Consider the following 54,638-nt stretch of genomic DNA (forward strand, 5'->3'; position numbering starts at 1 on the left):
GATGTCGAACAGCGTGGTCAGGAAGCGGCCGGCCAGGATGCGCTGACGCAGTTCCTTATCGTCGACCGAAATGGTCACGGGGGGCTGGTTGTTGCCGTAGATCACTCCGGGCACTCTCCCGGCGCGACGCTCTGCCCGGGCGGCCCCCTTGCCGCTCTGCGGACGCGCGGTCGCCTTCAATTCCTTGACGGTCGCCATCGTGTTAAGTCCTTGTTTTCTAAAAAGTTAAAGGCCGCATCGCGGCCCGTCGGCGTCCCACAGCAAGCCTCCAGGGGTGCGGGGGCTGCGGACGTAGCCGGCTTTTAGCCCCAAAGGGGCGAAATGACAAGGAAATGAAGGGATTTTTCTGCGGGGCACCCTTCCCTGGAGGGTCCCTGGAGGTGAGGGTTGGGCAATCCCTACCCGTCCGCCATGCTCCCGGCATCCGGCGTGGCCGGCGCAATGCCGAGCTTGGCTTCCAGAGCAGCAATCCGGCTCTTCAGTGCCTCATTCTCCTCGCGCGCCAGGCGGGCCATGTCCTTGACCACATCGAACTCCTCGCGCTTGACGACATCGAGATCGCGCAGGATACGCTCGGCCTGGCTGCGCATAACCGTATCGACCTCACGCTTGACACCCTGGGCGGCGCCGGCGGCGTCGTTCATCAAACGGCCAATCTCGTCGAAAAACCGATTGCTGGTCTGGGTCATCTGAAACGCTCCGGTCGCTGCAAATTGATCGTCACCACAAGACAATGGCAATCCCAAGGGAAACGTTCAAGAGCGCGGTTCAACGCCAACGTGACGGCCGTTCGCCTTGTCATGCTGCGGTTTCCTTGCAATCGTATCGAACAGCCAGCTTGACACCAGAATCACAACACAAGAAGCAGCGCCCATGATCGACCAGCAGAACCTCGTGTCGTAGACTCCCCCTCCGATGCCCCTTCTCACCATAACCTTTCCGGAAATCGATCCGGTCGCCATCTCGATCGGACCATTCGCGATCCGATGGTATGCGCTGGCCTATATCTGCGGCATCGTGCTCGGATGGATCTATGCGCGCGCGCTGATCAGGAAAGAGAAATTATGGGGCGGGCCGGCGCCGATCGCACCCGTGCAGCTCGACGACTTCATTCTCTGGGTGACGATTGGCATCATCGTCGGCGGCCGCACCGGCTATGTGCTGTTCTACAACGCGGCCTTCTTCATCCAGAATCCGGTGGCGATTCTCAAACTCTGGGAAGGCGGCATGTCCTTCCACGGCGGCTTTCTCGGATGCGTTGCCGCGGTGATGCTGTTTGCGCTCAAGAACAATATCTCCATCCTGTCGCTTGGCGACATCACGACTGCGGTCGCTCCGATCGGAATATTCCTCGGGCGGCTCGCCAATTTCATCAAGGGAGAGTTGTGGGGGCGTGAGGCGGATGCCAGCGTTCCCTGGAGAATGGTCTTTCCCGATGACCCGCTTCAACTTTTCCGCCATCCAAGCCAGCTCTACGAAGCGGCGCTCGAGGGTTTCCTGCTGTTTGCGGTACTGGCGGTGATGATCCGGATGGGCGCGCTGAAGCGGCCCGGCCTGATCCTCGGCAGCTTCATCGCGATCTACGGCCTTGCGCGCATTGCCAGCGAATTCTTCCGCGAACCCGATCCCCAGCTCGGATTTTTGTGGGGCGGGCTGACCATGGGTATGCTGCTGTCGGTACCGATGATCATTGCCGGAGCCATCCTGATCATGGTGGCATGGCGCCGCGAGACGCGGCAGCATATAGAGAAGTCGATTTAAGGCAGGCCGTGACCGAATTTTCGCCGTTACAGTCGGAGATCCACAAGCTGATCAGATCGTCAGGCCCGATGCCGGTCTGGCGGTACATGGAGCTGTGCCTGATGCATCCCGAGCACGGCTACTACGTGTCGCGCGATCCATTGGGCCGCGAGGGCGATTTCACCACCGCGCCCGAGGTCAGCCAGATGTTCGGCGAACTGCTCGGTCTATGGACGGCCTCGGTCTGGAAGGCGATCGGTTCGCCGCCGATGCTGCGGCTGGTCGAGCTCGGCCCCGGCCGCGGCACCATGATGGCGGACGCGCTCCGCGCGGTTCGCGTGCTGCCGTCGCTCTATCAATCGATCCAGATCCATCTCGTCGAGATCAATCCGGTGCTGCGCGAGAAGCAGCAGGCAACGCTATCCGGCGCGCGCAACATCACCTGGCATGACAATATCGACGACGTGCCCGAGGGCCCCGCGGTCATCCTCGCCAACGAATATTTCGACGTGCTGCCGATCCATCAGGTGGTCAAGCGCGAAACCGGCTGGCACGAGCGCGTCGTCGAGCTCGACGCCAATGGCAAGCTGGTATTCGCCGCCGCGGATGACCCGATCCCGCGCTTCGAGGTGTTGCTGCCGCCGCTGGTGCGCGCGGCCCCGATCGGCGCCGTGTTCGAATGGCGGCCGGATACCGAGATGATGAAGATCGCGGCGCGGGTGCGCGACCAGGACGGCGCGGCGCTGATCATCGATTACGGACATCTGCGCAGCGACGCCGGCGATACCTTCCAGGCTATCGCCCGGCACAGTTTTGCCGATCCCCTGAAAAATCCCGGCCAGGCCGACGTCACCGCCCATGTCGATTTCCAGGCACTGGCGCGCGCGGCGGAAGACGTCGGCGCGCGCGTTCACGGCCCGGTGACGCAGGGCGAATTCCTCAAGCGGCTCGGCATCGAGACCCGGGCCGTCACCCTGATGGCAAAAACCACGGCGGAAGTTTCCGCCGATATTTCCGCCGCGCTCAAGCGTCTGACCGACAGCGGCCGCGGCGGCATGGGATCGATGTTCAAGGTGCTTGCGGTTACCGAACCAAATCTCACCTCGGTCGCAGGCCTCAGCGACGAACCGCCGGGAGACGAAAGAGCATGACGTTCGGATCGTCCCTACTCGCAGCCATTCCCGGGCTGCGCCACGCGTTCTTCACCCGCGAGGGCGGGGTATCCGGTGGAATTTACGAAGGACTCAATGGCGGGTTAGGCTCCAACGACGATCCGGCCAATGTCGCGGAGAATCGCCGCCGGATGGCCGAGCGGATGGGCGTTGCGCCCGAGCACTTGCTCAGCGTGCACCAGATCCACTCGCCCGACGCCGTGGTCGCGACCGGACCATGGCAGGGCGACAAGCCGCGCGCCGACGCGCTCGTCACCCGCACGGAAGGCATCGCTATCGGCGTCACCGCCGCGGATTGCGGGCCGATCCTGTTCGCCGATCCAGCCGCGCGCGTGATCGGCGCTGCGCACGCCGGCTGGAAGGGCGCGCTGACCGGCGTCCTGGAATCCACGATCGACGCAATGGAAAAACTCGGCGCCGACCGCTCCGGCATCGTCGCCGCCATCGGCCCGCTGATCCGCCAGCATTCCTACGAGGTCAGCAGCGAATTCGTCGAACGTTTCCTGGATGTCGACGCGGAGAATGCAATGTTCTTCATTCCCTCGGTTCGATCAGGACATTCGATGTTCGACCTCGCCGGCTTCATCCGCATGCGGCTGGAGAACGCCGGCATCCTGATGATCGACGACCTCGGTGTCGACACCTATTCCGACGAGCGTTTTTACAGCTACCGCCGCTCGGTGCACCGGAAGGAGCCGGACTACGGCCGCCACGTGCACGCGATCGCGCTGGCGAGCGAGTAATTCCTACTTCACCCGCAGCACCACCTTCCCCGCGCCCGGCCGGCTTCCAGGTGGGGTGAGCGCCGCCGGCAATTGCGCGAAGGCAAATTCGCGATCGAGAACAAAGGCTCGCATGGATGATCCTGCGAAGTTGAAGAATTCTGGCAACAAGAAGGAGAGACGGGACGAGCCGGGCGCAATCTTTTTGGCGAGCTTATCCATGCACTGCCCTAGACCTTAACACATTTTAACGATATCGCAGGGAGCAATGAGGAACACCTTGATTGCTTCGTGCCTGCAAGCCCCGCGCGCCATGATTGCCGCGGCGCTGCTTGTCGTTTCTTGCGCGCTCGGTGGCTGTGCCGGCGGCGGCGCGGCCAGCGGTTCGTATGCGATGGCACCGAGCGCGGGCGGCGGTCCCACGGTGGCGTTCGAATCGATCGACGGTCCGCCGCCGCAGGTGTTCGAACGGATGGTCAGCGTGCTCGATAGCGAATCGAAGCTCCGAAACCTGTCGATCGTCTCGCGCGAGGGCGGAGCATCCTACCGCGTGCGCAGCTATCTGTCGGCGCAGGTGGTTCGCGGCAAGACCGTGATCGCCTGGGTCTGGGACGTCTACGACAACAACCAGCAGCGTGCGCTGCGCCTTTCCGGCGAAGAACCCGCCGGCAAGGCTGGCCGCGACGCCTGGGCGGCGGCCGATGACCTCGTGTTGCGGAAAATCGCGCAGGCCGGCCTCAGCGGTCTGTCCGGCATGGTCAACGGAAGTCCGGATGCAGCGCCTGCGCCGGCCCCGGAGCGCCGCGGTCCCGCGGTCGCGAGTGCGGAAGAAACAGTACCCGCCCAGGATGCGGCCGGCGTCACGGCGCTCGGTTTCAGCGCTCAATAAACAGCCCTGTAAAAGTCCCGTACCGGCCGATTTTTGACCGGGAAAACGACATCAACGGGTTGCCAGCCGAGCCACCCGCCTGATATCTCCTCGCTCACAAAACGCGCCGGTTCCCGAGGACTTCTCGATATGCTGAACGTCGTATCCAGCAAGGCGCGAGGAGAAGCGTTGATGGCGGCCAAGAACGGCTCGATCAAGCTGGTCGCTGGCAATTCCAACCCCGCGCTGGCCCAGGAAATCGCGAACTGGCTGCATCTGCCGCTGACCAAGGCGGTGGTTCGGCGCTTCGCCGACATGGAAATCTTCGTCGAAATCCAGGAAAACGTCCGCGGTTCGGACGTCTACATCATCCAGTCGACGTCGTTTCCGGCCAACGACCATCTGATGGAACTTCTGATCATCACCGACGCGCTGCGCCGGGCTTCGGCGCGCCGCATCACCGCGGTCATCCCCTATTTCGGCTACGCCCGCCAGGACCGCAAGGTCGGCTCGCGCGCACCGATTTCCGCCAAGCTGGTCGCCAACCTGATTACGCACGCCGGCGTCGACCGCGTCATGACGCTCGATCTTCACGCCGCCCAAATCCAGGGCTTCTTCGATATTCCGGTCGACAATCTCTTCGCCTCGCCGGTCATGGTGCGTGACATCAAGGAGCGTTTCGACCTCGCCAATGTCATGGTGGTATCGCCTGACGTCGGCGGCGTGGTGCGCGCCCGTGGACTGGCCAAGCGCATCAACACCCCGCTCGCCATCATCGACAAGCGGCGCGAGCGCGCCGGTGAATCCGAAGTCATGAACGTGATCGGCGACTGCGCCGGCTACACCTGCATCCTGATCGACGACATCATCGATTCCGGCGGCACGCTGGTGAACGCGGCCGACGCGCTGATCGCCAACGGCGCCAAGGAGGTCTACGCCTATATCAGCCACGGCGTGCTCTCCGGCGGCGCTGCCGCGCGCATCGCCTCGTCGAAAATGAAAGAGCTCGTGATCACCGACTCGATCCTGCCGACGGAGGCGGTCAACAAGGCCGCCAATATCCGCACGCTGTCGATCGCGCCCCTGATCGCCGAAGCGATCAGCCGTACCGCGTCGGAAGAATCGGTGTCGAGCCTGTTCGACTGAGGCAGGTTTGAAGGGTGGGCAAAGCGAAGCGTGCCCACCGTTTGATGATCTCGAAATAGATGGTGGGCACGGTGCAAGCGCGCCTTTGCCCACCCTACGGCACCTCATTCAAATCCCGGTCGCGGCACTAGATTCATCAGCATGTTGGCATAGCCGCCATCGACCATGATCTCCTCGCCATTGACGTAGGACGCGCGATCGCTGGCAAGAAACAGGATCGCATCGGCCATGTCCTGCGGCATGCCGACCCGCCGCAACGGCACGACTGCGGCGCGACGCTCGGTGACGCCGGGCGTATCGTAGAACGCCTGGCTCATCGGCGTGATCACCATGCCGGGACTGACGACATTGCTGCGGATGCCGTGCGGCCCCCATTCATTGGCGAGCTGCCGCGACAGCATGATCACGCCGGCCTTGCTGACACTGTAGGCGCCGCTCTGTCCCTGCGCGTTGCTGCCGGCGATCGAAGCCACGTGAACCAGACTGCCGCGGCCAAGCACGTGCATCTGCCGGCCGAACACCTGCGCGCAAAGAAAATAGCCGGTCAGGTTGACGGAGAGAACGGCGTTCCATTCGGCAAGCGACAAGGTATCGAGCGCACCCGGACGCAGTACCGCGGCGGTGTTGACCAGCACGTTGCATGGCCCCAGCGATTTCTCGATCGTCGCGGCCGCAGCGGTGACGCTCTCGACATCCGTCGTATCGCAGCGCGCGATGACATGATCGGCGCCGAGCTTGCCGAGCTCGGCGCGCGTGATCTCAAGGCCACGTTCATCGAGATCGATCGCGGCCACGCGGGTACCGGCCTGGGCAAAACTGAGAGCAACGGTGCGGCCGATCCCGCCGCCCCCGCCCGTCACCACGCACACGCGGCCTGACAGGCCGAGCCAATCGGAAGATTGTTGTTCGGTTTCAGCCATCGATGCCTCCAATGCCCGCATCCGTCATTGCGAGGAGCGAAGCGTCGAAGCAATCCATTTTTCCCGTCGTGGCGAGATGGATTGCTTCGCTCGCAATGACGGAGACTACCTCCTACCTCCTACCCCCCAATCCCCGCCGCGACCTGGCCACGCAGCCGCTCCAGGCTGTGCAGCGTGTTGGCGCAGGCTTCCGCGACCTCGATGCCCTTGATGACAAAATGTTTGCGGAAGAATTCGTGGTGCACGGCGCTTTCATGGAATTGCTGCGGCGTCAGCACCGCCGAGAATACCGGCACTTCGGTCCTGAGTTGCACGTCCATCAGCGCCTTGATCACGGTGTCGGCGACGAATTCGTGGCGATAGATGCCGCCATCGACCACGAGGCCTGCGGCCACGATCGCGGTGTAGCGCCGCGTCTTGGCGAGCAGTTGCGCATGCAGCGGTATTTCGAACGAGCCCGGCACCTCGAACAGATCGACCTGCGCGCGCGTGATATGGCGCGCTTCGATCTCTTCGAGGAAGGCAATGCGGCATTCCTCGACCACGCCACGGTGCCACGACGACTGCACGAAGGCGATGCGCTGCGGCTTGACGAAACGCGGATGCACCGGCGCCGGCGGGCGCTCGGGCACGTCAGGAACGTGATGGGCTTCGGCTGCTTGGGATTGGACTTCAGGCTCTTGCAACATCTGATTCATGGCTTTCCTCTTTCAGGACCAGAATCAGGGCATACGGAACGACACCGGCCCACGCGCAAAGGTGCGAGGCCGCCGCAAACCGTTCTCTTTCATCCGGACTGTAACCGTCGGCTTCGGAATCACACCGAATCTGCTGACCCTTCTGCTCAGGCGAGAAGAAGGCGCTCGCGGGCTTGGGCTACGTCACCCTTACCGCCGGTGGGGATTTTCACCCCGCCCTGAGAACATCGGCCGCCCGGAATGGACGACCTGCCGAAGAATATGACCAAGGCCGGGGCGGCAGCAAGCGTCTTTGGCATGGGGAAACGGCATGTCCCCATGCCGCCGGAACAGGGCATGTGGCCTGCCGGATCGCTGTCTTTACTTAAACAGCGGCAATTGAGATAGGCTTGCCAAGAACAGGGGGACGCTCAACATGAAAATTCTTCGTCGGAATTTCCTCAAGCTGGCCGGCGCGCTCATCGCTGCGCCCGCCTTGCCGCGACGGGCGTCCGCGCTCGATTATCCGACGCGACCGACGAAGATCGTGGCCGGCTTCGCTGCAGGGGGCGGCGTCGATATCACGGCGCGGCTGATCGGCCAATGGCTGGCGGACCATCTCAAGCAACCCTTCGTCGTCGAGAACCGCACCGGCGCCGGCGGCAATATCGGCACCGAGGCGGTCGTGAATGCGGCGCCCGACGGCTACACGCTGTTGCTGGCGACGGTGCCGAACGCGGTGAACGCCTCGCTCTACGAAAAACTCAGTTTCAATTTCGTCCGCGACATCGCGCCGGTGGCCGGCGTCATTCGCGTGCCGATGGTGGTGCTGGTGCACCCCGCGGTGCCGGCGCAGACCTTGGCCGAATTCATCGCCTACGCCAAAGCCAATCCCGGAAAGGTCAACATGGCCTCCGCCGGCAGCGGCAGCGCGCCGCACATGGCGGGCGAGCTGTTCAAGATGATGACCGGGGTCGACATGGTCCATGTCGCCTATCGCGGCCAGGGGCCGGCAATGACGGATCTGATCAGCGGCCAGGTGCAGATCCTGTTTGCGGCCGCGCCCGGCACCGCCGATCACATCAAGACCGGCAAGCTGCGCGCGCTCGCGGTGACGACGGCCACGCGCATGGCGGAGCTGCCGGAGGTTCCGATCGTGGGCGATGTCGTGGCAGGCTATGAAGCCAGCCAGTGGTACGGCTTCGCGGCGCCGAAGAACACGCCGGCCGAGATCATCGACAAGCTCAACAAGGAGATCAACGCGGCGATCGCCGATCCCGGCATGAAGGCCCGGCTTGCCGCCATCGGCGGCGCGCCGATGCCGGGCTCGCCTGCCGATTTCGGCAGACTGATCGCAGACGAGACCGAGAAATGGGGCAAGGTGGTCCGCGCAGGCAGCCTCAAGCCGGAGTGAGGCGGCGATTTGCGAACGGTCCGGGAGATACCGATGCACGGTGAGCGCCGCAAATGGAACAAGCTGACACACGCCGCTGACGTTGACGGCACGGATGCAGCAAAGGCCTGCGGGGGCAAGCCGATCCGCGAGACATTGCTGGAGCGGTATGGTCCCTGGGTAGATGCCGCAAAGTCCTGCGTTTAAATCGAGGGCGCGCAACTCGGGACCGCGATTGAGGCGTGTCCTTTGGTCGCGCGAGAGATAGGCGCGCGGGTGTGCCTGCGCCGCGGACGTGAACGCGGCGCTTCCGCGCAAAATTAACTATCCATTAACCATTGTGGCAGAGCTGCCCGATTTCACTCCGCGACGGACTCCGCGGCGCTCGAATCCGATTCCGGTTTGTTCTCAAATTAATAATTATGACCGCGTTCAACTGTGGACGACGCCGCTTTGGCCTGTGGACGGACTCAGGGGTCAGTTGCGCGGATTCCGCAAATCACATCACTTGAGCTCGGCAGGCCCCGGGATGATCCGCGAACGGGGGATTGCAGTCGGCGGCGCCGCATCAGTTCAACGCACGCCGTGCTCCGCGTGCGTATCAGAAGAATTCAAGAAACAGGGTCGAGACGGCATGTCCCTCCTCGAAGGCATTATTGATTCCCGGAACAACCCGCTCGCGGCCGTCGAGGACATCGCCGCCGAAAACAACTGGGCGTTCGAGCGCTCCGGCGAAGACGAAGTCACGATCGTCTCCAAGGGGAACTGGACCGACTACCAGCTCTCCTTCACCTGGATGGCGGAGATCGAGGCGCTGCACCTGGCCTCCGCGTTCGACATGAAGATTCCTCCCGCACGCCGCGCGGAAGTGCAGCGGCTGATCGCGGCGATCAACGAACAATTATGGGTCGGCCATTTCGACATCTGGACCCACACCGGCATGATCATGTACCGGCAGGCCCTGCTGCTGCCGGGCGGGCTGACCGCCTCGACCGCGCAATGCGAGGTCATGCTGGCCGGCGCCATCCACGCCTGCGAGCGTTACTACCCCGCGTTCCAGTTCGTGGTCTGGGCGGGAAAAACCGCCGCGGAAGCCATGAGCGCGGCGATGTTCGATACCGAGGGTGAGGCGTAGGCCCCGCCGCTTCCACGCGCACAGTGTCGTCCTGCCGAAATCAGAGATCCATACTCCGTGACCGCCAGGCTCAAGCAAACTGCTTGTGGCCCCTTCTGAGCTTTACTAAAACCGCCGGTGGTTATGGGTCCCGGCTCCTGTGCGCAACTGCGCACTAGGCAGGGACGACGGCAGAATTCATGGTGACACCGTGAATACCAACACACTCCAAAATCTCCGCGGCACTATTGCGCTGGCTGGCGCGGGCAAGATGGGCGGCGCGATGCTCACCGGCTGGCTGGCCGGCGGGCTCGACGCAAGCCGCGTGATCGTTATCGAGCCGCAGCCATCCGCTGAGATCGGCGCGCTGGCGGCGCAAGGCCTCCGCCTCAATCCGAAGGACGCGGGTACAGTCGATACGCTGGTGATGGCGGTGAAGCCGCAGACGTTCCGCGAGGCGGGGCCGGCGCTGAAGTCCCTTGTCGGAGCGAACACGCTCGTCGTCTCGATCATGGCGGGCACGACGATTGCGGCACTTGAAGAAGTCTGCGGCGGCATGGTGGTTCGCGCGATGCCGAACACGCCGGCCGCGATCGGCCGCGGCATCACGGTTGCGATCGCGGCGAAAAATGTCAGCGCCGCGCAACGCACCACGGCCGACGCGCTGCTGCGCGCCACCGGCTCGGTCGAATGGGTCGAGGACGAAAGCCTGATGGATGCGGTGACCGCCGTGTCCGGCTCCGGCCCGGCCTACGTGTTCCTGCTCGCCGAAGAACTCGCGCGCGCCGGCGTCGAGGCCGGCCTGCCGGCCGAGCTTGCAACGAAGCTCGCGCGCGAAACCGTCGCCGGCTCAGGCGAATTGCTGCACCGCTCGGAACTTGCCTCGGCCACGCTGCGCCAGAACGTCACCTCGCCCGGCGGCACCACCGCGGCCGCGCTGGAGGTGCTGATGGCCAAGGACGGCCTGCAGCCGCTGATGATCCGCGCAATCGCCGCGGCAACGAAGCGCTCGAAGGATTTGGCGAAGTAGTGGAATCGTAGGGTGGGCAAAGGCGCGCTTGCGCAGTGCCCACCATCCGGCACCGTACTCGTGATGGTGGGCACGCTTCGCTTTGCCCACCCGACGATTCAGCGGATGCCGCTACTTCCCTGCAAGCCTCTTCGTGAACGTCTCCACATTGACGAGGCCGCGGGCGTGGCGTCCGTCGCCTATTCTGCGCTCGCCTTGGAAGGCTTCGACTTCGAATCGGATCACGCGGCGCTCGACGGCTACGACCTTTCCCGTGACGCGCACCGTCGCGCCGACCAGCGACGCGCCGAGATGGCGGATATCGACCTCGGTGCCAACCGTGATCCAGCCCGGCTGAAGATGGCCTCTGATGGCATCGCTCGAGGCCATCTCCATTTCCAGGATCATCATCGGCGTCGCATAGACCATCGGCATATCAGGCACGAAATGCCCGACCGTGCGCTCGCGCGGCACGACCAGCGTCCGCTCGGCGCTCATGCCGATCTTGATGAAGTCGCGTGCGTCCATGCGATGGCCTTGGATAGTCGTCATTCCGAGGCGGCGCGAAGCGACGTACCCGGAATCCAAAAGTTGTTGGCGCGAGATCCGGGGTTCGCGCTTCGCGAGATCCGGGATGACCTTTCAGGTCACTTCTGCATCGCCTTGCGCTCGACGAAGGTCTTGCCGCCCTTCATCTTGTGGGTGAGCGGCGCCTCGTTGATCTGGATCACGACGGCTTCCGCGTCGACGCCGAGATTCTTCACCAGCGCCTGGGTGATGTCGCGCATCATGCCGACTTTCTGTTCTTCGGTACGGCCGGCGGCCATGCTGATGGTGATCTCAGGCATCGGTAGTGCTCCCTCTTGCTCTTACGTGTTCGGTAAACTGTCATTGCCGGACATAGTAGTCTGCCCACGCAGACTACGTAAACTTGTCTGCGCCCGGCAATCCATCATTTTGAAGATGGACACGCGGGTCAAGCCCGCGCATGACTAAATCAGTTGCCCCACTTCACGTCATGGCGCGCGAGCACCTCGCGCACTTTGGCGACGATTTCGCCCTCAGCGCAGGAAAACTGCGCTGGACGCGTCTCGCGCCATTCCTGGTTGGAGGCGATGGCAGCCGCGGCTTTCGCGCCCTCGATCAGGTCCTTGATCTGAATTTCGCCGCGCGCCTTCTCGTCCGAGCCCTGGATGATGACGCAAGGCGAATTGCGGCGGTCGGCATATTTGAGCTGGTTGCCCATGTTCTTGGGGTTACCGAGATAGAGCTCGGCGCGGATGTTCGCGTTGCGAAGCTCGGCGACCATTTTCTGGTAGTCGGCGACACGATCGCGATCGAACACCGTGACCACGACCGGGCCGAAGTCAGGCCGCGTGTCGAGCTTGCCGAGCATCGTCAGCGCGGCCTGCAAGCGTGACACGCCGATGGAGAAACCCGTTGCCGGCACCGGTTCGCCGCGGAAGCGCGAGACGAGGCCGTCGTAACGGCCACCGCCGCCGACCGAGCCGAAGCGAACGGGACGGCCTTTCTCGTCTTTCGTTTCGAGGGTGAGTTCGACCTCGTAGACCGGACCGGTGTAATATTCGAGACCGCGAACGACGGAAGGATCGATCACGATACGATCCGCCCCATAGCCCGACGCCGTTACCAGCTTGCTGATCGCATCGAGTTCGTCGCGACCTTCCTGTCCGACTTTGCTGTCGCGCAGCCGCGTATCGATCTGCGCGCCCTGCTCGATCGCACCAACGACCAATGCAATGTCATCAGGCTTCAGGCCAGCGCCTTTGGTAAAGTCACCCGACTCATCCTTGCGGCCCTCGCCCAGCAACTGCTGCACGCCGGAAATGCCGAGACGATCGAACTTGTCGATCGCGCGCATCACCGTCAGCCATTGTCCGTCATCGGCAATGCCTAGCGCATCGCGCACGCCATCGAGCACCTTGCGGTTATTCACCTTCACCACATAGCTGCCGTGCGGAATGCCCAGCGCTTCCATCGTATCCGCCGCCATCATGCACATCTCGGCGTCCGCTGCCGGCGAGGCCGAGCCCACCGTGTCGGCATCGAACTGCATGAACTGGCGGAAACGGCCGGGGCCTGGCTTCTCATTGCGATAGACGTAACCCGCGCGGTAGCTGCGATACGGCTTCGGCAGCGCGTCGAAATTCTCCGCCACATAGCGCGCCAGCGGCGCAGTCAGATCGTAGCGCAGCGAGATCCACTGCTCGTCGTCGTCCTGGAACGAGAACACGCCCTCGTTCGGCCGGTCCTGGTCAGGCAGGAATTTGCCCAGCGCGTCGGTAAACTCCATTGCCGGCGTTTCCACCGGCTCGAAACCGTAGCGCTCGTAGACCTCGCGGATTTTCTCGACCATCTGGCGCGTGGCCGCGATCGCGGCCGGACCGCGGTCCTCGAGCCCACGCGGCAGCCGCGCCTTCAGTTTCTGCGGTTTTTTCGCTTTGTCCTTCATGGGCAGGTTGGTACCAGCCGGAGCGCGGCCCGGCAACCGTCGCATACCTCCCCTTGTGGGAGAAGGTGGCCAATCACGCCGCCGCGGCCTTGCCCTTGGACTGCACTTCGGCGCTGTAGTCCGCCATCAACTGCTCGGAGATCTTGCCGGGCGCAAACTTCCAGTTCGCGATCTCGGACACCGGCGTCACTTCGGCGGCAGTGCCGGTGATGAAGCACTCGGTGAAGCCGTCGAGTTCCTCCGGCACGATGCGGCGCTCGATCACCTCGATGCCGCGGCGCCTGGCGAGGTCGATCGCGGTGGCGCGGGTGATGCCGGCGAGGAAGCAGTCGGCGATCGGCGTGTGGATCTTGCCGTCCTTGACGAAGAAGATGTTGGCGCCGGTGCATTCGGCCACCCGGCCGTGCCAGTCCAGCATCATGGCATCGGCATAGCCGGCGCGCTCCGCTTTGTGCTTAGAGATGGTGCAGATCATGTAGAGGCCGGATGCTTTGGCCATCGCCGGGATCGTCGCCGGATCGGGCCGCCGGTATTCGGCCACGCACATACGGATGCCCTTCAACTTCTCCGCCGGATCGAAATAGCTCTGCCAGTCCCAGGCTGCGATGGCGAGATGGATGGTGTTGGCCGGCGCCGAGACGCCCATCATCTCCGAACCGCGCCACGCGATCGGGCGCAGATAAGCGTCGGGCAGATTGTTCTTGTCGATCACGAGCTGCTTGGCGGCGTCGATCTCGGCCACCGAATAGGGAATCTCGAAATCCAGAATATTGGCCGAGGCCTTCAGCCGCTCGGAATGCTCGGTGCTCTTGAAGACCTTGCCGCCATAGGCGCGCTCGCCCTCGAACACGCAGCTCGCATAGTGCAGGCCATGAGTCAGGATGTGAACATTCGCATCAGCCCACGGCACCAGCCTGCCATCGTACCAGATGACGCCATCGATCTTGTCGAACGAAACTCCCATGACCTCCTCCCGGATTGGTGCTTTTCAATGAGCCGCGCATCAGCATCGCGCGACTCGACGCGACGCGCGCTACCAAGCACTTGAAGTGATCTATCGCTTAAGCGACGGCGTAATTCCGCCGCCGGTCACAAGATCTTTCTGATCCAGTCGTGCGGGTCCGCTGCGCGACCGTACTGAATATCGACGAGCTTCTTGCGCAGCCCCATGGCGACAGGGCCGGCTATGCCGCCATTGATCAGAAAATCGCCGTTCGCCGAACACACTTTTCCGATCGGCGAGATGACGGCCGCGGTGCCGCAGGCGAACGCCTCTTTCAGCTTTCCGCTGGCGGCATCCGCGCGCCACTGCTCGATGGTGTAGGCTTCCTCGCGCACGACCGTGCCGGAATCCTTCGCCAGCGCGATGATCGAATCGCGGGTGATGCCCGGCAGGATCGTGCCGAGCGGCGGCGTCGAGAGCGAGCCGTCGTCGAATACGAAGAAGACGTTCATGCCGCCGAGCTCCTCGATGTAGCGGCGTTCGATCGCGTCGAGGAAAACGACCTGGTCGCAGCCGTGCTCGATGGCCTCGGCCTGCGCGCGCAGGCTCGCGGCGTAATTGCCGCCGCATTTGACGGCCCCGGTGCCGCCGATCGCGGCGCGCGTGTAATTCTCCGACACCCAGATCGACACCGGCGCAGGTCCGCCCTTGAAATAGGAGCCGACCGGCGAGGCGATGACGGCGAAGATGTATTCCGCCGATGGCTTCACGCCGAGGAATATCTCGCTCGCGATCATGAAGGGCCGCAAGTAGAGACTGCCCTCGCCGCCAGGGATCCAGGCGCTGTCGATGCGCACGATCTGCTCGACCGCTTCGATGAAGATAGCTTCGGGCAGCGGCGCCATGGCCATGCGCTCGGCCGAACTGTTAAAGCGCCTCGCGTTGGCGTCGGGGCGGAACAGGTTCACGCCGTTGTCGCGCTTGTAGGCCTTGAGGCCTTCGAAAATCTCCTGCGCGTAGTGCAGGACTGCTGTCGCCGGATCGAGCGGAAAATTCGCCCGGGCCTCGACCCGCGCGTCATGCCAGCCGTTCGCCTGATTGTAGCGGACGATGGCCATGTGATCGGTGAAAATCCGGCCGAAGCCCGGGTCCACGAGCTTGGCTGCGCGCTCCCCCTCAGAAGTTGGATTCGCCGCAGGCCGGATTTCGAATTTCAAACTCATTCCCCTTTGCCCTTGCTTCCCGCTATTGGAATTCGGAGCCCATCTTGGCGCCGGCATGCGTCTTCCGGGCCTTCACAGGTCTGGACTTCACCATCACCGGCCTTGCGGCCGGCTTCCATCGCCGTCATGTCGGTCGAGGACATGCTTTTGCGGGATGCCGAAGTCCAGTATGTTTGCCGAAATGCCGCTCGACAATCGCACGGTAATCCATTTGCGGCCGTTGCCGCCATCACTGGCTTTTTCCGGCTGCCTGACACGTCACCAGGTTCGAAACGACCTAAAGTTTCGTCGTGGCTGGCAGTTTTGTAACATTGAACCCAAGATATGTCAACATGACTGACATAAATTTCTCAAAGGGCCATGTCGCCTCCGATTCGCAGGAGGCCGCCAGCCCTGCCCCGCGGGCTGGCGAATTTCGCTGGGACATTATCGAGCTGCTGTTCTTCGCCTATCGCGACTTCGTCGGCGATGCCGACCATGAGCTTGAGGCTTTCGGGTTCGGCCGCGCCCATCACCGCGTGATGCATTTCGTCTACCGCTACCCCGGCCTCAAGGTCGCCGACCTCCTGGACGTGTTGCGGATCACCAAGCAGTCGCTTGGCCGGGTGCTCAAGCAGTTGCTCGATGAGGGCTACATTGTCCAGAAGACCGGCAATAACGACCGCCGGCAGCGCCTTCTTTACGCCACCCCGAAGGGCGAAGCGTTGGTGGCAAAGCTCGCAGGGCTTCAGACCGATCGCATCACCCGCGCGCTCCGGGACATCAATCCCGAAGGCGCCGCCGCGATCAGCGAGTTCCTGCGCGCGATGATCGATCGCGACGACCCCGACAAGGTGTTGGAGGCGATCTTCGGGATCGGCAGCAAGAAGCCAAGGGAGTGATCGTGCCGCAAGGAGCAACCATCGCTGCAGCCACCACGCGCGCGCCGCGGCAACTGGCCGATGACGCCCCGCATCTGCTCTTGGTCGACGACGACCGCCGTATCCGCGATCTGTTGTCGCGGTTTCTGACCGGCGAGGGCTATCGCGTCACCACCGCCTCGAGCGCGAGCGATGCGCGCGCAAAACTGCTCGGCCTGCATTTCGACCTCCTGATCCTCGACGTCATGATGCCCGGCGAAACCGGCTTCGACCTGGCGCGATTCATTCGCACCTCCTCCTCGGTGCCGATCATCATGCTGACGGCCCGCCACGAGGCGGAGGCGCGGATCGAGGGCCTGCAGATCGGCGCCGACGATTATGTGGCGAAGCCGTTCGAGCCGCGCGAGCTGATCTTGAGGATCGGCAATATCCTCAAGCGCTCTGCGCCGCCGCCGGTGGAGGCGCTGGAGCAGATCGCGTTCGGCCCGTACATTTTCCATCTCGATCGCGGCGAGCTGCGCCAGGGCGACGAGATCATTCACCTGACCGACCGCGAGCGCGAAATGCTGCGCATTTTGGCTGCCAGTCCCGGCGAAACGGTGCCGCGCGCGGCGTTGACCGGCGGCGGCACGGTGAACGAGCGCGCCGTCGACGTGCAGATCAACCGCCTGCGGCGCAAGATCGAGCGCGATCCCGCCAATCCGCTGTTCCTGCAGGCGGCGCGCGGCATCGGCTATCGCCTGGTGGCGTCGCCCTGAGCCAGCTCATGAGCACGATCGACACCGGCCTGACGTTCATCCGCAACGCGTCGCAACGCGTCTCCAGGGCCAATGGCTGGATGGGCAACGCGTTCAAGAGCTGGATGCCGACCGGCCTCTACGCCCGCGCGCTCCTGATCATGATCGTTCCGATGGTGATCCTGCAAACGGTCGTGGCGTTCGTGTTCATGGAGCGGCACTGGAACACGGTGACGCGACGCCTGTCGGCAGCCGTCGTGCAGGACATCGCCAGCCTGATCGATGTCTACAAATTCTATCCGCAGGACAAGGACCGCGCGCAATTGCGCCGCGTCGGGCAACGGTTGCAGCTCGTGGTCGATTTTCTTCCCGCCGGCGATCTGCCGCAGCCCGGGCCAAAACCGTTCTTCTCGCTGCTCGACCAGACCTTGTCGGTGCAGCTCGGTCGCCAGATCGGCCGTCCATTCTGGATCGATACCGTCGGCAAGTCCAATCTGGTTGAAATCCGCATCCAGCTCGACGATGCCGTGATGCGCGTGTTCGCGCAGCGCAGCGCCGCCTATGCCTCCAATTCGGAGATTTTCATCTTCTGGATGCTCGGCACATCCTCGATCCTGCTGATCGTCGCAGTGCTGTTCCTGCGCAACCAGATCAGGCCGATCCTGCGGCTGGCGGACGCCGCCGAAAGTTTCGGCAAGGGGCGCGAGGTGCCGAATTTCCGTCCGCGCGGCGCACGGGAGGTGCGGCAAGCGGCACAGGCATTCCTGGAGATGAAGGCCCGCGTCGAACGCTCGATCGATCAGCGCACCGCGATGCTGGCCGGCGTCAGCCACGATTTGCGCACCATCCTGACCCGCTTCAAGCTCGAACTGGCGCTGATCGGCGACAGTCCCGAAGTCGACGGCATGCGCAAGGACGTCGACGAAATGTCCGGCATGCTCGAGGCGTATCTCGCCTTCGCGCGCGGCGACAGCGGCGAGATCGCGCAGCCGACCGATATGGCGATGGCGCTGGAGGAGTTGCGCAGCGACGCCGAACGCAACGGCCATACCGCAACCGTGACGTTCCACGGCCTGCCGGTGGTGACGGTGAAGCCGGCCTCGTTCAAGCGCTGCATCGCCAACCTGGTTTCCAATGCGGCGCGCCACGCCAACACGGTCGCCATTACCGGCCACCGCGATCACCGCTATCTGACGGTGACGGTCGACGACGACGGGCCGGGCATTCCGGTCAACATGCGCGAGGAGGTGTTCAAGCCGTTCCTGCGGCTCGACGATGCCCGCAACCAGGATGAGGGCGGCACGGGCCTCGGCCTCGCCATTGCCCGCGACATCGCCCGCTCGCACGGCGGCGACATCACGCTCGGCGACAGCCCGATGGGCGGCCTGCGCGCGGCGGTAAGGGTGCCGGTGTAGGCAAGGTAGACAGGACGTTGTCGTCGCTGCGTTCGCATGCGTTCGCAGGGACGATAAATTCTGCTTCGTTACTTCGCCGGCTGCTTCGGGATCAGCGCCTTTAGCTTTTGCATGTCCTTGATGTTCATCTTCATGCCGCCAGGCATCATGATGTCGCCGGGCTTCTGGTCGGCCTTGCAGGCGCCGACCCATTTGGCCTCGATCGTGGAAGTGGAATCGTGCGCGCCGGCCCGGCCACCCTCGCTATGCGAGGTCGATTTCACGGTGTAGGCGGAGTTGAAGTCACCGGTGATCTCGGCCTTTGATTTGACCGTCACGCCGGCGATGCCGCAGACCGAGTCGGTGACATAGCCGGTCGCCGTCTTCTGGATCTCCTGCTTCGCGCAGATCTCCTTGGCCACCGGCGACATTGCGGTGCTCATGTCCTTGTCGGTGGTCTCGTCGGTGCATTGGTGCATCGTCATCTCGGATGATGGCCCGCCTGTACTCACCACCTTCATCTCCCACAGGCCGGCCTTGCGCACCGGCAACTCCACGGCGATAGCGCCGCCTGCCGGCAACAGAGCAAGCACACCAACGGCCGAACAAGATACAAGAAGCAGTCGTCTCATGCGTGGCTCCCGCTGAATTCTTCCAGAGATCGTCATCGCGAAGTGAACACACGCTCCGCGTGGCGAAAACATGTCCAGCCGGAAAACAGGTAGGGGCAGCGCTCAGTAAAGCGTGCGCAGCGGCCGCTCAGCGGCGCCATAGGGCACCCAGCGGCAGGCAAAGGAAACGTAGCCGCCGTAATTGGGCTGCACGCCGAGGAATTTCACCACCTTGCCGTAGCGGGCGCAGTGATCGACGGCGAGCTGGCGGGCGTCGGCCTGCATCGCGAGCGGATAGGCGATGATGCCGCCGGTGTCGTTGCCCTTGAACGGTGGCACCGTGTCGATATCCCACCACTGCGCCTGCGCCGGCGCCGCCGCCAGCATCCCGCCCATGGCAATCAGGCTCGCGGCCACAATTCTTCGCATCGCAGACTCCATTTCGCTCGAACCGCACCATAGTGTGCGCCGATGGCCGTGAAAAGAATGCTTGCGGCACGAGGCGGACTTGGCTGTCAGGTGTTGCCGCGCTGCACTTGACCTTGTCAGGGCTTCGCGGCACCGTCCCGTGCGTTGGCTTACCGGCGGATTCCCCATGCGCAATTTGTTCAAATCCTTGAGAGCACTCGGTCCGACGGCGGTGGCGCTCGCCCTGCTGGCCTCCAGCCATGCCGCCCAAGCGGCCAATCCCTTGGAATTGAATTTCTGGCTGTCAGGCCCGCGCTATGACGGCCGCGTTGCCGAATGCGAGCGGGCGCTGTCGACCATCGCGTACCAATTCCGGGAGAAAGAGGGCAAGTTCTGGAATTCGGCGCTGACGATCACCGGCTTTGGCCGGATCCAGGAAACCGCATTCCGGCCCTGGCAATCCGACAACATTCCGCGCCGTTTTTGCAGCGGAGATGTGATGCTGAGCGACGGCAAGATGCGCAGCGTGCACTACTCGATCATCGAGGATGGCGGCTTTGCCGGCTTCGGCCAGGGCGTCGAATGGTGCGTGACCGGGCTTGACCGCAACTGGGCCTACAGCCCCGGCTGCAGGGCCGCACGGCCCTGATCGCCCTGAAATCCGGCAAGCGATCCGGCTGACTCGGGCCGATTCTGGGGTTAATCCAATTTTGTTCTTGAAATGTTCTAGCTCCCTGCTAGGCTCCCGGTAGTCGAGTAGAGGGGGCGTTCGATGCACCGGTCCATCATTATTTCGCGGCTTCTGATTTCGCTGGCTCTTGCTGTCGTCTTGGCCGGGACAGCGTCCGCGCAGGACCGCCGGCAGAACGCGCCGGGCGAGTTCGATTTTTATGTCCTGGCTCTTTCCTGGTCGCCGTCCTTCTGCGAGGCGGCGGCTGAGCGCGGCAATAGCGGGCGATCGCAGACCCAGTGCAGCCGCCCCTATTCCTTCGTGGTTCACGGCCTGTGGCCGCAATATGAGCGCGGCTTTCCTGAATATTGCCAGCGGCCCTCGCCGCGGCTCGATCGCAACATCATGACCTCGATGCTGGACCTGATGCCGGCGCCCGGCCTGATCTTCAACGAGTGGGACAAGCACGGCACCTGTTCGGGCCTTGGTGCGCGAGCCTATTTCGAGACCACCCGAAAAGCGCGCGCTGCGGTAAAGATTCCAGAGGAATTCCTGCAATTGTCAGAGCAGAAGACCATCGCCCCTGGCGATCTCGAAGAGGCCTTTATCAAGGTCAACCCGGGCTTGAGCAGTTCGGCGATTTCGGTGACCTGCTCGAGCCGGCGCCTGAGCGAGGTGCGGGTCTGCCTGAGCAAGGACATGCAATTCCGCGCCTGCGACGAAATCGACCGCCGCGCCTGCCGGCGTGACGAGGTGGTGATGCCGCCGGTACGGGGCGGCTGAAGACCCGCTTACCGCCATGCCAGGCATGGCGGCCCGTGTTGCGCAGACTGCTCGAAGTTGTCTGCGTTCCCGGTCATCCACGGCTTATCGTCATCTGCAAGACACGTGGATGGCCGGGACCTATCTGCACCAAGACGTCGTCGGCATTTGGCCCGGACCCCTAGGGGGTTTGCGAAGCAGGACCCGTCTTCGCCAACCCGTCTTCCGCCAAGGCTTCGCCGGGTTTTCAGCCCTGGTCATCCGAAGCGTCTCGCGAAGGAGGACAAGCCCGGCCCTGACGAGTAGAAGACAATACGTCTTCTCCAATTGGTCGGCCGATTGCCATGAACTACCGACACGCCTTTCACGCCGGCGGCTTTGCCGATGTCATCAAGCACATCGTGTTGGTGCGCATGCTGATCTATCTCCAGGAGAAGCACGCCCCGTTTCGCGTCATCGACAGCCATGCCGGCGCCGGGCGCTATGATCTCACGGCTGAGGAGGCGCGCCGCGGCGGCGAATGGCTGACCGGCATTGCGCGGGTAATGCAGGCGCGGTTCTCGGAAAGCGCGCTGCCGCTGGTGACCCCCTATCTCGATATCATCAGGGCATTCAATGCGCCGGGCCGGCTCGAGGCCTATCCCGGATCGCCCCTGATCGCCCGCGCGCTGCTGCGGCCGCAGGACCGCCTCACGGTTTGTGAAATCGAGCCCAATGCCCGCAGGCAATTGATTGATGCGCTGCGCCGCGACAGCCAGGCGCGGGTGGTCGACCTCGACGGCTGGACAGCGTTGCCGGCCTTCGTGCCTCCCAACGAGCGGCGCGGTCTGGTGTTGATCGACCCCGCATTCGAGCAAAAGGACGAATTCGAGCGGCTGGCCGGCGGCTTCGCCGAAGCCTACGCGAAGTGGCCGACCGGCAGCTATCTGATCTGGTATCCGGTGAAGAGCCGGCGGGCCACCGACACCCTGGCACGGCTCGTCGCAGACGCTGCCGCGGCCAGCAAGCCGGCCGGGAAATGTCTGCGGCTTGAATTCAGCGTTGCACCGCAGGAGCCGGGCGGCCCCCTCGCCTCCACCGGCCTGCTGATCGTCAATCCGCCGTGGACGCTGGCCGGTGAGTTGAAGACAATTCTACCCGAACTCGAAAAACCGCTCGGCCAGGGCGGGGCCGGCCGGTTCAGGCTGGAGACGCCCAAGCCGTGAGCCTCCGCGCGGCCGGTGAAAAGTGCGAATCGCCGTAGGCAATTTACGCGAAACCGTATTATGCTCAGGCCGTTGGGACTGGCTTTACGTTCCGCTTCCGCGAATGGTTGCGGCGGAGTGATCAAGGCCGAATAAAATCCGGGTTGATCGGCGGCGTGAACCCGATCGGCTCAGGTGGCCAAGCTTCCGGCAGCGAATGTCCGGTCGGCCGACACGCGAGGTGCGCGTAACGGCGGAGCAATACCGGGGAGGAGTTTCCCGATGGCCATGACTGGAACAGTCAAGTTCTTCAATGGAGAACGCGGCTACGGCTTCATCAAGCCCGACGACGGCGGCCGCGATGTGTTCGTGCACATCACCGCTGTCGAGCGGGCCGGATTGAAGGATTTGACTGAAGGGCAGCGCATTACGTTCGAGGTCGAGCCGGACAAGAAGGGCAAGGGCCCCAAGGCGGTCAACCTGGTGATTTCGTCGTGAGCTGACGCTCGCGTTGAACGCGGCCTGAATTCTTGCTGCGAGGATCGCGCTGGGTGGCACAACCGTCCACAGCGGTGAGATTTGCGACGCCCTCGGCCTGAAGAAAAAAATCCCGGCGACTTACTGCCGCCGGGAGTTGGTAGCCGACAGTTTCTTTGTTCTCAGAAGTGATAGTTCACGCCGGCCCGTATCAGGCCGAACCGGTAACCGTTCGACGCGCCTGTAATGACGAAGTTGCTGTTGGCCAGATCGACATAGAGATATTCGATCTTGGCGCTCCAGTTCGGCGCAAGGCCCACCTCGGCGCCGGCACCGAGCGTCCAGCCCGCATTGGTATGGGATTCCGTCAGGCCAAAGGTGGTAGCGCGCAGCTCGCCGAAGGCGAGACCGCCGGTGCCGAAGAACAGGATGTTGTTGAACGCGTAGCCGGCGCGGCCGCGAACCGTGCCGAACCAGGGATTGGAAAATTTCCATGGCGCGAAGGTTTCTTCGGCGCCGGTCGCCTGGATGTCGCCTTCGAGACCGAACACCCACGGTCCGTTCTGCCAGTTGTAGCCGGCCTGAACGCCGCCGACGAAACCGGACGGCTTGGTCGGATTGTTCGCGACCGAACCCCAGGCATAACCGAGATTGCCGCCGAGATAGGGACCAGCCCAGCTATCGGGACCGAACTGCGTCTGGTTGACTGTCAAAGGCGGCCGCGATCCGTAGAGGTCGGCCGCCCGTGCCGACGTGGTCCAGCCGGTGGCGATCAGCGCCAGCGCGCCCCACACAAGCCTGCTCATCCCCCAACTCCACGCAACTGCCGCGACCTTGCCGGCGAAACCGGCCTCGTTACGGAACTCCACCTTTTCCGGTACGATTTATCGAGAGTTTTAAGTTAAAGGGTTGTTAATCCGGGTTTGCGCCCACTCATCAGTCTTAAGGAAGCGTTACCGGCCTCTCCGCGAAGACGCGCCGCGAGCGCTGGCGATGCCGCCCTGCAGCGCTTAATTTAGGCCCATGGATCACGATTCTACCGACCATCCGCAGCTCCCACGCAAGGCGCGGCGGGGTTCCCAGCCGGATTTGCCGCCCCAGGACCTGACCGCCGCCGCCGACGTCGATCCCGCGACATCTGCCGCCGAGGAGGACGACGAGGCGCGCCTGCCGGAAGCCCCCGAGGAGCCGGCCGAGGCGATTGCCGAAGGCCCGCTGGCGGTCGGCCACGCAGCCATCGAAAACGCGGTGCGGCTGGCACCGACCTCTCCCGGCGTCTACCGCATGCTCAATACCGCCAACGACGTGCTCTACGTCGGCAAGGCGAAGAACGTTCGCAAGCGGCTTGCGTCCTACGCCCGCGTCAACGCGCCCTTGCCGGCGCGCATCCTGCGGATGATCGCGGCGACCGTCACGGTCGAGATCGTTTCCACCACGACCGAGACCGAAGCGCTGCTGCTGGAAGCCAACCTGATCAAGCAGCTACGGCCACGCTTCAACGTGCAGCTACGCGACGACAAGTCGTTTCCGTACATCCTGATCACGGGCGACCATTGGGCGCCGCAGATCCTCAAGCATCGCGGCGCCCAAACCAGGCCCGGACGATATTTCGGGCCGTTCGCATCCGCCGGCGCCGTCAACCGCACCATCACGGCGCTGCAGCGCGCGTTTCTGATCCGCTCCTGCACCGACGGCTTTTTCGAAAGCCGCACGCGGCCCTGCCTGCTGTACCAGATCCGCCGCTGCTCGGGGCCCTGCACGCGCGAGATCGACTTCCCCGGCTATGGCGAGCTGGTACGCGAAGCGACCGATTTCCTGTCCGGCCGCAGCCATGCGGTGAAGGAGCTGCTCGCAGCCGAGATGGAGAAGGCGTCGAACGAGCTCGAATTCGAGACCGCGGCACTCTATCGCGATCGTCTCGCCGCGCTGTCGGCGATCCAATCGCAGCAGGGCATCAATCCCCGTACCGTGGAAGAGGCCGACGTGTTCGCCATCCATCAGGAAGGCGGCTATTCCTGCGTGGAAGTGTTCTTCTTCCGCACCGGCCAGAACTGGGGCAACCGCGCCTACTTCCCGCGCGCGGAAAAGTCGTTCACGCCGCAGGAAGTCTTGGCCTCGTTCCTCGCGCAGTTCTACGACGACAAGCCGCCGCCAAAACTCATTTTGCTGTCGCATGAGATCGAGGAATGCGCGCTGCTGGCCGACGCCCTGTGCGTCAAGGCTGGCTACAAGGTCGAAATCTCGGTGCCGAAGCGCGGCGAGAAAAAGGAACTGGTCACGCATGCGCTGACCAATGCGCGCGAGGCGCTTGGCCGCAAGCTCGCCGATACCGCGACGCAGAGCCGGCTCTTGGATGCGATGGCCGCCACGCTCGGGCTGCCGCAGGTGCCGAAGCGCATCGAGGTCTACGACAACAGTCACATCCAGGGCACCAACGCGGTCGGCGCAATGATCGTGGCAGGACCGGATGGCTTTATCAAAAACCAGTATCGCAAGTTCAACATCAAGTCCGAGGGACTGACGCCCGGCGACGACTACGCGATGATGCGCGAAGTGCTGGAGCGGCGCTTCAAGCGGCTGTTGAAGCCGCCGGAGGACGAAGCGGCCAAGGCCAAGACCGACGATGACTCCTTTCCGCAATGGCCCGACCTCGTCATCATCGATGGCGGCCGTGGCCAGCTCAACGCCGTCAGGGAAATTTTCGAGGGTCTGGGACTAACCCAGGTCTCCCTGATGGCCGTGGCAAAAGGCCCGGACCGCGATGCCGGGCGCGAGACCCTGTTCATGCCGGACCGCGAAGCCATCAAGCTCGAACCACGCGATCCCGTGCTATATTTCATCCAGCGGCTGCGCGACGAGGCGCATCGCTTCGTGATCGGCTCGCACCGCAAACTGCGGAAAAAGGACATCCGGGAAGCGGGCTTGCAGGAAATCCCGGGCATCGGCCCGTCACGCAAACGTGCCTTGCTGCATCACTTCGGAACACTAAAGGAGATCGAGCGGGCCTCGATCGCGGACCTCGGCAAGGTTCCAGGCGTTAGCGCCGAAAGCGCCCGCAAGATCTTTGAATTTTTCCATGCACAGGCGGGTTAAGGGGACTTCGCGTCGAGAGGCATGTCATTTGGGCGTCGCCTGCGACAGATGATCTAAATCCGCACGGTTGACCTTCACGCTCCAGCGGTATTGGTAAGACGGATGAACATCGCGACGACCAGGGGGCAGGCCAAGACCCTGTCCCTGCCGAATATTCTAACCTACGCCCGTATTGCCGCCATTCCGGTGGTGGTCGGCTGCGTTTTCGCCCAATCCATCCAGGACGGCCCGCTGTGGCTGCGCTGGGTAGCGCTGGCGGTCTTCCTCGCCGCCGCCGTGACCGATTACCTTGATGGCTACTATGCGCGAATTTGGGACCAGCAATCCGCCTTTGGCCGGATGCTCGATCCGATCGCCGACAAGCTCCTGGTAGCGTCCTGCCTCTTGATGCTGGCCGCCGATAGCAGCATCCACGGCTGGACCCTGTGGGCCGCCATCGTGATCCTGTGCCGAGAGATTCTGGTCTCGGGCTTGAGGGAATATCTCGCGGCGTTGCGGGTCAGCGTACCCGTGACCAAGCTGGCCAAATGGAAGACCACGATCCAACTGGTCGCAATCGGTTTCCTGATCGCGGGCGAAGCGGGCGAGCAGCTCCTGCCTGCAACCACCCTGATCGGTATCGTCCTGTTGTGGATGTCGGCGCTCTTCACGATCTACACCGGCTGGGACTATTTCCGCGCCGGGATCCATCACCTCATCAAGGAGGATGAGGGATGAGGGTTAAATATTTCGCCTGGGTGCGTGAGCGGGTCGGCGTCGCGGAAGAAACCGTCGAGCCGCCGGCCGACGTGCGCACCGTTGCCGATCTGATCGGCTGGCTTTCCAGCCGTGGCGAGACTTACGCCCATGCCTTCGAGAAGCCGAAGGTGATCCGCGCTGCGATCGACCAGGCCCATGTCAAGCCCGATGCCGTGATATCCGGCGCACGCGAGATTGCGTTCTTCCCGCCGATGACCGGCGGCTGACTTACTATGTCCGTCACCGCGACCATCCGTATCCAGGCAGGCGATTTCGACGCTGCGCAGGAGATCGCGGCGCTCACCGGAGACCGCACCGATATCGGCGCGGTCGTCACCTTCAGCGGCATCTGCCGCGGCAGCGAGAACGGCGAGCCGATCGCAGCCCTGACGCTCGAGCATTATCCCGGCATGGCCGAGGCCGAGATCGGGCGCCACGCCGACGAGGCGCTGTCGCGCTGGCCCTTGCAGGGCCTCACCATCATTCACCGGTTCGGCCGCATCGCGCCGGGCGAGAACATCGTGCTCGTGGTAACCGCCTCACCGCACCGCCAGGCGGCCTTCGAAGCGGCGGAATTCCTGATGGATTATCTGAAGACCAACGCGCCGTTCTGGAAGCGCGAGGAAAGCGAAAAAGGCGCGAGCTGGATCGAAGCGCGCGATCATGACGACGCTGCAGCCGCGCGCTGGACCAAGTCCTGATGGCCAAACGCACGAAGCCGGCGGCGAAGCGCGGCCAGACCACATCGAGGCTTCCCAAGGTCGGCGCGGGAGAATTGCTGACGCTGCTCGATTTCGTCCGCTATGCCGTCAGCCGCTTCGTCGAGGCCAAACTGGTATTTGCGCACGGCACCACCGATCCGCTTGCCGAAGCCGCATTCCTGGTCTGCGAAGCGCTGCACCTGCACCCCGACCACTTCGAGACGTTCGCGACCGCGCGCGTCACCGCCGCCGAAGGCAAGAATATCCTCGATCTGATCGCGCGCCGCGTCACCACGCGAAAGCCCACCGCCTATCTCGTCAACAAAATCTATATACGCGGCCTGCCCTTTTACGTCGACGAGCGCACCATCGTGCCGCGTTCCTTCATCGGCGAATTGCTGGACCAGCACTTCGGCCGCGATGGCGATGACGAGGCGGGCTCGCTGATCTCGGATCCTGACACGGTGGAAAGCGTGCTCGATCTCTGCACCGGCTCGGGCTGTCTTGCCATCCTGGCCAGCCGGAATTTTCCGAATGCGGCGATCGACGCCGTGGATATCTCCAAGGATGCGCTCGAAGTCGCCGCGCGCAATGTCGGCGATTACGGGCTTCAGGACAGGCTCACGCTCTACCGCGGCGATCTGTTCAAGCCGCTGGGGGATAAGCGCTACGACCTCATCATTTCCAATCCGCCCTATGTCGATGCGGAAGGCATGGCCGGCCTGCCGCGCGAATGCCGTGCCGAACCGAAACTCGCCTTCGATGGCGGCTCCGATGGGCTCAACATTGTCAGGCGCATCCTCGACGAGGCGGCCGCGCACCTGACGCCACAGGGCGGGCTATTATGCGAGATCGGCCGCTGCCGCCCGCAACTGGAAGCCGCCTATCCGCAACTGCCGCTGCTCTGGCTCGATACCGAGGATTCCGAGGGCGAAGTATTCTGGATCGCGGCGACCGATCTCTGAACTGTCCGATTGCGCGAAAAATATCACGTCGTGGTGGCGTTCCCGTGTCGCGACGAAACTGATACCTTGGGGCAAATCCGACGTTCAAGCTGAAGAGAGGCCTTCCATGCTGGACAAGAGCCCCCGCCCCACCCCGGTCAATGTTCCGAACGATCTCGCCGCGCACTGGATGCCGTTCACCGCGAACCGGGCGTTCAAGAAGAACCCGCGGCTGCTCGCCGGCGCGAAAGACCTGCATTACTTCACCGTCGACGGCCGCAAGATCATCGACGGTGCCTCGGGCATGTGGTGCACCAATGCCGGACACGGCCGCACCGAGATTTCGTCGGCAATCGCCAAGCAAGCCGAGGCGCTGGACTACGCGCCGCCGTTCCAGTTCGGCATCCCGCAGGCCTTCGAACTTGCGAGCCGCATCGCCGAGCTGGCGCCCGATGGGCTCGACCACGTGTTCTTCTGCAACTCCGGCTCGGAAGCGGCCGACACCGCGCTGAAGATCGCGCTCGCCTATCACCAGATCAACGGCCAGGGCAGCCGCATCCGCCTGATCGGCCGCGAGCGCGGCTATCACGGGGTCGGCTTCGGCGGCACCGCCGTCGGCGGCATCGTCGGCAACCGAAAACTGTTCGGCTCGCTGCTCACCGGCGTCGACCATCTGCCGGCGACCTATGACCGCGAGAAGCAGGCGTTCAGCAAGGGCGAACCGGAATATGGCGCGCATTTCGCCGACGAGCTCGAACGGCTCGTTAACCTGCACGGCGCCAACACCATCGCTGCGGTGATCGTCGAGCCGATGGCTGGCTCGACCGGCGTGCTGCCGGCACCGAAGGGCTATCTCAAGCGGCTGCGCGAGATCACCCAGAAGCACGGCATCTTGCTGATCTTCGACGAGGTCATCACCGGCTATGGCCGGCTCGGCTTTGCCTTTGCCGCCGAGCGCTACGGCGTCACGCCCGACATGCTGACCTTCGCCAAGGGCGTCACCAATGGCGCCGCGCCGATGGGCGGCGTGCTGGTGCGCGACACCATCCATGATGCCTTCATGAGCGGCCCGGAACATGTGGTCGAGCTGGCCCATGGCTACACCTATTCCGCGCACCCGCTGGCCTGCGCCGCGGCTCTTGCCACGCTCGACATCTACCGTGACGAGAAGCTGTTCGAGCGCGCGCGTGAGCTCGAGCCGAAATTCGCCGACGCTGTGATGTCGCTGCGCAACGAGCCAGGCGTCGTGGATATTCGCACCATCGGCTTGACCGCCGGCATCGATCTCGCACCGGTTGCCGACGCGCCGGGCAAGCGCGGCTTTGCCGGGCTCAACAGCGCCTTCCACGACAACGACCTGATGCTGCGGGTGGCCGGCGATACGCTGGCGCTGACGCCGCCTTTGATCATCACCGAAGACCAGATCGGCGAGATTATCGACAAGGTCGCCAAGGTGATCCGCGCGACGGCGTAGTCGCCAGCATCGGCTCTGACCGGGCAGGAACATTCGAAACGACCCCGCGTTCATTACTTTCGGACTTTTGGCGGAGGCAATCCTGCCTCCGCCAGCGGAGAACTGCGGAGATGCTCGCGCCTTCGAGCGGCTTGCTGCGCGCCGGGATCGAACTGAAGCTGAATCAGCTCAAGCTGGCGACGCGGTCGTATTTGCGCGATCGGACCCATCAGGCGACCGGAACGATGACTTCCTATGCCATCGCCGCAGGCCTGTTCGCAGCAGCGGGCATTTTCCTGATCGCCGCCTGCCTGGTCGGCATGACCGCGTTGTTTCGCTGGATCGAGATCCATTACGGGCCGTTTTGGGCTTTCGGCGCGATTGGCGCGTTGCTCGCGACAATCGCCGCGATTTGCGCCGGGCTCTCCGCCGCCAAGCTCAGACAAAGGCCGCCGCAGTTTCCTTCGCTTACAAGCCGCCTGCGCGTGGCGATCAAGGCCAGTCCAGTTGAACCGGACCAGATCGAGGCGACGCGGGACACCGCCAGGTCAAATTTGGCCAGGTCAGTTTTGCAGGCACCCTCGGCATCTCCAACGCGCAGCCGTGCTCGGCGCCGATCTCCGGGAAAGGACAGGAATCTGCAGGCCGGTCTTATCCTGATGGCGACATTGCTGGGCCTGGCGGCAACGCGACGGCGATGGCGCGGCACTCGGACGTTTGACGGCGCAACGGCGCTGGCTATTGCACCGCTTTGATCGCAGGTTCCGACCGTGTTCAAAGAACACTAGCTCTGCGAATCAACATTGATGCTAAGGTTGCGCCGCTGGGAAAAGCGCGAGTCGGACGATGCCTGAAACTTCCGTGTTTTCCCGGGGGAGCACAGTTCGGACCTGAAGGCGTAGCGCGCGACATGATTCGCATTTCGACGATTTTCATCGCCATCTGCATGGTGCTGGTTGCAGCCTCCCTAGGCCTCGTCCTGCATGCGGTGGCGGGCTTCAACGGCACCGAATCCGCGATCGTGGCGCTCACCGCGCTGACCTTCCTGATCCTCTACAACGCGGTGTCGATGCGGCTGCGCGACCGCTCGGACGTCGGCGGCCAGATCGCCGATCTTTCCCGTGGCACCGCCGACCTCGCCCGTCAGGTCGCCGAATTCGGCCGCCGGCTCGCCGCCGTCGAGGGCCGCCTGGTGTCGGCGAACTCCGCAAGCTCCGACCGCATCCAGGCGGTGGTCGGCGAGATCAACGAGCTCGGCGTCCTGGTCAAGCAACTGGCCGTCTCGGTGGCGGGCCATGAGGATCTATTGGCCTCGGGCGCAGCGACCGCATCCCCCGCCCCTGCGGGCCGGCCGGATCCCGAACCGCAGGGCGAACCGGCTGTCGCCACGGAGCAAGCCGCGCCAATCGTCGCCAAGCCCGCACCGGCTGCCGCCGCAAGGCCGGCAAGGCCTGCAATTGCCGCGGAAGCCGCTCCGCCCTCGCGCAACCAGCCGCAGCTGCTTGCCGCGGTGAAGAACGCCGTCGAGGAAAACCGGCTCGACATCTACCTGCAGCCGATGGTGACGCTGCCGCAGCGCAAGGTGCGCTTCTACGAGGCGGTGACGCGGCTGCGCGACGACAGGGATCAGATCCTCGCCGCCGATGATTTCATCCCCACTGCCGAAGCCGGCGGGCTGATCGGCAAAATCGATCACATGGTGATGTTGCGCTGTATCCAGGTGTTGCGCCGCCTGATGGTGCGCAACAAGGATGTCGGCGTGTTCTGCAACGTCTCGGCGGCGACGCTCGGCAATGCCGCCAATTTCGCGCAATGCCTCGACTTTCTGGAGGCCAATCGGGCGCTGGCGCCCTCCTTCGTGCTCGAATTCAAGCAGGCGACGTTCCGCCAGCTCCGCCCGACCGAAATCGAGAATCTCGCCGCGCTGTCGCAGCGTGGTTACCGCTTCTCGATCGACCATGTCACCGACTTGCGGATCGAGCCGCGCGACCTCGCCGATCGCGGCGTCCGCTTCATCAAGGTGCCCGCGGCGTTGCTGCTCGACCCCAAGCAGAGCTCGACCTCGGACATCCACCCTTCCGATCTTTCCGACCTGCTCGGCCGTTTCGGCATCGACCTGATCGCCGAAAAGATCGAGGGCGAGCGCGCGGTGGTGGACCTGCTCGACTATGACGTGCGGTTTGGACAGGGCTTTCTGTTTGCGCCGCCGCGGCCGTTGCGGCCCGAAGGGGCATCTGCTACCGGCGGGGCGACAGCGAACAAGGAATCCGGTAGCCCCAATGGCCCCAGCAACCCCGTCCCCATGGCCAGCCAGGCCGCGGAACCCCCGATGCGCGCGACCGGCAATGCCGCGTTGGCGCGCCGTGCCGCGGGACCGGGTTAACAGGCTTCCGACATCATGACCTCATTGCGCTTCGTCGAGCGGCTACGCGACCTCGTGGACGGCGTCGAGGTCGTCCTGTCCGATATTTGGGGCGTGGTGCACAACGGGCTGGAGTCCTTCCCCGAAGCCTGCGAGGCGCTGCACACCTGCCGCCAGCGCGGAGCTACCGTCATCCTGATCACCAACGCTCCGCGGCCGGCCGATTCCGTGCAGCGCCAATTGCGCAAGCTCGGTGTCCCCGACGAAACCTATGACGCCATCGTCTCTTCCGGCGACCTGACCCGAAGTTTCGTCGCCGATCATCCTGGCAAGAAGATATTCTGGATCGGTCCGGAGCGGGACTCCTCGATCCACCGCGGACTCGATGCCGTGATGGCGCCACTCGAGCAGGCCGACTACATCATCTGCACCGGCCTGTTCGACGACGAAACCGAATCGGCGGAAGACTATCGCGCGATGCTGCTGCAGGCGCGCGAGCACAAACTGCCGCTGGTCTGCGCCAATCCCGACATCGTGGTCGAACGCGGCGACCGGCTGATCTATTGCGCGGGCGCGATCGCCGAGCTTTATCGCGAGCTCGGCGGCGAGGCGATCTTCTACGGCAAGCCGCACCGGCCGATCTACGAGCGCGCGATGGCGCTCGCCGCCGAGCGCCGCGGCCATTTGGCACCGCTCGACCGCGTGCTGGCAATCGGAGATTCGGTTCGGACCGACCTCACCGGCGCGCACGGCTTCGGGATCGATTGTCTTTTCCTTACCCGCGGCATCCATTCGGAAGAATTCGAGGGCATCGACCAGCTCGACCCGGCCTCGGTGAAGGAGCTGTTCGGACATCCACCCCGCGCGCTGATGCGGGAGCTGCGGTGGTAGGTGCATCGCTGCACCGGACTCAAAATTGCGAAAACAACCCCATGCAAAGTAGGAATGGGCCTTACATCATCTGAAAACGCAAGACCTGGTAGGGCTCATGAGAGCGCAGCATGCCCGGGATTGGGCCGGGCATTACGAGAATGGGAGCGAGCTGGAGACCAGGCGCCTTACGCCGTCGCCATGTCCGGGAAGACCGCCTCGATCTTGGTCTTCAGCGTCGCCGCGTTGAACGGCTTGACGATGTAGTTGTTCACGCCGGCCTTCTTGGCGGCAATCACGTTCTCGGTCTTGGATTCCGCCGTGATCATGATGAAGGGGGTGGTGGCGAGATTGGGGTCGGCACGGACTTCCTTGAGCAGGTCGTAGCCGGTCATCGGCTCCATGTTCCAGTCCGAGATCACCAGTCCGTATTTCTTGCTGCGCATCTTGTTCAGCGCGGCCGAGCCGTCGCTGGCGTCGTCGATGTTGTCGAAGCCGAGCTGCTTCAAAAGATTTCGGATGATGCGGATCATGGTGCTGTAGTCATCAACCACCAGAACCGGCATGGACAAATCAACCGCCATCTTTTCCCCCACTCGACGCTTTACGCCACAAAATACCGACAGGCCTGCGCGGCCCGCAGTCCTCCCCAAACCTCTAGCATCAGCCGTTAAACAGCCCGTTAACCGGACGACACCGGATTGCATCCGTTTTGGCCCGACCCACCCGGCTTGACTTCGACGGCGGCGCCGCGTCACCGTCCGGCCGCCTTCACCGAGACCAAGAATCCCTGAAATGACAACTGGTTTTACCGTTATCCGAGACGCCACCCCTGCCGCCGACATCCCCCGCGGGGCGGTGGTCGCGATGGGCAATTTCGACGGCGTCCATCTGGGCCACCGGGCCGTGATTGACGCGGCCTTGCGGATGGGCCACGCCCACGGCAAGCCGGCCTTTGCCATCACTTTCGAGCCGCATCCGCGCAGCTTTTTCAGCCCGAACAGCCCCCAGTTCCGCCTCTCCGACGAGACCAACAAGCTGCGGCTGCTGGCCGGAACGGGGCTGAACGGCGCGGTCGTAATGACCTTCGACAAGACCCGCGCCGGAACCTCGGCGCAAGATTTCATTCACCATGACCTGATCGGGCGGCTCGGCGTCAGCGGCATTGCCGTCGGCTACGATTTTCATTTCGGCAAGGGCCGGGCCGGCTCGCCGAGCCTGTTGGTCAGCGAGGGGCCGCGGCTCGGCATCGAGGTCGACGTCCAGGCCCATGTCGATATCGAGGAGCGGCCGGTGTCCTCCAGCGCGATCCGCATGGCGTTGGCGGAGGGCCAGATCGACGAAGCCACCGCCATGCTGGGCGGGCCGTGGTTCGTCAGCGGCGCGGTGATCCATGGCGAGAAGCGCGGCCGCGACCTCGGATACCCCACCGCCAACATCCGCCTCGACAAGAATTGCAGCCTCAAGCATGGCATCTATGCAGTGCGGGTCGGCCGCGGGCAAGGAAAGGATCACGAGCGCTTCGACGCCGTCGCAAGCTTCGGCCGCCGCCCGACTTTCGACAACGGCGCCCCGCTCTTGGAAGTGTTCCTGTTCGACTTCAAGGGCGACCTCTATGGCGCGGTGCTCGATGTCGCCTTCATCGGCTTCATCCGGGACGAACTTAAATTCGACTCGATCGACGCGTTGATCCGGCAGATGGACGACGACACCGCGCGCGCCCGCGCGCGGCTGGCTGCCGCGCCGGATGCGTTTCCCAAGCTTGGAGTGATCGGTTGAGCAAGACCGAAAAGCAAAAGATGCTCGCCGGCGAACTCTATCGCCCTGGCGATCCCGAATTGCAGGCGGATGCCGCCGCCAACAAGGCCTGGCTCGCGCGCTACAATGCGGCGCTGGCTGCGCCTGTGTCGGAGCGGCATACGCTGCTATCGGCCCATTTCGGCCGTGTCGGCACCGGAGCTGTGATCCGTCCGCCGTTCTTTTGCGACTATGGCTACAATATCCGGCTCGGCGACGAAGTGTTTCTCAACTTCAACTGCGTCATCCTCGACGTGGTCGATGTGACGATTGGCGACCGCACCCAGATCGGACCGGCGGCGCAAATCTACGCCGCCGACCACCCGCGCGACGCCGAAACGCGGCGAACCGGCCTCGAATTCGGCCGTCCGGTGCGAATCGGCAGCGATGTCTGGATCGGTGGCGGCGCCATCATCCTCCCCGGCGTCACAATCGGCGACGGCGCCGTGATCGGCGCCGGCAGCGTGGTCACGCGGGATGTCGGCCCGGGCGTGATCGTCGCCGGAAACCCGGCCCGGTCGCGGCAGGGCTGACAGTCCGCCGCCAGCAGGCTTTGCGATTTTCCCGGCTGGCTGCTATGGAAAGCCCCATGTTTGCGCGGTGCACCATCAGCATTAGGAGCCCGGCTTCCGCCTGAGCGTTCGCTCGGCGCAAGACCGGGATTTCCTGTTTCAGCCGCTACTCCCCAGCGTTTCCGCGCCGTCTTCGAGCCAACCAGAGCATTCATGTCCCAACAGCCGCAAAAGTCCGACGTAACAGATTATTCGAAAACCCTGTTCCTGCCGCAAACGGAATTCCCGATGCGCGCCGGCCTGCCGCAGCGCGAGCCGGAGATCCTCAAATACTGGAACGAGATCGACCTCTACGGAAAGCTGCGCGAGAGCGCGCAGGGCCGCGCCAAATTCGTGCTGCATGACGGGCCGCCCTATGCCAACGGCAACATCCATATCGGCCACGCGCTGAACAAGATCCTCAAGGACGTCGTGACCAAGAGCCAGCAGATGCTCGGCTTCGATTCCAACTACGTGCCGGGCTGGGATTGTCACGGCCTGCCGATCGAATGGAAGATCGAGGAAGAGAACTACCGCTCCAAGGGCAAGCCGAAGCCGGACTTCCGAGACTCCACCGCGATGGTGGCGTTCCGCAAGGAGTGCCGCGCCTATGCGACGCACTGGCTCAACGTACAGCGTGAGGAGTTCAAGCGGCTCGGCATCATCGGCGATTGGGACGACCCCTACGCCACCATGAGCTATCCGGCCGAAGCCCAGATCGCGCGCGAATTGATGAAGTTCGCCGCCAACGGCACGCTCTATCGCGGCTCCAAGCCCGTGATGTGGAGCGTGGTCGAGAAGACCGCGCTGGCCGAAGCCGAGGTCGAGTACGAGGACTACACCTCCGACATGGTGTGGGTGAAATTTCCGGTCACCTCGCCGGCGCATGGCGCGCTGGCAGAGGCTTCCGTGGTGATCTGGACCACGACGCCGTGGACGCTGCCCGGCAACCGCGCCATCTCGTTCTCGCCGAAGATCGCCTACGGCCTCTACAAGGTCACCGATGCGCCTGCCGACAATTGGGCGAAGACCGGCGATCTCCTGATCCTCGCCGATGCGATCGCAGCAGAAGTGCTCAAGCAGGCGCGCGTCACCGCCTATGAGAAGGTGCGCGACCTGCCCGGCGACACGCTCGACGCCGTGGAATGTGCCCATCCATTGAAGGGCTTCAGCGGTGGCTACGAGTTCACGGTACCGCTGTTGCCCGGCGACCATGTCACCGACGACACCGGTACCGGCTTCGTCCATACCGCACCGGGCCATGGCCGCGAGGACTTCGACGTCTGGACGGCAAATGCGCGTGAACTCGATCAACGCGGCATCAACACCGCCATCCCCTACACCGTCGACGAGAACGGTGCTTTCACCGATCACGCTCCTGGCTTCACCGGCAGGCGCGTCATCAACGACAAGGGCGAGAAGGGCGACGCCAACGATGCCGTCATCAAGGCGCTGGTCGAGGCCGGCAAGCTCCTGGCGCGCGGGCGACTCAAGCATCAGTATCCACATTCCTGGCGCTCGAAGAAGCCGGTGATCTTCCGCAACACGCCGCAATGGTTCATCGCGATGGACAAGGACATTGCGATTGACGGCAAGACGAGGCCTGGCGATACGCTGCGCGCCCGCGCGCTGCACGCGATCTCGGTAACGCAGTGGGTGCCGCCCGCCGGCCAGAACCGCATCAACGGCATGATCGCAGGCCGCCCCGACTGGGTGATCTCGCGCCAGCGCGCCTGGGGCGTGCCGATCGCCGTGTTCGTGCGCGAGAAGGGCGACGGCTCCGCCGAAATCCTGCAGGACGACATCGTCAACCAGCGCATCGTCGAAGCCTTCATGGAGGAAGGCGCCGACGCCTGGTACATGGACGGCGCACGTGAACGATTCCTGGGCGAACGCGCCGGCGAAGACTGGAAAAAGATCGACGACATCCTCGACGTCTGGTTCGACTCCGGCTCGACGCATGCCTTCGTGCTGGAGGACCGCCAGAATTTTCCAAGCCTTGGCAACATCGTCCGCAAGGTCGATGGCGGCGAGGATACCGTGATGTACCTAGAAGGCAGCGACCAGCATCGCGGCTGGTTTCATTCCTCGCTGCTGGAAAGCGCGGGCACCCGCGGCCGCGCGCCCTATGACGTCGTGCTCACCCACGGCTTCACGCTGGACGAGAACGGCCGCAAGATGTCGAAATCGCTCGGCAACACCGTCGAGCCGCAGAAGGTGATGAAGGATTCGGGCGCGGATATCCTGCGGCTGTGGGTCTCCGCCACCGACTATGCCGACGACCAGCGTATCGGGCCCGAAATCCTCAAGAACACCATCGAGACCTATCGCAAGCTGCGCAACTCGATCCGCTGGATGCTCGGCACGCTGCATCATTTCAATCCGGCCGACGCGGTCGCCCATGGCGACATGCCCGAGCTGGAACGCTTGATGCTGCACGAACTGGCGAAACGCGCGACAATCGTGCGCCAGGCCTATGCCGAGTTCGACTACAAGACGGTGGTCGCGACGCTGGCGGCGTTCATGAACAGCGAATTGTCGGCGTTCTACTTCGACATCCGCAAGGACACGCTCTATTGCGATCCGCCGTCCTCGGTCGCGCGCAAGGCGGCGCTGACCGCGATCGACATCATCTGCGATGCCATCCTGCGCTGGCTGGCGCCGGTGCTCAGCTTCACGACCGAAGAGGCGTGGCGGATGTACAAGCCGGACGCGGAAGCTTCGGTGCACCTGACGCTGTTCCCGGAAGGTTTTGACCAATTCCGCGACGAGAAGTTGGCGGAGAAGTGGGAGACCATTCGCGACGTGCGCCGTGTCGTCACCGGCGCGCTCGAAGTCGAACGCGCGGCCAAGAACATCGGCTCGTCGCTCGAAGCCTCGCCGCTGGTCTATGTGTCGGACAAGAATATCTTCAACACGCTTTTCGACGTCGATCTGGCCGAAGTCTGCATCACTTCGAACGCCATGGTGACCAATGACGATGCGCCGGCCAGCGCATTCAGCCTCGCCGACGTGCCCGGCGTCGCCGTCGTGGTCGAAAGGGCCGTGGGCACCAAATGCGCGCGGTCGTGGAAAATCCTGCCCACGGTCGGCGAGGACAGCGAATACCCGGACGTGTCCCCGCGCGACGCGCAGGCCCTGCGGGAATGGAAGGCGCTTGCCGAAGGTCACAGGCCGGCCGATGCAGCCACCAAGCCTGTCGCGTTGGTCGAGCAGCAACCTGTAAAACAACCGCAACAAGCGGAGGAAGCGCCGGAGCAGGCCGGTTCAGGAAAGATGACGGCGGACACGACTGCGAAGAAGGTCAGAGCCAGGAAGACTTTGGAAGCCGCGGAGGCCGAGCGCGCCAAGAGCGAGGCGAAGGCCAAGAGCGCCCCAGAACCCAAGGCCGAAATTAAGAAAGCAGAACCCAAGAAGGCTGCAGCCAAGAAGGCCACAACGAAGAAAGCCAAGACCAACAGAACCACGGCCAGCAAAACCACGGCCAAGAAAGCCAAAGCCAAGAAAGCGAAGGTCAGCAAAGCGAAGGTCAGCAAAGCCGCCAAATCCAAGAAAGCTGCTTCGGCAACGAAGGCGGCCAAGAAGGGAGCTAAGAAGAAAGCGGTAAAGAAGGCGGACAAGAAAAGGACTGCCAAGAAGGCGGCAAGAAAGTTGCCTGCGACCGCGTCGAAAAAGAAGAAAAAGAAGGCGAGATAAGTGTCCGGCAAGGAGCGCTTCGTAACCCCTCACCTTCGCGCTGGCGTCATGGTCGCGGTCGCGACGCTGGTGATCGACCAGGCCTCGAAGCTGTGGCTGCTCTACGTATTTGACCTCGCCAATCGCGGCGCGGTCAGGGTCACGCCGTTCTTCGACCTGGTGCTGGCCTGGAACATCGGGATCAGCTTTGGCTGGTTCCAGAGCGATAATCAGTTCGCCCAGCTCGCGCTGATGGCAATCAAGGCAATTGCGGTGATCGTGCTGGGGATCTGGATGGCACGCTCCAGCACGCGTCTGGCGACGGTGGCGCTCGGCCTGATCATCGGCGGCGCCGCCGGCAACGGCATCGACCGATTCGTGCACGGCGCGGTGGTCGATTTCGCCCTGTTCCACATCGAGATCGGGGGAAAAACCTTCAATTGGTATGTGTTTAACCTTGCGGATGTGGCCATTGTTGCCGGGGTGGCGGCCCTATTGTATGACTCGTTTCTGGGGGTACCCGCCGCAAAAGCGCCCTGATCCCGGCCGATACGACCCGTGCGGTCTGGAGCCGTTAGGCCCCTTAAGCCCGGCCCCCCCGCGTGTTGCAGAAATTGTGAATGGGAACAGCGCGATGCGCGAGACCGAAGCCCGCTTCTGGATGATGCAGACCAGCTCGCTGACCCGGGCGCTGCGGTTCGCCGCCATCGCCCTCGGCATAGGTCTCGTGATGGCTGCTGGCCCCGTGCGCGCGGCTGACGACGAGGACGAAGACGACAAGACCTTCGAGGAAAAGATCATCGAAGGCATCATGCGCGGCCTTGGCGGCACCAACATGGAAAATCGCGGCATCGATTACCGCGAGCGCTCCCCGCTGGTCGTTCCACCCAAGCTCGATTTGCCGCCGCCGGCCGCGGCCGCAGCCGACGCGACGGCGCCGAACTGGCCAAAGGATCCCGACGAGCAGCGCCGCAGGGCGGCGATTGCGGCACGCAAGAAAGAGAACAAGGACCCGCGTGAGGCGGCCCGCATCCTGACGCCGGCCGAACTTGCGGTGGGCAAGACCGCGGCGTCCTCGCGCAAGGACAACGATCCGGTGCAGCCCGGGACCACGAACTACAACCCGATCCTGAGCCCGTCGCAGCTCGGCTATAACGGCGGCTTCAGCGGCCTGTTCGGCGGAAACAAGACCGAGACGGCTCCCTTCAAGGGTGAGCCGACGCGGGAATCGCTGACCCAGCCTCCGCCCGGCTACCAGACGCCGTCATCAAATTTTGCTTACGGCACGGGACCAAAGGAATCGCTCAATAAGGAATACAATCCGGCCCAGGGCAAGTATGGCGAATAGTTAAGTTCATCTCTCGCCTTCGTGACGATTGCCGGAGCCGGGCGCGGTGTACGATGCCGCCGTTTGATCCCGGTTTTATCGGGTTACTTCTAACATTTGCGCGAATTCGTTTCGCAGGGCCGGTAACCAGCTTTGCGGAACAAGCGCCAGATAGGCCATGATGTCCTCACACCGTCTTGCCGTTTCTCTCGCTATAGCCCTCATCTCAACGTTTGCTTTCTCCGCCGGCAGCGCACTCGCCCAGACCACGGTCACGTCGGAACGTCCGGCCAGCTTCACCCTCGACAACGGCCTGCAAGTCGTGGTGATCCCGGATCATCGCACGCCCGTCGTCACGCAGATGATGTGGTACAAGGTCGGCTCCGCCGACGAGACGCCGGGCAAATCCGGACTGGCGCACTTCCTCGAACATCTGATGTTCAAGGGGACCGCGAAACATCCCGCCGGTGAATTTTCGCAGACCGTGCTGCGGATCGGCGGCAATGAGAACGCCTTCACCTCACTCGATTACACCGGCTATTTCCAGCGCGTGCCGCGCGAGCAGTTGGCGAAAATGATGGATTTCGAGGCCGACCGCATGACCGGCCTCATCCTCAAGGATGAGAACGTGCTTCCCGAGCGCGATGTCGTGCTCGAGGAATTCAACATGCGGGTCGCCAACAATCCGGACGCCCGGCTCACCGAGCAGATCATGGCGGCGCTATATCTCAACCATCCCTATGGCCGCCCCGTGATCGGCTGGCGCCAGGAAATCGAGAAGCTCGACCGCGAGGATGCGCTGGCGTTCTACAAGCGCTTCTATGCACCGAACAACGCGATCCTGGTGATCGCGGGCGACGTCGATGCCAAGGAGGTCCAAGCGATGGTCGAGAAGGCCTATGGCGGCATCCCGGCGCAGCCGGCCATTGCCGCGCAACGAATCCGCCCGCAAGAGCCGGTGCCGGCGGCACCGCGCACGGTGACGCTATCCGACCCGCGCGTCGAACAGACCAGCCTGCGGCGCTATTATCTCGTCCCCTCTTCCACGACCGCGGCGGCCGGCGAAGGCCCGGCGCTCGACGTGCTCGCGCAACTGATGGGCGGCGGCTCCAACTCCTATCTCTATCGCGCACTGGTAATCGACCGTCAGCTCGCGATCAACGCCGGTGCCGGTTACCAGGGCACCGCGCTGGATCCCTCGCAGTTCTCGATCTCGGTTTCGCCAAAGCCCGGCGTGGAATTTTCGCAAATCGAGCAGGTGATCGACGGCGTGATCGCGGAGGTCATCCAGAACCCGGCCCGCGCCGAGGATCTCGAGCGGGTCAAGACCCAGTTGATTGCGGAAGCGATCTACGCCCAGGACAACCAGGCCACCCTGGCGCGCTGGTATGGCGGCGCGCTGACCACGGGGCTTTCCATCGATGATATCAGGAGCTGGCCGGACCGGATTCGCGCCGTCACCGCCGAGCAGGTCCGTGACGCCGCGCAGAAATGGCTCGACAAGAAACGGTCGGTGACGGGCTATCTGATCAAGGATACCGCGCAAAAACGCGAGGAGAAGCGCTCGTGATCCGTTTTTCGATTCCCACGCAGCGCCTCGCATCCGCCCTGATCGCCAGCGCCGTCCTGCTGTTGCTGGCGGCGAGCCCGTCGCACGCCGCAGCCAAGATCCAGCGGCTGGTCTCGCCTGGCGGCATCGAGGCCTGGTTCGTGCAGGACGCCACCGTGCCGCTGATAGCGATGGAATACGCCTTCGCCGGCGGCGCCGCCCAGGATCCGGCCGGCAAGTCCGGCGTCGGCAACATGGTCGCCAGCCTGCTCGATGAAGGCTCCGGCGATCTCGATTCCAAAACCTTCCACGAGCGGCTTGAGCGCCGCGCCATCGAGCTGAGCTTCTCGTCGACCAGGGATTATTTCCGCGGCTCGCTGCGCATGCTCAAGGACAACAAGGACGAAGCTTTCGGCCTGCTCCATCTGGCGCTGACCTCGCCGCGTTTCGATGCCGCCGACGTCGAGCGCATTCGCGCGCAGGTGCTCTCCGGGCTGCGCCGCGACACCACCAACCCGACGTCGCTGGCGACCCGTAAATTCCTGGAAGTCGCCTTTGGCGATCATCCCTACGGCCGACAGGCCAACGGTACCCTCGACAGCGTGCCGAAGATCGATGTCGCCGACATGAAGGACTACGTCCGCCGCGTGATTGCGAAGGATAACTTGCGGATCGCCGTGGTCGGCGACGTCGATGCCGACACGCTCGGCAAGCTCCTTGACAAGACGTTCGGCGGACTGCCGGCCAAGGCCAGCCTCACGCCGATCGCCGAGGTCGAAGCCACCAAGCCGCCGCAGCGCGCCTTCGTGCCGCTCGACGTGCCGCAGACCGTGGTGACGTTCGGCGGCCCCGGCATTCGCCGCCACGATCCGAATTTCATGGCCGCCTATGTCGTGAACCACATCCTCGGCGGCGGCGGGCTGTCATCGCGCCTCTACAAGGAGGTGCGCGAAAAGCGCGGCCTTGCCTATTCCGTTTATGAATCCCTGCTCTGGATGGATCGCTCGGCGCTATTCATCGGCAATACCGGCACCCGCGCCGACCGCGCCGGCGAGACGGTGGACGCAATCGAGAAGGAAATCCGCCGCATCGCCGAGGAAGGCCCGACCCAGAAGGAACTGGACGAGGCCAAGTCGTACCTCAAGGGCTCGCAGATGCTGGCGCTCGACACCTCTTCGAAGCTGGCGCAGGCGCTGCTGCAATACCAACTCGACAAGCTGCCGATCGATTACATCGAGAAGCGCAATGCCCTCGTCGACGCCGTCACGCTGGACGACGCCAAAAAGGCGGCGCAGAAGCTGTGGGGCCAGGGTCTGCTCACCGTGATCGTCGGCCGCGCCCCGCAAGCCGCTGCGCAGCCCGCCGCGGCGCCGGCGAGAGCGAATTAGCCCTCCCCTTTCTCCGCCGTCATGGCCGGGCTTGTCCCGGCCATCCACGTTTTCTATACGCTGATAAGTCGTGGATGCCCGGGACAAGCCCGGGCATGACGATCTTTGGTGCCGCCATGCTGCGGGTTTCCCGCGATCTCGCGATCGACGAAAATGACATCGAGATCAGCTTTGTCCGCGCCTCCGGCCCGGGCGGGCAGAACGTCAACAAGCTCGCGACCGCAGCGCAGCTCCGTTTCGACACACGCAAGATCGCGCTGCCGGAGGATGCGGCCGCTCGGCTGGTGCGGCTCGCCGGCCAGCGCATGACCAAGGAGGGCGTGATCGTGATCCACGCCCAGCGCTTCCGCACCCAGGAGCGCAACCGGGCCGACGCCATCGATCGCCTGCTCGAACTGTTGCGCGAGGCCCTGATCCGCCCGACGCCGCGCCGGCCGACCAAGCCGACCTTCGGATCGAAGCAGCGGCGGCTGGAAGGCAAGAAGCGGCGCAGTGACGTCAAAGCGAAACGCACTGCGCGCTTTGACGATTGAACCGCCGATCACGACGTCTCAATCGCGAACTAGATATTCCCGGATCATGATCCGCGCGCGATGGATGCGCGCCTTGACGCTTTCGCGCGTCAACCCAAGAACACCAGCGATCTCGTGGATCGACAATTCCTCGATATCGCGCAGCAGGATCACCTCGCGATAGTGGTCGGGCAGCGACTGGATGGCGCGGGAAAGATCGATGCGAATGTCTTCTGGCGCAAGATGCGCCAGGCGCGCCTCCGCATCGTCGGCCGGCGCTTCCGTGCTTGCTGCGCGGCGCAGCAAGCGAAGGCAGGCGCGGCGGGCCACCGCAAACAGCCACGCCGAAAATGACGTCACCGCGCGCAACGTGCCGACCCGCCGGTACAACAACAGCAGCGTTTCCTGAACCGCGTCGTCGATATCGGCCGCGCGGCAATTGCGTGCGGCATAGCGGCGGATATCCGGCTGAGCGGCCGCGATCAGCGACACCAGCGCCTCGGTGTCGCCGCCGCGAGCGGCCTCGATCAGCGAGGGATTGCAGCGCCTCGCTCGGACCAACAGGCTCATGATGAGGGAAGCCTGCGGCCGACCATGGCGCACATCGGACAAAAGCCGAAAAATCCGGTCGCGATTGCGACCGCGCCGGTGGCCGCGATCAGGTAGCCGGCCGTCGTGCCGGGCATGCTGAGCAGCCCGGGCATGCCGAAAAACCCATAGGCGATCATCACGACGCCCCCGATCGTCCGCATCGCCCGCTCCCAGCCCGGCAAATTCTTGCGATAGAACATAACAGCTCCCTTTGATTGCGCGAAAGAACGTCGGCGCGTTCTCGTCAGATAGAGCCGCCGGGCCGAGCTTTCGGTTCGCGGGTCGCCGGTCGAGGCACAAAAAAACTCCGGCCGCAGCACGGCCGGAGTTCTGTTGGAGAGCAACCCGTCGGAGGAGGCGGGTTTCCTCCAGGCATTTAGCGGCTGCTTGCTGGAGGGGTCGCCGCTCCGCCCGTGGCCTTGGGCGGCGCTGCGCTACCGCCCGCCCCGACGGTGCCTTTCGCACCCGGCTTGGCGCCTGCCCTCTGGCCCGCGGCGCCCGCCGGCGCGTCTTCGTCCATGCTGCCCGGCGCGCCGCCCTGCATCTGGGTCGTGCCCCTTGCTCCGCCGCGAATCTGGGTGTCGGATGAGGCGCCTTGCGCCAGTACCGGACCGGCAAGCAGAGCCGAGATTGCAACCGCGATGGCCGAGGTTTTCACTAGCTTCATCCATTTCTCCAAGGTTTTGTCGAACGACAAACAGTTCGGCTTCTTCAAAGCACCGTTCACAACCCGAACATGTCCATCGCCGGATCAGTCGTTATCCGCGAACGGTGCGCTCGCCATGCAAGCTGCGCGATGTGGTGATCGTACAGGGATTTCGAGGTCATTTTGCGAATCCTTGGCCACATGCAGACCGCATATTCGGCGCCTCCGCAGCATCGGGAAAGTTCCGTAAAAAAATTTTGAACACATGCATTTGACTCGGTAGCCGCGTAAAATCGCCATCCAGCCTCGAATCGATCCGAGAACGCATGCCCGTCCGCCAGCTCCCCGAACAGGTCGTCAACCGCATCGCCGCCGGCGAAGTGGTCGAGCGTCCCGCGAGCGTGGTGAAGGAACTGGTCGAAAACGCCATCGACGCCGGCGCGAGCCGCGTCGACGTTTTCACCGATGGCGGCGGCAGGCGGCGGATCGGCATCACCGATGACGGCAGCGGGATGACCCATGGCGATCTCGCGCTCGCCGTCGACCGTCACGCCACCTCCAAGCTCGACGACGAGGATCTGTTACGCATTCGCACGCTGGGCTTTCGCGGCGAGGCCCTGCCCTCGATCGGCGCCGTGGCGAAGCTCGGTATCACCACGCGCCACGCCAGCGAGCCTCATGCCTGGTCGCTGTCGGTCGAAGGCGGCCTGAAATCGCAGATCATGCCGGCCGCGCTGTCGCAAGGCACCCGCGTCGAGGTCAGCGATCTCTTTTATGCAACGCCCGCCCGGCTGAAATTCCTCAAGACCGATCGCACCGAGGCCGAGGCGATCCGCGAGGTGGTGCGGCGCCTCGCGATGGCGCGGCCGGATATCGCTTTCACTTTGTCCGGCGAGGAACGCGCGCCGGTGACCTGGGCCGCGGCGCTGCCGGGTGCTGCGGGCCGGCTGACGCGGCTCGGCGACATCTTGGGTCACGATTTCCGTTCTTGCGCCATTGAAGTGCGCTCCGAGCGCGAAGGCGTCGTGGTCGAGGGCTTTGCTGCCGCGCCCTCGCTGACCCGCGCCAATGCGCTCGGGCAATATCTGTTCGTCAACGGCCGCCCGGTCCGCGACAAGCTCATCCTCGGCGCGGTGCGCGCAGCCTATTCCGACTATCTGCCGCGCGACCGGCATCCGGTCGTCGCGCTGTTCGTGACGCTGGCGCCGCAGGAGGTCGACGCCAACGTGCATCCGGCCAAGACCGAGGTGCGGTTTCGCAACGCCGGGCTCGTTCGCGCGCTGATCGTGCATGCGCTCAAGGACGGCCTCGCCCGCGAGGGCCGGCGCACCGCTGCCAATACCGACGGTGCCGCGCTGTCGGCGTTTCGTCCGTCCTTTGCGCCGCGCCCGACCAACTGGGACTGGCGGAGTTCGCCGGCCTATCCGGTCAGGCCTTCGTTCGAAGGCGCGGCGGCAACGGCGCTCGCCGAAGCCGGGCAAGCCGCATTCGATGTCGGCGCGCCAACCGCCGACGTGCGCTTCGAGGCGCAGCTTTCCGCCGACCTGCTCGACCGGCCGCTCGGCGCGGCGCGGACGCAAATCCACGAGACCTATATCGTCTCGCAAACCCGCGACGGCCTCATCGTCGTGGACCAGCATGCCGCCCATGAGCGCATTGTCTACGAGAAGCTGAAGGCGTCGCTGGCGAAGAACGGCGTGCAGCGGCAGATTCTTCTGATCCCCGAAATCGTCGAACTCGATGAGGCAACCGTCGAGAAGCTGCTGGCGCGCACTGACGAACTCGCCTCCTTCGGACTTGCGATCGAATCCTTCGGCCCCGGCGCGGTCGCGGTGCGCGAGACGCCGTCGCTGCTCGGCAAGACCAACGCCGCGGCGCTGTTGCGCGATCTCGCCGAGCACATGGCCGAATGGGACGAGGCGCTGCCGCTGGAGCGCCGCCTGATGCATGTCGCGGCCACCATGGCCTGCCACGGCTCGGTCCGCGCCGGCAGACGCCTCAAGCCGGAAGAGATGAACGCGCTTCTGCGCGAGATGGAAGACACGCCGAATTCCGGCCAGTGCAACCACGGCCGCCCGACCTATGTGGAGTTGAAGTTGAGCGATATCGAGAAGCTGTTCGGGCGGAGGTAGTCGCAGCGCTTCCGCACATTCAATTGTCGTCACCCGCGAAGGCGGGTGACCCAGTATCCCAGAGACGTTAGTGATTGAATCGAGAAGCCGCGGCGTACTGGATGCCCCGCCTTCGCGGGGCATGACAGATCAGGGTTTGGTAACGGCCCGCAAAAACACGAACTCCGTATCGTCATACGCACGCCGCTCCAGTTCCTCGAATCCCTCAGGCGCTGCGAATGCTGCCGCTTTTGCCTCCTCCACCACAACCAGCGCCCCCGCCGTCAGCCAACCGCCATCGCGCAGCGAGGCCAGTGCCTTCTCCGCAAGCCCCTTGCCATAAGGCGGATCGAGAAACACCAGCGAGAACGGCTCGACCGGATGCGCCGGGCCGAGATTGGTGGCGTCGCGGCGATAGACTTTTGTCACGCCGCCCAGCCCCAGCGCCTCGACATTGTTGCGCAACAGCGCGCGCGCTTCTGCGCCGTTGTCGACAAACAGCGTGAAGCCAGCGCCGCGCGACACCGCCTCGATGCCGAGCGCGCCGGTGCCGGCGAACAGGTCGAGCACCCGCGCGCCTTCGATCGGGTTGTCGTAAGCGTGGATCAGGATGTTGAACACGGACTCGCGCAAGCGATCCGCGGTCGGGCGGATCTCCCGCGATGAAGGCGAGGCGATACTACGGCCCTTCAATCGTCCGCCGACGACACGCATAGCCCAATTACTCGTCCCGCGGCTTCAGGTCGCGCTTGCCGTGATAGCCGCGTCGCGGGCGGCGCGGCGGGCCGTAGCCGCCGGCCTCGTCCTCGTTGCGCGCGCGGGCTTCCTCGCTGCCGGTGCGCTGCACCAGCACGCGGCGGCCCTTGCGGTCGGCGATCAGCGCGCTCTTGCCCGCAGGCTTGAACGGCTTCTTGCCGCGCGGCACGTCGTCCCCCTCATCGGATTTCTCGCCCGGCATCGGCCGGTTGAAATCAGCGCCGGCGAGTGCAGCGATCTTCTCGCCGAGCTGCTCGCGCAGCACGCGGGTCTTGACCTCCTCGACCTGGCCCTCGGCCAGTTCGCCGAGCTGGAACGGTCCGTAGGAGACGCGGATCAGGCGATTCACCTCGAGGCCGAGATGCGCCATGACGTTGCGGACCTCGCGGTTCTTGCCTTCGCGGATCGCGAACACCAGCCAGACGTTGGCGCCCTGGTCGCGCTCCAGCGTTGCATCGATCGAGCCGTATTTAACGCCGTCGACCTCGACGCCCTTTTTCAGTTCATCGAGCTGCGCCTGCGTGACCTCGCCGTGGGCGCGCACGCGATAACGCCTGAGCCAGCCGGTGTCGGGCAGTTCGAGCGCACGCGCGAGCCCACCGTCATTGGTCAGCAGCAGCAGCCCCTCGGTGTTGAAATCGAGCCGGCCGACCGAGATCAGCCGCGGCAGACCTTCCGGCAGGTTGTCGAACACGGTCGGCCGCCCTTCGGGATCTGCATGCGTGGTCATCAGCCCGCGCGGCTTGTGATACATGAACAGTCGCGTGCGCTCGCGCGGCGGCAACACCTTGCCATCGACGGCGATCACGTCATTGGCGGTGACGTCGAGCGCCGGCGAATTGATGACGCGGCCGTTGACGGTGACGCGGCCCTGCGTGATCCATTCCTCGGCATCGCGGCGGGAGGCCAGGCCTGCGCGGGCGACCACCTTGGCGATACGCTCTCCGGCCTTCTTCGGCTTCGGCTCCGCGCGCGGGGCGCGCTTGTCGAAATCGGTCGGGCGCTCGCGATACGCGCCACGGCCCCCAAAGGCAGGACGCTTTGCGAAGATCCTGCTGTCATCTTCATTGTCGCGACGCGGACGGTCGTCGCGCGATTCGCTGCGTGGATGCTCCTGCCAATCGGTGCGGCCTTCCAGCCGTTGGCGGGGACGGTCGAACTTGGGACGATCTTCCCGGGGGCGATCCTCGCGCGAACGTGAAAACCGCGGACGCTCATCGCCGCCGCGATCCTCGCGCTTCTGCCACGGTTTGGAATCACCGCGATCCCGGCCACGATCGGGTCGGTCACCAAAGGCCTTGCGCGGGCCCCGATCGCCGCGGTCGCTCGTGCGATCCGCAGCGCCCCGGGAGAATTTTCGATCGCCGCTAAATTTTCTCTCGGGCCTATCACCACGGGGGCGATCGCCATCGCGGGACGGCCGGGCGCTAAAGGGCCGATCGCCACGCGGACGGTCGCCGTCTTTGCGAAAGCCTTCGCCGCGCGGCGTATAGGGCCGCTTCTCGCCACCACCTTCTCGCGGGGTATAGGGCTTCTTGTCGCCAAATTTCCTATCGGAAAAACGTCCCGCCGGGCGAGCATCGTCGCGATCCCGGCGCGGGGCGCGGTCGTCGCGATTGAAATTCGGCCGATCGCCGCGCGGCTTGAACGAGCGCTTCTCGCCGCCGCGGTCGTCGCGCGGGCGAAAATCCTTACGCGGTCCACGGTCCGGGCGATCACCGGTGTCGCTGTTGCGATCCCGCGTAAACGGCCGATAGCTGCGCGGGCCCGGCGCATCGCCAAAATCCCGGCGCGGCGGACGATCGCCGCCATCGCGCTTGCCGGCGTAAGGTTTTCCGCCGGAATAAGGCTTCTTGCCAAACCACTTCGCGCCGTCGGGTTTCCCGGCATAGGGACGCCGCTCCCCGTCACCGTCGCCCTTGCCGGCAAACCCGCGCTTGGCGAATTTCTTGTCCGGCCCCCTCGCCGCCCCGGAGCGGCCCTTACCGCCGCCGGCGCGGCCCTGGCCGGCGCCGGGACGGTCACGCCGGCCGCGGGAATCGTTGTTTTTGTCGCTATCGCGGGGCATGAATGGTCTCTCGAATATGGATGAATTGCCAATCAGGGTGCGGATGGGCTGTCATAGCGACAACGCGCGCGCACTTCGCTCAAGGCGCATTCTCACGCAAAACCGGCATCCACGTTTGCTGAAGGCGGCCCTCATAGCAGGTTTATTCCAATGATACGAGGCATGACTGCCCCTTCTTTCATGGATTTGGCGCTAAAAACGGCCGAAAACGCCGGAAAGGCCGGCGAAGTTCCGATCGGCTGCGTGATCGTGCGGGATTACGAGGTAATCGCCACCGCTGGCAACCGGACGCTGACCGACCGCGATCCGACCGCGCACGCCGAAATATTGGCAATCCGGCAGGCGGCCGAGGTTATCGGCACCGAGCGGCTGGTCGATTGCGACCTCTACGTCACGCTGGAGCCCTGCACCATGTGCGCCGGCGCGATCTCGTTTGCGCGGATCCGGCGGCTCTATTACGGCGCCGCCGATCCCAAGGGCGGCGCGGTGGATTCCGGCGTGCGCTTCTTCGCGCAGCCTACCTGCCATCACGTGCCGGAGGTTTACTCGGCTGTGGGGGAGACGGAGGCGGCAACGCTGCTCAAGGAGTTCTTTAAGGTGAGACGGTAGGCGGTACAACCTCATCCAACGCTGTCATCATCCGCGAAGGCGGATGATCCAGTATTCCAGAGACGGTAGTGATCGACCGAGAGGCCGCAGCGTACTGGATACCCGCTTTCGCGGGTATGACAATTTCGATGTGCGGCGAAAATTTTCGACTCACGCCGCCGTAAAAAACTCCCGCAACAATTTCGCCGTCACGTCCGGATTCTCCTCCGCCAAAAAATGCCCGGAATCCACCGGCGCCCCCTCCACGTTCGTCGCCCATTTCTTCCACGCATCGAGCGGCGTCGTTGCAGCAGGCGCGACGCCGGCATCGCCCCACAGCGCCAGCATTGGAATCGTGATCTTCTTTCCGGCGTCGAAATCGGCCTTGTCGATTTCATAGTCGGCATAGGCACCGGCGCGGTAGTCCTCGCACATCGCATGCACGCGGGCGGGATCGCGGAATGGCGCGAGATAATGTTCCAGCGCACGCGGATCGATCGCGTCAAGCGTCTTCGATTTGGTCTGGCTCGCCATCTTGTACTTAAGGAAAAATTCTCCGTTGTTGGCGATCAACGTTTCCGGCAGCGGATAGGGCTGCGCCAGAAACGCCCAGTGGTAAATCTTCAGCGCCGAAAGCCGGTTCAGCTTCTCCCAATAGTCATAGGTCGGCGCGATATCGAGCACCGCGAGCTTCGACAGCCGGCCGGGATGATCGAGCGCCAGCCGGTACGACACGCGGCCGCCGCGGTCGTGTCCGGCGAGCGCGAAATGCACATGGCCGAGTTGCTCCATCGCCTCCACCATCGTCTGCGCCATCGCGCGCTTGGTGTAGGGCGTATGGTTCTCATCGCTGCGGGGCATGTCAGACCAGCCATAGCCCGGCAAGTCAGCGATGATCAGCGTGAACTGGTCCGCCAGTTGCGGCGCGACCTGGTGCCACATCACATGCGTCGACGAAAAACCATGCAGCAGCAACAGCGGTGGGCCGTTGCCGCCGACACGGGCGAAGATGCGGCCCGACGAGGTGTTGATCCATTCGGACGCGTATCCGGGAAACAGATCGGCAAGATCGGGCATGGGCGCTCCTTCGTGGGCTGCAGCACTTGCTTCAAACTTTGTTTGCCGTTGCCGCTGGCAGACCGCAGGTTTATGCCATCTCCCAAGTCCGACCAAGAGCAACAAGACGCGAGGAAACCAGCGATGTCGATCGATTTCGAAATCCCGTCTGAGGCCAAGGCCATCCGCGAGAAGGTTCGCAAATGGGTGCAGGAGGAATGCATCCCTGCGGAGAAGGAACTCGACACCAAGCCGCTCGCTGAAGTACTCGGCCCGCTACGGGCCAAGGCCCGGGCGCGCGGCCTGTGGTGCCCGTGGGTGCCGAAGGAATATGGCGGCATGGGCCTCGGCCCGCTCGCCAACGCGCTGGTGCAGATGGAGCTCGGCGAGAGCATGCTGGGCGCGCTGTCGATGAACACGCAGGGTCCCGACGACGCCTCGATGATGACGATCCTGGCCCACGGCACGGAATATCAGAAGGAGAAGTTCCTTAAACCCCTGCTCAACGGCGACAAGCGCATCTGCTTCTCGATGACCGAGAAGGCTGCCGGCGCCGACGCCACCGGCATGCAGACCACGGCCGTGAAGGACGGCAACGAGAACTACGTCCTGAACGGCGAGAAGTGGTTTTCCTCCTCGGCCAGCGTCGCCGACATGGCGCTGGTGATGGCCAAGACCGACCCGAACGCGCCACGGCACAAGCAGTATTCGACCTTCATCGTGGAGCTGCCGAACCCCGGCTACAAGATCAAGCGCAACGTCGCCAACATGGCGATCGAGGGGCCGCATGACGATGTCCTGCACGGCGGGCACTCCGAAATCGAGATCAGGGATCTGAAGGTGCCGGCCGACAATCTGCTCGGCGGCGAAGGCAATGGCTTTGCCATGGGCCAGCATCGCCTCGCCTACGGCCGGCTACGGCACGGCATGCACAACGTCGCCAAGGCGCAACGCGCGCTCGACATGGCAGTCGCCCATGTCACCAAGCGCTCGACCTTCGGCAAATTGCTCGCCGACCGGCAGGCGGTGCAGTTCATGCTCGCCGATTGCGCCAGCGAACTCTACATCGGCCGCCTGATGCTGCTGCACATCGCCTACAAGGCGGAAAAAGGCCTCGACATCCGGCAGGAGAACTCGATCGCAAAGATCTTCCATGCGCACATGGTGCACAAGGTGATCGACACCGCGATCCAGCTCCATGGCGCACTCGGCTTCAGCCAGTATACGCCGCTGGCGAAATGGTACACCCAGGTGCGCTCGCAGCGGCTGGTCGACGGTCCGGATGAAGTACACAAGTGGAAGATCGGCAAGAACGTCATCAAGGCGTTCCGCGAGCACGGCACGACTGCGAGTGCAGCAGGCGGGGATTTGTTGTAGCCATCGTCATTGCGAGCTACCCGGTCGGCGCAAAGCGCCGCCGGATGACAGGCTCCGCGGAGCAATCCACTTCTCCCCGCAGGGATAGATGGATTGCTTCGTCGCTGCGCTCCTCGCAATGACGGAAGGAGCGGTCAGCCCCGCGCCCTCTCCACCTCCACCGCCTGCCATGCGATGTCGCGGCGGTAGAAACCATCAGGCCATTGGATGCGATCGACGGCCTGATAGGCACGCTCTCTCGCCTCAGTGACGGTCTTCGCCATCGCGCAGATGTTCAGCACGCGGCCGCCATTGGCGACAATGCCACCGTCCTTTGCCACCGTACCGGCATGGAAGATTTCGACGCTGTCGATCTTGGCCGCATCATCGAGCCCATCGATGCGCGTGCCCTTCTTGTAGTCGCCGGGATAACCCTTAGCCGCCATCACCACCGTCAGAGCAGGCTCGGGATACCAACGCAGGTCGAAATGCTTCAGTTCTCCGTCGCAGGCCGCCAGAAACGCAGGCACGATGTCCGACATCATTCGCAGCATCAGCACCTGGCATTCGGGGTCTCCAAAGCGGACGTTGTATTCGAACAGCTTTGGCCCCTGCTCCGTCAGCATCACGCCGGCGTAGAGCACGCCGCGAAACGGCATGCCGCGCTTCTTCATCCCCGCAACCGTCGGCAGGATGATCCGCGCCATGATCTGGTCGTGAATTTCAGCCGTCACGAACGGCGTCGGCGAATAGGCGCCCATGCCGCCGGTGTTCGGCCCCTCGTCGTGATCGAACACGCGCTTGTGGTCCTGCGCCGAAGCGAGCGGGATCGCGGTGTCGCCGTCGCACAGCGCGAAGAAGCTGATCTCGCGGCCGGCGAGGAATTCCTCGATCACGACTTCCGTTCCCGCCGCGCCGAACGCGCCGTCGAACATCATGGCGATGGCAGCTTCCGCCTCAGCCAAAGTCTTCGCTACCACGACGCCCTTGCCGGCGGCCAACCCATCGGCCTTGACCACGATCGGCGCGCCCTGCGTGCGCACATAGGCCAGCGCATCATCGGCCGTAGTGAAGCGGTTATAGGCGCCAGTCGGAATATCGAATTCGCGGCACAGGTCCTTCGTAAATCCCTTTGAGCCCTCGAGCTGCGCCGCCTGCTTGCTTGGACCGAACGCCTTGATGCCGGCTTTCGCGAGATCGTCGACGATCCCGGCGGCAAGCGGCGTCTCCGGGCCGACCACGACGAGATCCACGGCGTTCGTTTTGCAGAACGCGATCACCGCGCCATGATTCGCAACGTCGAGCGCGACGCATTCAGCTTCGCGCGCGATGCCGGCATTGCCCGGCGCGCACCACAATTTGGTCAGCAGCGGGGAAGCCGCAATCTTCCACGCCAGAGCGTGTTCGCGGCCGCCGGAACCGAGCAGGAGAATGTTCATTCGGAATGCAGCCAAGTGGAGGGGTTGCCGGCCATTGCGCGACGGTTTAGCACGGCCGGAGCCCGCCGCAACAACGTGTCCATTCCCGTGTGGATATGTGCTCTGGCTGCCCCAACACGGCCTCGGCACCTTGCGGAAGCGCCGGAAAAGGCCGATTCTACGCCCTGATATGCCAGCAGATAACCTGATCAACGCGCCCGAATTCACCGTCTCGGAACTGTCCTCCGCGCTGAAGCGGACGGTCGAGGACCGCTTTGGCCATGTCCGCGTGCGCGGCGAAATCTCCGGCTTCCGCGGGCCGCACTCCTCCGGCCATTGCTATTTTGCGCTGAAGGACGAGAGCGCCAAGATCGAGGCGGTGATCTGGAAGTTCGCCCACGCCCGGATGCGGTTCAAGCCGCAGGAAGGGCTCGAGGTCATCGCCACCGGCAAGCTCACGACTTATCCAAACTCCTCGAAATACCAGATCGTCATCGACTCGCTGGAGCCTGCCGGCATCGGCGCGCTGATGGCGCTGATGGAGGAGCGCAAGCGGAAGCTGGCCGCCGAAGGCCTGTTCGACGA

The 54,638-nt window shown here is 63.9% G+C and carries 57 protein-coding genes, 1 pseudogene and 1 riboswitch (2 of these 59 cut by a window edge); of the genes and pseudogenes, 37 read left to right on the plus strand and 21 right to left on the minus strand.

The window, feature by feature from the left end:
• Positions 1-198, minus strand: partial view of a 50S ribosomal protein L25/general stress protein Ctc gene (locus CQ13_RS06850; RefSeq protein WP_057842234.1) — the start only. 525 nt of this gene lie to the left of the window's left edge; 198 of the gene's 723 nt are visible here — the first part of the coding sequence; it begins with the start codon at positions 196-198; its stop codon lies off the left edge, out of view.
• Positions 199-398: 200 nt separating this feature from the next.
• Positions 399-689, minus strand: a complete 291-nt coding sequence (locus CQ13_RS06855) for an accessory factor UbiK family protein (RefSeq protein WP_057842235.1) — start codon at positions 687-689, stop codon at positions 399-401.
• A gap of 226 nt (positions 690-915) precedes the next feature.
• On the opposite strand from CQ13_RS06855, the gene lgt reads away from it, so the two are divergent.
• From lgt to pgeF, 3 genes are read left to right on the plus strand one after another with little or no spacing between them, the layout of a single operon-like run.
• Positions 916-1,761, plus strand: a complete 846-nt coding sequence (gene lgt, locus CQ13_RS06860) for a prolipoprotein diacylglyceryl transferase (RefSeq protein ID WP_057842236.1) — start codon at positions 916-918, stop codon at positions 1,759-1,761.
• Positions 1,762-1,769: 8 nt separating this feature from the next.
• A complete protein-coding gene (locus CQ13_RS06865) occupies positions 1,770-2,891 on the plus strand; it encodes a class I SAM-dependent methyltransferase (RefSeq protein WP_057842237.1) in 1,122 nt (373 codons plus the stop codon).
• Entirely contained in the window at positions 2,888-3,655 is a 768-nt protein-coding gene (gene pgeF / locus CQ13_RS06870) for a peptidoglycan editing factor PgeF (RefSeq protein WP_057842238.1), read from the plus strand. The genes CQ13_RS06865 and pgeF overlap by 4 nt, the downstream gene beginning before the upstream one ends.
• Before the next feature lie 3 nt (positions 3,656-3,658).
• Here pgeF and CQ13_RS06875 read toward each other — a convergent pair whose 3' ends face one another.
• Positions 3,659-3,856: a hypothetical protein gene (locus CQ13_RS06875; protein ID WP_057842239.1), complete on the minus strand. Its 198-nt coding sequence runs from the start codon at positions 3,854-3,856 to the stop codon at positions 3,659-3,661.
• Between the two features lie 46 nt (positions 3,857-3,902).
• On the opposite strand from CQ13_RS06875, the gene CQ13_RS06880 reads away from it, so the two are divergent.
• The gene (locus CQ13_RS06880) at positions 3,903-4,523 is read left to right on the plus strand and encodes a hypothetical protein (protein ID WP_057842240.1); all 621 of its coding nucleotides are present in this window, start codon (positions 3,903-3,905) and stop codon (positions 4,521-4,523) included.
• A gap of 171 nt (positions 4,524-4,694) precedes the next feature.
• A complete protein-coding gene (locus tag CQ13_RS06885; RefSeq protein ID WP_057842314.1) occupies positions 4,695-5,648 on the plus strand; it encodes a ribose-phosphate pyrophosphokinase in 954 nt (317 codons plus the stop codon).
• A gap of 104 nt (positions 5,649-5,752) precedes the next feature.
• Here the strand turns inward: CQ13_RS06885 and CQ13_RS06890 are convergent, their stop codons facing one another.
• Both CQ13_RS06890 and CQ13_RS06895 read right to left on the minus strand, forming a co-directional pair.
• A complete protein-coding gene (locus CQ13_RS06890; RefSeq protein ID WP_057842315.1) occupies positions 5,753-6,568 on the minus strand; it encodes an SDR family NAD(P)-dependent oxidoreductase in 816 nt (271 codons plus the stop codon).
• A 119-nt stretch (positions 6,569-6,687) separates the two neighbouring features.
• Positions 6,688-7,266: a 6,7-dimethyl-8-ribityllumazine synthase gene (locus CQ13_RS06895; RefSeq protein WP_057842241.1), complete on the minus strand. Its 579-nt coding sequence runs from the start codon at positions 7,264-7,266 to the stop codon at positions 6,688-6,690.
• Between the two features lie 77 nt (positions 7,267-7,343).
• A riboswitch (FMN riboswitch) is annotated at positions 7,344-7,496 on the minus strand.
• A 185-nt stretch (positions 7,497-7,681) separates the two neighbouring features.
• On the opposite strand from CQ13_RS06895, the gene CQ13_RS06900 reads away from it, so the two are divergent.
• From CQ13_RS06900 to proC, 4 genes are all read left to right on the plus strand, one after another.
• Entirely contained in the window at positions 7,682-8,659 is a 978-nt protein-coding gene (locus CQ13_RS06900) for a Bug family tripartite tricarboxylate transporter substrate binding protein (RefSeq protein WP_057842242.1), read from the plus strand.
• A gap of 33 nt (positions 8,660-8,692) precedes the next feature.
• Positions 8,693-8,845, plus strand: a complete 153-nt coding sequence (locus tag CQ13_RS42615) for a hypothetical protein (RefSeq protein WP_156433546.1) — start codon at positions 8,693-8,695, stop codon at positions 8,843-8,845.
• Positions 8,846-9,272: 427 nt separating this feature from the next.
• A complete protein-coding gene (locus CQ13_RS06905) occupies positions 9,273-9,773 on the plus strand; it encodes a type III secretion system chaperone family protein (protein ID WP_057842243.1) in 501 nt (166 codons plus the stop codon).
• Between the two features lie 190 nt (positions 9,774-9,963).
• Complete coding sequence (gene proC / locus CQ13_RS06910; protein ID WP_057842244.1) at positions 9,964-10,782, plus strand: pyrroline-5-carboxylate reductase; 819 nt, start codon at positions 9,964-9,966, stop codon at positions 10,780-10,782.
• Between the two features lie 111 nt (positions 10,783-10,893).
• Here proC and CQ13_RS06915 read toward each other — a convergent pair whose 3' ends face one another.
• From CQ13_RS06915 to CQ13_RS06935, 5 genes are all read right to left on the minus strand, one after another.
• Entirely contained in the window at positions 10,894-11,289 is a 396-nt protein-coding gene (locus tag CQ13_RS06915; RefSeq protein WP_057842316.1) for a thioesterase family protein, read from the minus strand.
• A 119-nt stretch (positions 11,290-11,408) separates the two neighbouring features.
• Positions 11,409-11,609 carry a tautomerase family protein gene (locus CQ13_RS06920; RefSeq protein WP_057842245.1) on the minus strand — a complete coding sequence of 67 codons (201 nt, stop codon included), beginning with the start codon at positions 11,607-11,609 and terminating at the stop codon, positions 11,409-11,411.
• Between the two features lie 149 nt (positions 11,610-11,758).
• Positions 11,759-13,279, minus strand: a complete 1,521-nt coding sequence (gene hisS, locus CQ13_RS06925; protein WP_430649659.1) for a histidine--tRNA ligase — start codon at positions 13,277-13,279, stop codon at positions 11,759-11,761.
• 28 nt (positions 13,280-13,307) lie between these two features.
• Positions 13,308-14,198: a branched-chain amino acid aminotransferase gene (locus tag CQ13_RS06930; protein WP_057842246.1), complete on the minus strand. Its 891-nt coding sequence runs from the start codon at positions 14,196-14,198 to the stop codon at positions 13,308-13,310.
• Between the two features lie 125 nt (positions 14,199-14,323).
• Positions 14,324-15,400: a branched-chain amino acid aminotransferase gene (locus CQ13_RS06935; protein ID WP_057842247.1), complete on the minus strand. Its 1,077-nt coding sequence runs from the start codon at positions 15,398-15,400 to the stop codon at positions 14,324-14,326.
• A 332-nt stretch (positions 15,401-15,732) separates the two neighbouring features.
• Here CQ13_RS06935 and CQ13_RS06940 point away from each other — a divergent pair, with 332 nt between their 5' ends.
• From CQ13_RS06940 to CQ13_RS06950, 3 genes are read left to right on the plus strand one after another with little or no spacing between them, the layout of a single operon-like run.
• Entirely contained in the window at positions 15,733-16,281 is a 549-nt protein-coding gene (locus CQ13_RS06940; RefSeq protein ID WP_057842248.1) for a MarR family winged helix-turn-helix transcriptional regulator, read from the plus strand.
• Positions 16,278-17,018 (plus strand): response regulator, encoded by a 741-nt coding sequence (locus CQ13_RS06945; protein ID WP_057842249.1) that lies wholly within the window; start codon positions 16,278-16,280, stop codon positions 17,016-17,018. Before CQ13_RS06940 ends, CQ13_RS06945 begins: the two co-directional genes overlap by 4 nt.
• Positions 17,019-17,026: 8 nt before the next feature.
• Positions 17,027-18,412 carry an ATP-binding protein gene (locus tag CQ13_RS06950; RefSeq protein ID WP_057842250.1) on the plus strand — a complete coding sequence of 462 codons (1,386 nt, stop codon included), beginning with the start codon at positions 17,027-17,029 and terminating at the stop codon, positions 18,410-18,412.
• Between the two features lie 68 nt (positions 18,413-18,480).
• Here the strand turns inward: CQ13_RS06950 and CQ13_RS06955 are convergent, their stop codons facing one another.
• Both CQ13_RS06955 and CQ13_RS06960 read right to left on the minus strand, forming a co-directional pair.
• Entirely contained in the window at positions 18,481-19,023 is a 543-nt protein-coding gene (locus CQ13_RS06955) for a DUF3617 domain-containing protein (protein ID WP_057842251.1), read from the minus strand.
• Positions 19,024-19,125: 102 nt separating this feature from the next.
• Positions 19,126-19,431 carry a hypothetical protein gene (locus tag CQ13_RS06960; protein WP_057842318.1) on the minus strand — a complete coding sequence of 102 codons (306 nt, stop codon included), beginning with the start codon at positions 19,429-19,431 and terminating at the stop codon, positions 19,126-19,128.
• A 166-nt stretch (positions 19,432-19,597) separates the two neighbouring features.
• Between CQ13_RS06960 and CQ13_RS06965 the strand changes: the two genes are divergently transcribed.
• From CQ13_RS06965 to CQ13_RS06980, 4 genes are all read left to right on the plus strand, one after another.
• Positions 19,598-20,059 (plus strand): hypothetical protein, encoded by a 462-nt coding sequence (locus CQ13_RS06965; RefSeq protein WP_057842252.1) that lies wholly within the window; start codon positions 19,598-19,600, stop codon positions 20,057-20,059.
• Between the two features lie 123 nt (positions 20,060-20,182).
• Positions 20,183-20,863, plus strand: a complete 681-nt coding sequence (locus CQ13_RS06970) for a ribonuclease T2 family protein (RefSeq protein WP_057842253.1) — start codon at positions 20,183-20,185, stop codon at positions 20,861-20,863.
• A gap of 323 nt (positions 20,864-21,186) precedes the next feature.
• Positions 21,187-22,047: a 23S rRNA (adenine(2030)-N(6))-methyltransferase RlmJ gene (locus CQ13_RS06975; protein ID WP_057842254.1), complete on the plus strand. Its 861-nt coding sequence runs from the start codon at positions 21,187-21,189 to the stop codon at positions 22,045-22,047.
• A 261-nt stretch (positions 22,048-22,308) separates the two neighbouring features.
• Positions 22,309-22,524: a cold-shock protein gene (locus CQ13_RS06980; protein WP_028350729.1), complete on the plus strand. Its 216-nt coding sequence runs from the start codon at positions 22,309-22,311 to the stop codon at positions 22,522-22,524.
• Positions 22,525-22,685: 161 nt separating this feature from the next.
• Here the strand turns inward: CQ13_RS06980 and CQ13_RS06985 are convergent, their stop codons facing one another.
• The gene (locus tag CQ13_RS06985) at positions 22,686-23,309 is read right to left on the minus strand and encodes an outer membrane protein (RefSeq protein WP_057842319.1); all 624 of its coding nucleotides are present in this window, start codon (positions 23,307-23,309) and stop codon (positions 22,686-22,688) included.
• 217 nt (positions 23,310-23,526) lie between these two features.
• Between CQ13_RS06985 and uvrC the strand changes: the two genes are divergently transcribed.
• From uvrC to CQ13_RS07030, 9 genes are all read left to right on the plus strand, one after another.
• On the plus strand, positions 23,527-25,596 hold the full coding sequence (gene uvrC, locus CQ13_RS06990) for an excinuclease ABC subunit UvrC (protein ID WP_057842255.1): 2,070 nt from the start codon (positions 23,527-23,529) through the stop codon (positions 25,594-25,596).
• Positions 25,597-25,698: 102 nt separating this feature from the next.
• Positions 25,699-26,313, plus strand: a complete 615-nt coding sequence (gene pgsA / locus CQ13_RS06995; RefSeq protein ID WP_028350726.1) for a CDP-diacylglycerol--glycerol-3-phosphate 3-phosphatidyltransferase — start codon at positions 25,699-25,701, stop codon at positions 26,311-26,313.
• The gene (gene moaD, locus CQ13_RS07000; RefSeq protein WP_057842256.1) at positions 26,310-26,561 is read left to right on the plus strand and encodes a molybdopterin converting factor subunit 1; all 252 of its coding nucleotides are present in this window, start codon (positions 26,310-26,312) and stop codon (positions 26,559-26,561) included. Before pgsA ends, moaD begins: the two co-directional genes overlap by 4 nt.
• 6 nt (positions 26,562-26,567) lie before the next feature.
• The gene (locus CQ13_RS07005) at positions 26,568-27,035 is read left to right on the plus strand and encodes a molybdenum cofactor biosynthesis protein MoaE (protein WP_057842257.1); all 468 of its coding nucleotides are present in this window, start codon (positions 26,568-26,570) and stop codon (positions 27,033-27,035) included.
• Positions 27,035-28,000, plus strand: a complete 966-nt coding sequence (gene prmB / locus CQ13_RS07010) for a 50S ribosomal protein L3 N(5)-glutamine methyltransferase (protein WP_057842258.1) — start codon at positions 27,035-27,037, stop codon at positions 27,998-28,000. The genes CQ13_RS07005 and prmB overlap by 1 nt, the downstream gene beginning before the upstream one ends.
• A gap of 106 nt (positions 28,001-28,106) precedes the next feature.
• A complete protein-coding gene (gene aptA / locus CQ13_RS07015) occupies positions 28,107-29,453 on the plus strand; it encodes an omega-aminotransferase AptA (protein WP_057842259.1) in 1,347 nt (448 codons plus the stop codon).
• A 110-nt stretch (positions 29,454-29,563) separates the two neighbouring features.
• Entirely contained in the window at positions 29,564-30,187 is a 624-nt protein-coding gene (locus tag CQ13_RS07020; protein ID WP_057842260.1) for a phage holin family protein, read from the plus strand.
• Between the two features lie 155 nt (positions 30,188-30,342).
• Positions 30,343-31,815, plus strand: a complete 1,473-nt coding sequence (locus tag CQ13_RS07025; RefSeq protein WP_057842261.1) for an EAL domain-containing protein — start codon at positions 30,343-30,345, stop codon at positions 31,813-31,815.
• A gap of 15 nt (positions 31,816-31,830) precedes the next feature.
• Positions 31,831-32,685, plus strand: coding sequence for a TIGR01459 family HAD-type hydrolase (locus CQ13_RS07030; protein WP_057842262.1), 855 nt, complete (start codon positions 31,831-31,833; stop codon positions 32,683-32,685).
• A 167-nt stretch (positions 32,686-32,852) separates the two neighbouring features.
• Here the strand turns inward: CQ13_RS07030 and CQ13_RS07035 are convergent, their stop codons facing one another.
• Positions 32,853-33,248 (minus strand): response regulator, encoded by a 396-nt coding sequence (locus CQ13_RS07035; RefSeq protein WP_028350718.1) that lies wholly within the window; start codon positions 33,246-33,248, stop codon positions 32,853-32,855.
• A 211-nt stretch (positions 33,249-33,459) separates the two neighbouring features.
• Here CQ13_RS07035 and CQ13_RS07040 point away from each other — a divergent pair, with 211 nt between their 5' ends.
• From CQ13_RS07040 to arfB, 8 genes and pseudogenes are all read left to right on the plus strand, one after another.
• Entirely contained in the window at positions 33,460-34,443 is a 984-nt protein-coding gene (locus CQ13_RS07040; protein WP_057842263.1) for a bifunctional riboflavin kinase/FAD synthetase, read from the plus strand.
• Positions 34,440-34,994: a sugar O-acetyltransferase gene (locus tag CQ13_RS07045; protein ID WP_057842264.1), complete on the plus strand. Its 555-nt coding sequence runs from the start codon at positions 34,440-34,442 to the stop codon at positions 34,992-34,994. Before CQ13_RS07040 ends, CQ13_RS07045 begins: the two co-directional genes overlap by 4 nt.
• Before the next feature lie 192 nt (positions 34,995-35,186).
• A pseudogene (ileS, locus tag CQ13_RS07050) lies at positions 35,187-38,171 on the plus strand (isoleucine--tRNA ligase); the annotation flags it as partial.
• Positions 38,172-38,756: 585 nt separating this feature from the next.
• Positions 38,757-39,227 (plus strand): signal peptidase II, encoded by a 471-nt coding sequence (gene lspA / locus CQ13_RS07055; RefSeq protein ID WP_057842265.1) that lies wholly within the window; start codon positions 38,757-38,759, stop codon positions 39,225-39,227.
• A gap of 94 nt (positions 39,228-39,321) precedes the next feature.
• Positions 39,322-40,035, plus strand: a complete 714-nt coding sequence (locus CQ13_RS07060; RefSeq protein WP_057842266.1) for a hypothetical protein — start codon at positions 39,322-39,324, stop codon at positions 40,033-40,035.
• Positions 40,036-40,192: 157 nt separating this feature from the next.
• Entirely contained in the window at positions 40,193-41,584 is a 1,392-nt protein-coding gene (locus CQ13_RS07065) for a M16 family metallopeptidase (RefSeq protein ID WP_430649660.1), read from the plus strand.
• The gene (locus CQ13_RS07070) at positions 41,581-42,951 is read left to right on the plus strand and encodes a M16 family metallopeptidase (RefSeq protein WP_430649661.1); all 1,371 of its coding nucleotides are present in this window, start codon (positions 41,581-41,583) and stop codon (positions 42,949-42,951) included. The genes CQ13_RS07065 and CQ13_RS07070 overlap by 4 nt, the downstream gene beginning before the upstream one ends.
• 116 nt (positions 42,952-43,067) lie before the next feature.
• A complete protein-coding gene (arfB, locus tag CQ13_RS07075) occupies positions 43,068-43,484 on the plus strand; it encodes an alternative ribosome rescue aminoacyl-tRNA hydrolase ArfB (protein WP_057842322.1) in 417 nt (138 codons plus the stop codon).
• Between the two features lie 18 nt (positions 43,485-43,502).
• Here arfB and CQ13_RS07080 read toward each other — a convergent pair whose 3' ends face one another.
• The 3 genes from CQ13_RS07080 to CQ13_RS07090 form a co-directional block, all read right to left on the minus strand.
• The gene (locus tag CQ13_RS07080) at positions 43,503-44,033 is read right to left on the minus strand and encodes an RNA polymerase sigma factor (RefSeq protein ID WP_057842267.1); all 531 of its coding nucleotides are present in this window, start codon (positions 44,031-44,033) and stop codon (positions 43,503-43,505) included.
• Positions 44,030-44,254, minus strand: a complete 225-nt coding sequence (locus CQ13_RS07085; protein WP_057842268.1) for a YgaP family membrane protein — start codon at positions 44,252-44,254, stop codon at positions 44,030-44,032. The genes CQ13_RS07080 and CQ13_RS07085 overlap by 4 nt, the downstream gene beginning before the upstream one ends.
• A gap of 176 nt (positions 44,255-44,430) precedes the next feature.
• On the minus strand, positions 44,431-44,721 hold the full coding sequence (locus CQ13_RS07090; protein ID WP_057842323.1) for a hypothetical protein: 291 nt from the start codon (positions 44,719-44,721) through the stop codon (positions 44,431-44,433).
• Between the two features lie 305 nt (positions 44,722-45,026).
• Here CQ13_RS07090 and mutL point away from each other — a divergent pair, with 305 nt between their 5' ends.
• The gene (gene mutL / locus CQ13_RS07095; protein ID WP_057842269.1) at positions 45,027-46,832 is read left to right on the plus strand and encodes a DNA mismatch repair endonuclease MutL; all 1,806 of its coding nucleotides are present in this window, start codon (positions 45,027-45,029) and stop codon (positions 46,830-46,832) included.
• Between the two features lie 129 nt (positions 46,833-46,961).
• Here mutL and rsmD read toward each other — a convergent pair whose 3' ends face one another.
• Positions 46,962-47,525 (minus strand): 16S rRNA (guanine(966)-N(2))-methyltransferase RsmD, encoded by a 564-nt coding sequence (gene rsmD / locus CQ13_RS07100; RefSeq protein WP_057842270.1) that lies wholly within the window; start codon positions 47,523-47,525, stop codon positions 46,962-46,964.
• Between the two features lie 7 nt (positions 47,526-47,532).
• Entirely contained in the window at positions 47,533-49,635 is a 2,103-nt protein-coding gene (locus CQ13_RS07105) for a pseudouridine synthase (protein WP_057842271.1), read from the minus strand.
• A 150-nt stretch (positions 49,636-49,785) separates the two neighbouring features.
• On the opposite strand from CQ13_RS07105, the gene CQ13_RS07110 reads away from it, so the two are divergent.
• A complete protein-coding gene (locus tag CQ13_RS07110) occupies positions 49,786-50,244 on the plus strand; it encodes a nucleoside deaminase (protein WP_057842272.1) in 459 nt (152 codons plus the stop codon).
• A gap of 150 nt (positions 50,245-50,394) precedes the next feature.
• On the opposite strand, the gene CQ13_RS07115 is transcribed toward CQ13_RS07110, so the two are convergent.
• Positions 50,395-51,300: an alpha/beta fold hydrolase gene (locus CQ13_RS07115; protein ID WP_057842273.1), complete on the minus strand. Its 906-nt coding sequence runs from the start codon at positions 51,298-51,300 to the stop codon at positions 50,395-50,397.
• A gap of 123 nt (positions 51,301-51,423) precedes the next feature.
• Here CQ13_RS07115 and CQ13_RS07120 point away from each other — a divergent pair, with 123 nt between their 5' ends.
• Positions 51,424-52,656, plus strand: a complete 1,233-nt coding sequence (locus CQ13_RS07120; RefSeq protein WP_057842274.1) for an acyl-CoA dehydrogenase family protein — start codon at positions 51,424-51,426, stop codon at positions 52,654-52,656.
• A 134-nt stretch (positions 52,657-52,790) separates the two neighbouring features.
• Here the strand turns inward: CQ13_RS07120 and purD are convergent, their stop codons facing one another.
• Positions 52,791-54,074, minus strand: a complete 1,284-nt coding sequence (gene purD / locus CQ13_RS07125) for a phosphoribosylamine--glycine ligase (protein ID WP_057842275.1) — start codon at positions 54,072-54,074, stop codon at positions 52,791-52,793.
• Positions 54,075-54,243: 169 nt separating this feature from the next.
• On the opposite strand from purD, the gene xseA reads away from it, so the two are divergent.
• Positions 54,244-54,638: the 5' end (the start) of an exodeoxyribonuclease VII large subunit gene (xseA, locus tag CQ13_RS07130; RefSeq protein ID WP_057842276.1), read on the plus strand. It continues 1,225 nt past the right edge of the window; 395 of the gene's 1,620 nt are visible here — the first part of the coding sequence; it begins with the start codon at positions 54,244-54,246; the stop codon falls past the right edge of the window.

It is taken from the genome of Bradyrhizobium retamae (assembly GCF_001440415.1).
Classification (GTDB): Bacteria; Pseudomonadota; Alphaproteobacteria; order Rhizobiales; family Xanthobacteraceae; genus Bradyrhizobium; species Bradyrhizobium retamae.

Excerpts from the sequence above, each read along its gene's own strand:
- CQ13_RS07105 (WP_057842271.1), bottom strand. The coding sequence starts at position 49,635 with ATGCCCCGCGATAGCGACAAAAACAACGATTCCCGCGGCCGGCGTGAC.
- hisS (WP_430649659.1), bottom strand. The coding sequence starts at position 13,279 with ATGCGACGGTTGCCGGGCCGCGCTCCGGCTGGTACCAACCTGCCCATG.
- CQ13_RS06985 (WP_057842319.1), bottom strand. The coding sequence starts at position 23,309 with ATGAGCAGGCTTGTGTGGGGCGCGCTGGCGCTGATCGCCACCGGCTGG.
- prmB (WP_057842258.1), top strand. The coding sequence starts at position 27,035 with ATGGCCAAACGCACGAAGCCGGCGGCGAAGCGCGGCCAGACCACATCG.
- CQ13_RS07120 (WP_057842274.1), top strand. The coding sequence starts at position 51,424 with ATGTCGATCGATTTCGAAATCCCGTCTGAGGCCAAGGCCATCCGCGAG.
- CQ13_RS06965 (WP_057842252.1), top strand. The coding sequence starts at position 19,598 with ATGCGCAATTTGTTCAAATCCTTGAGAGCACTCGGTCCGACGGCGGTG.
- CQ13_RS06920 (WP_057842245.1), bottom strand. The coding sequence starts at position 11,609 with ATGCCTGAGATCACCATCAGCATGGCCGCCGGCCGTACCGAAGAACAG.
- CQ13_RS07090 (WP_057842323.1), bottom strand. The coding sequence starts at position 44,721 with ATGAAGCTAGTGAAAACCTCGGCCATCGCGGTTGCAATCTCGGCTCTG.
- CQ13_RS06855 (WP_057842235.1), bottom strand. The coding sequence starts at position 689 with ATGACCCAGACCAGCAATCGGTTTTTCGACGAGATTGGCCGTTTGATG.
- moaD (WP_057842256.1), top strand. The coding sequence starts at position 26,310 with ATGAGGGTTAAATATTTCGCCTGGGTGCGTGAGCGGGTCGGCGTCGCG.
- arfB (WP_057842322.1), top strand. The coding sequence starts at position 43,068 with ATGCTGCGGGTTTCCCGCGATCTCGCGATCGACGAAAATGACATCGAG.
- CQ13_RS07020 (WP_057842260.1), top strand. The coding sequence starts at position 29,564 with ATGCTCGCGCCTTCGAGCGGCTTGCTGCGCGCCGGGATCGAACTGAAG.
- CQ13_RS06940 (WP_057842248.1), top strand. The coding sequence starts at position 15,733 with ATGACTGACATAAATTTCTCAAAGGGCCATGTCGCCTCCGATTCGCAG.
- rsmD (WP_057842270.1), bottom strand. The coding sequence starts at position 47,525 with ATGCGTGTCGTCGGCGGACGATTGAAGGGCCGTAGTATCGCCTCGCCT.
- CQ13_RS06880 (WP_057842240.1), top strand. The coding sequence starts at position 3,903 with ATGAGGAACACCTTGATTGCTTCGTGCCTGCAAGCCCCGCGCGCCATG.
- pgeF (WP_057842238.1), top strand. The coding sequence starts at position 2,888 with ATGACGTTCGGATCGTCCCTACTCGCAGCCATTCCCGGGCTGCGCCAC.
- CQ13_RS06900 (WP_057842242.1), top strand. The coding sequence starts at position 7,682 with ATGAAAATTCTTCGTCGGAATTTCCTCAAGCTGGCCGGCGCGCTCATC.
- CQ13_RS07080 (WP_057842267.1), bottom strand. The coding sequence starts at position 44,033 with ATGAGCCTGTTGGTCCGAGCGAGGCGCTGCAATCCCTCGCTGATCGAG.
- CQ13_RS07030 (WP_057842262.1), top strand. The coding sequence starts at position 31,831 with ATGACCTCATTGCGCTTCGTCGAGCGGCTACGCGACCTCGTGGACGGC.
- CQ13_RS06905 (WP_057842243.1), top strand. The coding sequence starts at position 9,273 with ATGTCCCTCCTCGAAGGCATTATTGATTCCCGGAACAACCCGCTCGCG.
- CQ13_RS06975 (WP_057842254.1), top strand. The coding sequence starts at position 21,187 with ATGAACTACCGACACGCCTTTCACGCCGGCGGCTTTGCCGATGTCATC.
- CQ13_RS06915 (WP_057842316.1), bottom strand. The coding sequence starts at position 11,289 with ATGGACGCACGCGACTTCATCAAGATCGGCATGAGCGCCGAGCGGACG.
- CQ13_RS06885 (WP_057842314.1), top strand. The coding sequence starts at position 4,695 with ATGGCGGCCAAGAACGGCTCGATCAAGCTGGTCGCTGGCAATTCCAAC.
- CQ13_RS42615 (WP_156433546.1), top strand. The coding sequence starts at position 8,693 with ATGCACGGTGAGCGCCGCAAATGGAACAAGCTGACACACGCCGCTGAC.
- aptA (WP_057842259.1), top strand. The coding sequence starts at position 28,107 with ATGCTGGACAAGAGCCCCCGCCCCACCCCGGTCAATGTTCCGAACGAT.
- CQ13_RS06875 (WP_057842239.1), bottom strand. The coding sequence starts at position 3,856 with ATGGATAAGCTCGCCAAAAAGATTGCGCCCGGCTCGTCCCGTCTCTCC.
- CQ13_RS07025 (WP_057842261.1), top strand. The coding sequence starts at position 30,343 with ATGATTCGCATTTCGACGATTTTCATCGCCATCTGCATGGTGCTGGTT.
- CQ13_RS06955 (WP_057842251.1), bottom strand. The coding sequence starts at position 19,023 with ATGAGACGACTGCTTCTTGTATCTTGTTCGGCCGTTGGTGTGCTTGCT.
- CQ13_RS07005 (WP_057842257.1), top strand. The coding sequence starts at position 26,568 with ATGTCCGTCACCGCGACCATCCGTATCCAGGCAGGCGATTTCGACGCT.
- CQ13_RS06970 (WP_057842253.1), top strand. The coding sequence starts at position 20,183 with ATGCACCGGTCCATCATTATTTCGCGGCTTCTGATTTCGCTGGCTCTT.
- uvrC (WP_057842255.1), top strand. The coding sequence starts at position 23,527 with ATGGATCACGATTCTACCGACCATCCGCAGCTCCCACGCAAGGCGCGG.
- lspA (WP_057842265.1), top strand. The coding sequence starts at position 38,757 with ATGGTCGCGGTCGCGACGCTGGTGATCGACCAGGCCTCGAAGCTGTGG.
- CQ13_RS06950 (WP_057842250.1), top strand. The coding sequence starts at position 17,027 with ATGAGCACGATCGACACCGGCCTGACGTTCATCCGCAACGCGTCGCAA.
- CQ13_RS07040 (WP_057842263.1), top strand. The coding sequence starts at position 33,460 with ATGACAACTGGTTTTACCGTTATCCGAGACGCCACCCCTGCCGCCGAC.
- CQ13_RS06980 (WP_028350729.1), top strand. The coding sequence starts at position 22,309 with ATGGCCATGACTGGAACAGTCAAGTTCTTCAATGGAGAACGCGGCTAC.
- CQ13_RS07115 (WP_057842273.1), bottom strand. The coding sequence starts at position 51,300 with ATGCCCGATCTTGCCGATCTGTTTCCCGGATACGCGTCCGAATGGATC.
- CQ13_RS06890 (WP_057842315.1), bottom strand. The coding sequence starts at position 6,568 with ATGGCTGAAACCGAACAACAATCTTCCGATTGGCTCGGCCTGTCAGGC.
- CQ13_RS06930 (WP_057842246.1), bottom strand. The coding sequence starts at position 14,198 with ATGGGAGTTTCGTTCGACAAGATCGATGGCGTCATCTGGTACGATGGC.
- pgsA (WP_028350726.1), top strand. The coding sequence starts at position 25,699 with ATGAACATCGCGACGACCAGGGGGCAGGCCAAGACCCTGTCCCTGCCG.
- purD (WP_057842275.1), bottom strand. The coding sequence starts at position 54,074 with ATGAACATTCTCCTGCTCGGTTCCGGCGGCCGCGAACACGCTCTGGCG.
- CQ13_RS06895 (WP_057842241.1), bottom strand. The coding sequence starts at position 7,266 with ATGAATCAGATGTTGCAAGAGCCTGAAGTCCAATCCCAAGCAGCCGAA.
- CQ13_RS07085 (WP_057842268.1), bottom strand. The coding sequence starts at position 44,254 with ATGTTCTATCGCAAGAATTTGCCGGGCTGGGAGCGGGCGATGCGGACG.
- lgt (WP_057842236.1), top strand. The coding sequence starts at position 916 with ATGCCCCTTCTCACCATAACCTTTCCGGAAATCGATCCGGTCGCCATC.
- CQ13_RS07110 (WP_057842272.1), top strand. The coding sequence starts at position 49,786 with ATGATACGAGGCATGACTGCCCCTTCTTTCATGGATTTGGCGCTAAAA.
- CQ13_RS06935 (WP_057842247.1), bottom strand. The coding sequence starts at position 15,400 with ATGAGTTTGAAATTCGAAATCCGGCCTGCGGCGAATCCAACTTCTGAG.
- CQ13_RS07060 (WP_057842266.1), top strand. The coding sequence starts at position 39,322 with ATGCGCGAGACCGAAGCCCGCTTCTGGATGATGCAGACCAGCTCGCTG.
- CQ13_RS06960 (WP_057842318.1), bottom strand. The coding sequence starts at position 19,431 with ATGCGAAGAATTGTGGCCGCGAGCCTGATTGCCATGGGCGGGATGCTG.
- mutL (WP_057842269.1), top strand. The coding sequence starts at position 45,027 with ATGCCCGTCCGCCAGCTCCCCGAACAGGTCGTCAACCGCATCGCCGCC.
- CQ13_RS07065 (WP_430649660.1), top strand. The coding sequence starts at position 40,193 with ATGATGTCCTCACACCGTCTTGCCGTTTCTCTCGCTATAGCCCTCATC.
- CQ13_RS07035 (WP_028350718.1), bottom strand. The coding sequence starts at position 33,248 with ATGGCGGTTGATTTGTCCATGCCGGTTCTGGTGGTTGATGACTACAGC.